Origin of the sequence: Vibrio sp. 10N.261.51.F12, from assembly GCF_041471725.1 — a bacterium.
Taxonomy (GTDB): Bacteria; Pseudomonadota; Gammaproteobacteria; order Enterobacterales; family Vibrionaceae; genus Vibrio.
This window is the reverse complement of record NZ_JBFROV010000053.1, coordinates 1-57,671: the sequence shown is the minus strand read 5'-3', so window position 1 is coordinate 57,671 and position 57,671 is coordinate 1. Positions and strand designations below refer to the sequence as shown.

Annotated in this window: 53 protein-coding genes and 1 tRNA gene (1 of these 54 running past the window's edge); 14 read left to right on the top strand and 40 right to left on the bottom strand. The window is 43.6% G+C overall.

The features are described 5' to 3' along the window. From AB4405_RS23625 to AB4405_RS23600, 6 genes are all read right to left on the bottom strand, one after another. Positions 1 to 354, bottom strand: the start of a protein-coding gene (locus tag AB4405_RS23625) for an APC family permease (protein ID WP_102469370.1). Its footprint begins 1,089 nt before the window's first position; the window shows 354 of its 1,443 coding nt (coding positions 1–354); the start codon lies at positions 352 to 354; the stop codon falls past the left edge of the window. A gap of 231 nt (positions 355 to 585) precedes the next feature. After that, positions 586 to 1,713: an NAD(P)/FAD-dependent oxidoreductase gene (locus tag AB4405_RS23620; RefSeq protein WP_372063033.1), complete on the bottom strand. Its 1,128-nt coding sequence runs from the start codon at positions 1,711 to 1,713 to the stop codon at positions 586 to 588. A gap of 91 nt (positions 1,714 to 1,804) precedes the next feature. Further along, positions 1,805 to 3,211, bottom strand: a complete 1,407-nt coding sequence (locus AB4405_RS23615) for an FAD-dependent oxidoreductase (RefSeq protein ID WP_372063032.1) — start codon at positions 3,209 to 3,211, stop codon at positions 1,805 to 1,807. Continuing rightward, positions 3,204 to 3,509: a (2Fe-2S)-binding protein gene (locus AB4405_RS23610; protein WP_102469373.1), complete on the bottom strand. Its 306-nt coding sequence runs from the start codon at positions 3,507 to 3,509 to the stop codon at positions 3,204 to 3,206. Before AB4405_RS23610 ends, AB4405_RS23615 begins: the two co-directional genes overlap by 8 nt. Positions 3,510 to 3,557: 48 nt before the next feature. Further along, positions 3,558 to 3,956 (bottom strand): Rid family hydrolase, encoded by a 399-nt coding sequence (locus tag AB4405_RS23605; protein WP_372063031.1) that lies wholly within the window; start codon positions 3,954 to 3,956, stop codon positions 3,558 to 3,560. Between the two features lie 155 nt (positions 3,957 to 4,111). Next, entirely contained in the window at positions 4,112 to 5,251 is a 1,140-nt protein-coding gene (locus AB4405_RS23600; protein WP_372063030.1) for a tyramine oxidase subunit B, read from the bottom strand. 228 nt (positions 5,252 to 5,479) lie between these two features. Here AB4405_RS23600 and AB4405_RS23595 point away from each other — a divergent pair, with 228 nt between their 5' ends. From AB4405_RS23595 to AB4405_RS23580, 4 genes are all read left to right on the top strand, one after another. Next, entirely contained in the window at positions 5,480 to 6,313 is an 834-nt protein-coding gene (locus tag AB4405_RS23595; RefSeq protein WP_372063029.1) for a helix-turn-helix domain-containing protein, read from the top strand. A 512-nt stretch (positions 6,314 to 6,825) separates the two neighbouring features. Beyond that, entirely contained in the window at positions 6,826 to 7,443 is a 618-nt protein-coding gene (locus AB4405_RS23590; RefSeq protein WP_372063028.1) for a Crp/Fnr family transcriptional regulator, read from the top strand. Between the two features lie 7 nt (positions 7,444 to 7,450). Then, positions 7,451 to 7,822 carry a YidH family protein gene (locus AB4405_RS23585; protein ID WP_102469377.1) on the top strand — a complete coding sequence of 124 codons (372 nt, stop codon included), beginning with the start codon at positions 7,451 to 7,453 and terminating at the stop codon, positions 7,820 to 7,822. After that, positions 7,822 to 8,139 carry a DUF202 domain-containing protein gene (locus tag AB4405_RS23580; protein WP_102469378.1) on the top strand — a complete coding sequence of 106 codons (318 nt, stop codon included), beginning with the start codon at positions 7,822 to 7,824 and terminating at the stop codon, positions 8,137 to 8,139. The genes AB4405_RS23585 and AB4405_RS23580 overlap by 1 nt, the downstream gene beginning before the upstream one ends. Positions 8,140 to 8,775: 636 nt before the next feature. Here AB4405_RS23580 and AB4405_RS23575 read toward each other — a convergent pair. After that, entirely contained in the window at positions 8,776 to 9,177 is a 402-nt protein-coding gene (locus AB4405_RS23575) for an SDR family NAD(P)-dependent oxidoreductase (RefSeq protein ID WP_102469380.1), read from the bottom strand. Next, complete coding sequence (locus AB4405_RS23570; RefSeq protein ID WP_372063027.1) at positions 9,174 to 10,772, bottom strand: MFS transporter; 1,599 nt, start codon at positions 10,770 to 10,772, stop codon at positions 9,174 to 9,176. The genes AB4405_RS23575 and AB4405_RS23570 overlap by 4 nt, the downstream gene beginning before the upstream one ends. A gap of 1,122 nt (positions 10,773 to 11,894) precedes the next feature. On the opposite strand from AB4405_RS23570, the gene AB4405_RS23565 reads away from it, so the two are divergent. Then, positions 11,895 to 12,761 (top strand): AraC family transcriptional regulator, encoded by an 867-nt coding sequence (locus tag AB4405_RS23565; protein WP_102469388.1) that lies wholly within the window; start codon positions 11,895 to 11,897, stop codon positions 12,759 to 12,761. Here AB4405_RS23565 and AB4405_RS23560 read toward each other — a convergent pair. The 4 genes from AB4405_RS23560 to AB4405_RS23545 all read right to left on the bottom strand — a co-directional run bounded on the left by AB4405_RS23560 (position 12,741) and on the right by AB4405_RS23545 (position 19,363). Next, complete coding sequence (locus tag AB4405_RS23560; RefSeq protein WP_372063026.1) at positions 12,741 to 14,033, bottom strand: hypothetical protein; 1,293 nt, start codon at positions 14,031 to 14,033, stop codon at positions 12,741 to 12,743. The genes AB4405_RS23565 and AB4405_RS23560 overlap by 21 nt on opposite strands. Before the next feature lie 270 nt (positions 14,034 to 14,303). Next, complete coding sequence (locus AB4405_RS23555; RefSeq protein ID WP_372063025.1) at positions 14,304 to 15,746, bottom strand: DUF294 nucleotidyltransferase-like domain-containing protein; 1,443 nt, start codon at positions 15,744 to 15,746, stop codon at positions 14,304 to 14,306. A gap of 156 nt (positions 15,747 to 15,902) precedes the next feature. After that, positions 15,903 to 17,525, bottom strand: coding sequence for a sulfatase-like hydrolase/transferase (locus tag AB4405_RS23550; protein WP_372063024.1), 1,623 nt, complete (start codon positions 17,523 to 17,525; stop codon positions 15,903 to 15,905). Between the two features lie 89 nt (positions 17,526 to 17,614). Beyond that, positions 17,615 to 19,363, bottom strand: coding sequence for a solute:sodium symporter family transporter (locus tag AB4405_RS23545; RefSeq protein WP_372063045.1), 1,749 nt, complete (start codon positions 19,361 to 19,363; stop codon positions 17,615 to 17,617). 509 nt (positions 19,364 to 19,872) lie between these two features. On the opposite strand from AB4405_RS23545, the gene AB4405_RS23540 reads away from it, so the two are divergent. Then, entirely contained in the window at positions 19,873 to 20,085 is a 213-nt protein-coding gene (locus AB4405_RS23540) for a hypothetical protein (RefSeq protein WP_372063023.1), read from the top strand. Positions 20,086 to 20,179: 94 nt separating this feature from the next. Here the strand turns inward: AB4405_RS23540 and puuE are convergent, their stop codons facing one another. The 3 genes from puuE to AB4405_RS23525 are packed head-to-tail and all read right to left on the bottom strand — an operon-like array spanning position 20,180 to position 22,597. Beyond that, positions 20,180 to 21,124 (bottom strand): allantoinase PuuE, encoded by a 945-nt coding sequence (gene puuE, locus AB4405_RS23535; RefSeq protein ID WP_372063022.1) that lies wholly within the window; start codon positions 21,122 to 21,124, stop codon positions 20,180 to 20,182. A gap of 25 nt (positions 21,125 to 21,149) precedes the next feature. After that, positions 21,150 to 21,893: an aspartate/glutamate racemase family protein gene (locus AB4405_RS23530; RefSeq protein WP_372063021.1), complete on the bottom strand. Its 744-nt coding sequence runs from the start codon at positions 21,891 to 21,893 to the stop codon at positions 21,150 to 21,152. Between the two features lie 26 nt (positions 21,894 to 21,919). Continuing rightward, positions 21,920 to 22,597: a GntR family transcriptional regulator gene (locus AB4405_RS23525; protein ID WP_102469607.1), complete on the bottom strand. Its 678-nt coding sequence runs from the start codon at positions 22,595 to 22,597 to the stop codon at positions 21,920 to 21,922. Between the two features lie 270 nt (positions 22,598 to 22,867). Here AB4405_RS23525 and AB4405_RS23520 point away from each other — a divergent pair, with 270 nt between their 5' ends. Next, positions 22,868 to 24,307 carry an NCS1 family nucleobase:cation symporter-1 gene (locus tag AB4405_RS23520; RefSeq protein ID WP_372063020.1) on the top strand — a complete coding sequence of 480 codons (1,440 nt, stop codon included), beginning with the start codon at positions 22,868 to 22,870 and terminating at the stop codon, positions 24,305 to 24,307. 647 nt (positions 24,308 to 24,954) lie between these two features. On the opposite strand, the gene AB4405_RS23515 is transcribed toward AB4405_RS23520, so the two are convergent. From AB4405_RS23515 to AB4405_RS23475, 9 genes are all read right to left on the bottom strand, one after another. Next, entirely contained in the window at positions 24,955 to 25,128 is a 174-nt protein-coding gene (locus tag AB4405_RS23515) for an amidase family protein (RefSeq protein WP_102469395.1), read from the bottom strand. A gap of 92 nt (positions 25,129 to 25,220) precedes the next feature. After that, on the bottom strand, positions 25,221 to 25,898 hold the full coding sequence (locus tag AB4405_RS23510) for a GntR family transcriptional regulator (protein WP_102469396.1): 678 nt from the start codon (positions 25,896 to 25,898) through the stop codon (positions 25,221 to 25,223). 11 nt (positions 25,899 to 25,909) lie between these two features. Beyond that, positions 25,910 to 28,756: an FAD-dependent oxidoreductase gene (locus AB4405_RS23505; RefSeq protein ID WP_372063019.1), complete on the bottom strand. Its 2,847-nt coding sequence runs from the start codon at positions 28,754 to 28,756 to the stop codon at positions 25,910 to 25,912. Next, positions 28,753 to 29,895: a M20 family metallopeptidase gene (locus AB4405_RS23500; protein WP_372063018.1), complete on the bottom strand. Its 1,143-nt coding sequence runs from the start codon at positions 29,893 to 29,895 to the stop codon at positions 28,753 to 28,755. The genes AB4405_RS23505 and AB4405_RS23500 overlap by 4 nt, the downstream gene beginning before the upstream one ends. A 13-nt stretch (positions 29,896 to 29,908) precedes the next feature. Beyond that, entirely contained in the window at positions 29,909 to 31,315 is a 1,407-nt protein-coding gene (gene hydA / locus AB4405_RS23495; protein WP_102469399.1) for a dihydropyrimidinase, read from the bottom strand. 8 nt (positions 31,316 to 31,323) lie between these two features. Next, positions 31,324 to 32,211 carry a 4-hydroxy-tetrahydrodipicolinate synthase gene (dapA, locus tag AB4405_RS23490; protein WP_372063017.1) on the bottom strand — a complete coding sequence of 296 codons (888 nt, stop codon included), beginning with the start codon at positions 32,209 to 32,211 and terminating at the stop codon, positions 31,324 to 31,326. Between the two features lie 6 nt (positions 32,212 to 32,217). Beyond that, positions 32,218 to 33,498 (bottom strand): TRAP transporter large permease, encoded by a 1,281-nt coding sequence (locus tag AB4405_RS23485; protein ID WP_102469401.1) that lies wholly within the window; start codon positions 33,496 to 33,498, stop codon positions 32,218 to 32,220. Positions 33,499 to 33,527: 29 nt separating this feature from the next. After that, entirely contained in the window at positions 33,528 to 34,010 is a 483-nt protein-coding gene (locus AB4405_RS23480; RefSeq protein WP_372063016.1) for a TRAP transporter small permease, read from the bottom strand. Between the two features lie 11 nt (positions 34,011 to 34,021). Further along, positions 34,022 to 34,987, bottom strand: coding sequence for a TRAP transporter substrate-binding protein (locus AB4405_RS23475; RefSeq protein ID WP_102469403.1), 966 nt, complete (start codon positions 34,985 to 34,987; stop codon positions 34,022 to 34,024). 550 nt (positions 34,988 to 35,537) lie between these two features. On the opposite strand from AB4405_RS23475, the gene AB4405_RS23470 reads away from it, so the two are divergent. After that, positions 35,538 to 35,681 (top strand): helix-turn-helix domain-containing protein, encoded by a 144-nt coding sequence (locus AB4405_RS23470; protein ID WP_372063044.1) that lies wholly within the window; start codon positions 35,538 to 35,540, stop codon positions 35,679 to 35,681. A gap of 265 nt (positions 35,682 to 35,946) precedes the next feature. On the opposite strand, the gene AB4405_RS23465 is transcribed toward AB4405_RS23470, so the two are convergent. The 5 genes from AB4405_RS23465 to AB4405_RS23445 all read right to left on the bottom strand — a co-directional run bounded on the left by AB4405_RS23465 (position 35,947) and on the right by AB4405_RS23445 (position 40,575). Then, a tRNA-Gly gene (locus tag AB4405_RS23465) sits at positions 35,947 to 36,021 on the bottom strand. A gap of 216 nt (positions 36,022 to 36,237) precedes the next feature. Further along, a complete protein-coding gene (locus AB4405_RS23460) occupies positions 36,238 to 36,972 on the bottom strand; it encodes a DUF1501 domain-containing protein (RefSeq protein ID WP_372063015.1) in 735 nt (244 codons plus the stop codon). Next, entirely contained in the window at positions 36,969 to 37,580 is a 612-nt protein-coding gene (locus AB4405_RS23455) for a hypothetical protein (RefSeq protein ID WP_372063014.1), read from the bottom strand. Before AB4405_RS23455 ends, AB4405_RS23460 begins: the two co-directional genes overlap by 4 nt. 4 nt (positions 37,581 to 37,584) lie before the next feature. Further along, positions 37,585 to 39,093 carry a DUF1800 family protein gene (locus tag AB4405_RS23450; RefSeq protein ID WP_372063013.1) on the bottom strand — a complete coding sequence of 503 codons (1,509 nt, stop codon included), beginning with the start codon at positions 39,091 to 39,093 and terminating at the stop codon, positions 37,585 to 37,587. Positions 39,094 to 39,402: 309 nt separating this feature from the next. Continuing rightward, positions 39,403 to 40,575 carry a p-hydroxyphenylacetate 3-hydroxylase oxygenase component gene (locus tag AB4405_RS23445; protein WP_372063012.1) on the bottom strand — a complete coding sequence of 391 codons (1,173 nt, stop codon included), beginning with the start codon at positions 40,573 to 40,575 and terminating at the stop codon, positions 39,403 to 39,405. A 236-nt stretch (positions 40,576 to 40,811) separates the two neighbouring features. Here AB4405_RS23445 and hpaA point away from each other — a divergent pair, with 236 nt between their 5' ends. Next, on the top strand, positions 40,812 to 41,699 hold the full coding sequence (gene hpaA / locus AB4405_RS23440) for a 4-hydroxyphenylacetate catabolism regulatory protein HpaA (protein WP_372063011.1): 888 nt from the start codon (positions 40,812 to 40,814) through the stop codon (positions 41,697 to 41,699). A gap of 55 nt (positions 41,700 to 41,754) precedes the next feature. Here hpaA and AB4405_RS23435 read toward each other — a convergent pair whose 3' ends face one another. The 9 genes from AB4405_RS23435 to hpaH form a co-directional block, all read right to left on the bottom strand. Continuing rightward, positions 41,755 to 43,206 (bottom strand): NAD-dependent succinate-semialdehyde dehydrogenase, encoded by a 1,452-nt coding sequence (locus tag AB4405_RS23435; protein WP_372063010.1) that lies wholly within the window; start codon positions 43,204 to 43,206, stop codon positions 41,755 to 41,757. A gap of 46 nt (positions 43,207 to 43,252) precedes the next feature. Next, complete coding sequence (gene hpaD / locus AB4405_RS23430; protein ID WP_372063009.1) at positions 43,253 to 44,116, bottom strand: 3,4-dihydroxyphenylacetate 2,3-dioxygenase; 864 nt, start codon at positions 44,114 to 44,116, stop codon at positions 43,253 to 43,255. Positions 44,117 to 44,251: 135 nt separating this feature from the next. Continuing rightward, positions 44,252 to 45,217, bottom strand: coding sequence for an AEC family transporter (locus tag AB4405_RS23425; RefSeq protein ID WP_372063008.1), 966 nt, complete (start codon positions 45,215 to 45,217; stop codon positions 44,252 to 44,254). A gap of 22 nt (positions 45,218 to 45,239) precedes the next feature. Further along, positions 45,240 to 45,635 carry a 5-carboxymethyl-2-hydroxymuconate Delta-isomerase gene (locus tag AB4405_RS23420; protein ID WP_372063007.1) on the bottom strand — a complete coding sequence of 132 codons (396 nt, stop codon included), beginning with the start codon at positions 45,633 to 45,635 and terminating at the stop codon, positions 45,240 to 45,242. A gap of 306 nt (positions 45,636 to 45,941) precedes the next feature. Beyond that, positions 45,942 to 47,465 carry a 5-carboxymethyl-2-hydroxymuconate semialdehyde dehydrogenase gene (gene hpaE / locus AB4405_RS23415; protein ID WP_372063006.1) on the bottom strand — a complete coding sequence of 508 codons (1,524 nt, stop codon included), beginning with the start codon at positions 47,463 to 47,465 and terminating at the stop codon, positions 45,942 to 45,944. Between the two features lie 28 nt (positions 47,466 to 47,493). Beyond that, positions 47,494 to 48,261 (bottom strand): fumarylacetoacetate hydrolase family protein, encoded by a 768-nt coding sequence (locus tag AB4405_RS23410; protein WP_372063005.1) that lies wholly within the window; start codon positions 48,259 to 48,261, stop codon positions 47,494 to 47,496. Next, a complete protein-coding gene (locus AB4405_RS23405) occupies positions 48,258 to 48,908 on the bottom strand; it encodes a fumarylacetoacetate hydrolase family protein (RefSeq protein ID WP_372063004.1) in 651 nt (216 codons plus the stop codon). Before AB4405_RS23405 ends, AB4405_RS23410 begins: the two co-directional genes overlap by 4 nt. A 49-nt stretch (positions 48,909 to 48,957) precedes the next feature. Beyond that, positions 48,958 to 49,761 carry a 4-hydroxy-2-oxoheptanedioate aldolase gene (hpaI, locus tag AB4405_RS23400; RefSeq protein ID WP_372063003.1) on the bottom strand — a complete coding sequence of 268 codons (804 nt, stop codon included), beginning with the start codon at positions 49,759 to 49,761 and terminating at the stop codon, positions 48,958 to 48,960. A gap of 10 nt (positions 49,762 to 49,771) precedes the next feature. Continuing rightward, positions 49,772 to 50,575: a 2-oxo-hept-4-ene-1,7-dioate hydratase gene (hpaH, locus tag AB4405_RS23395; protein ID WP_372063002.1), complete on the bottom strand. Its 804-nt coding sequence runs from the start codon at positions 50,573 to 50,575 to the stop codon at positions 49,772 to 49,774. Between the two features lie 519 nt (positions 50,576 to 51,094). Between hpaH and AB4405_RS23390 the strand changes: the two genes are divergently transcribed. The 4 genes from AB4405_RS23390 (at position 51,095) to hpaR (ending at position 54,566) form a co-directional block, all read left to right on the top strand. Beyond that, positions 51,095 to 52,120: a TRAP transporter substrate-binding protein gene (locus AB4405_RS23390; protein WP_372063001.1), complete on the top strand. Its 1,026-nt coding sequence runs from the start codon at positions 51,095 to 51,097 to the stop codon at positions 52,118 to 52,120. Positions 52,121 to 52,125: 5 nt separating this feature from the next. Then, complete coding sequence (locus AB4405_RS23385; protein WP_372063000.1) at positions 52,126 to 52,683, top strand: TRAP transporter small permease; 558 nt, start codon at positions 52,126 to 52,128, stop codon at positions 52,681 to 52,683. Beyond that, complete coding sequence (locus AB4405_RS23380; RefSeq protein ID WP_372062999.1) at positions 52,684 to 53,982, top strand: TRAP transporter large permease; 1,299 nt, start codon at positions 52,684 to 52,686, stop codon at positions 53,980 to 53,982. 161 nt (positions 53,983 to 54,143) lie between these two features. Next, the gene (gene hpaR / locus AB4405_RS23375; RefSeq protein WP_372062998.1) at positions 54,144 to 54,566 is read left to right on the top strand and encodes a homoprotocatechuate degradation operon regulator HpaR; all 423 of its coding nucleotides are present in this window, start codon (positions 54,144 to 54,146) and stop codon (positions 54,564 to 54,566) included. 116 nt (positions 54,567 to 54,682) lie between these two features. On the opposite strand, the gene hpaC is transcribed toward hpaR, so the two are convergent. Next, positions 54,683 to 55,210: a 4-hydroxyphenylacetate 3-monooxygenase, reductase component gene (gene hpaC, locus AB4405_RS23370; RefSeq protein WP_372062997.1), complete on the bottom strand. Its 528-nt coding sequence runs from the start codon at positions 55,208 to 55,210 to the stop codon at positions 54,683 to 54,685. Positions 55,211 to 55,463: 253 nt separating this feature from the next. Then, entirely contained in the window at positions 55,464 to 56,006 is a 543-nt protein-coding gene (locus AB4405_RS23365) for an outer membrane beta-barrel protein (RefSeq protein ID WP_372062996.1), read from the bottom strand. Between the two features lie 380 nt (positions 56,007 to 56,386). On the opposite strand from AB4405_RS23365, the gene AB4405_RS23360 reads away from it, so the two are divergent. Beyond that, positions 56,387 to 57,550, top strand: coding sequence for a threonine/serine exporter family protein (locus AB4405_RS23360; protein ID WP_102469408.1), 1,164 nt, complete (start codon positions 56,387 to 56,389; stop codon positions 57,548 to 57,550). Positions 57,551 to 57,671: the final 121 nt, after the last annotated feature.

The following is a 57,671-nucleotide window of genomic DNA, read 5'->3' as shown; positions in this document are numbered from 1 at the left end:
GAAAAAGGTTTCTGTTAATACGGAGCCTGCAACCGTCAACTCAGCAGGTGCAGCTAGCAAGTTAGGCACTAAATAGCCTAGTAACGTAGCAACTACCGCAGGAAAAGCCCCCATTGCCACACGCGTGTAAGTACGAATTCCACCTGATGCCGGCATCATGCACGCAAGCTCTGCATAACTCTGTGCTGAAAAATGTTGCAGCAACCAAGCCGTAATCATTGCGATGACAAAACCACCACCTGCGATGCCCATCCCTTGACCTAATGACACTAGCGTACTTGATGCAACGACACAGCCAACCGCAACCGCGAAGCACGACCAAAAACCAAGGGTCTTTTTGAGGTTAGTACTCATTATTGTCTCTCCTTGTACATTTACTGAGGCTCAATCTAAACACTCACCTTACCGTTCATTCAGCCTGTACCCAGATTAAGTTAATCGTCATCAAGCTGGACTATTTCCATGCTCCAGCCTTGCTAGATAACGGGATAATATTAATACTATTAACTGCCATCGCTCCTGTATTGTATTTTCGCGACATGCTTTATAACTCATTCAACTGATGACACTTTGAATTATAAAATTCTATGCTCGATGGGAAAAACGCTCGTACCCTAGCTCGCTGATATTGATAGAAGGCATTTCGTCGCAGGCAAGCTCTGCCAAAACGGTACCGACGGCAGGCGCTATGCCAAAGCCGTGACCAGAAAGCCCACAGCCTAAAATCAAGCCCGGAACATCCTCAACCTTACTGAGAACGGGGACCTTGTCCTCGCACCAATCAATGATACCCACCCAACTCCGCACGACCTTGGCGTGTTTCAAAGCAGGGATGTAGCCAAGGATGCCACGACATGTGTCCGCCGTGGCTTCTATTGGGGTATGGTCTGAAGCGCCGCTTATCAGCTCTGAGTTCAAAGGGGATCCACCACCGAACACAAACGATCCGTGCGCGGTCTGATGTCCATAAAAATCTGCCATGGCAGTGCCTAGCATTTGATAAAACATCGGAGGTTGTGCATCGGTTATAAGTGTATCAAGAGCAACTGGTTTCATTGGAACATCGACACCAACACTCTGAGAGATAGCTCGGCTTTCAAGACCTGCCGCCAAAATTATTCTGTCCGCCTCAAACTCGCCATCTGTCGTCATAACCTTACGTAACACGCCTGCCACCATTTTCAATGACAGTACATGCTGCCCTGTCAAAAACCGAACACCCAGTTGGCGTGCGCCATTATGGTATGCCAGCGTTGTCTGCAGCGGGTTAGCGTGACCATCACTTGGACACCAACTTGCACCGATCACTTCATCAGATAGATGCGGGCAGATTTCTCTCACCTCTTCACCGCTGATCATCTTTACATCGAGCCCTTGGTCCACAGCAGTAGCGGTCAAGCCTCTTAGAATATCTAAGTGCTCATCGGTTTTACCTAAACGCAGATTGCCGTGCTGGTAATACTCGACGTTAGTTCCCAGCTCTTCAGAGAGGTGCGGCCAGAGGTTTTGCACACCATACATGGCCAGTGGGAGTTCGCGCTTGTCGCGCCCCGACTGACGTACCCCGCCACCGTTACGACTGGAGCCGCCGTAGCCAATCACCTTACTCTTTTCCAGAACGATGACCGACTTGCCTTTTTTTGCTAGGTAGTAAGCGGTGGAGCAACCGATAATTCCGCCACCTATGATGATAACATCTGCACTTCTCTTCATTATTTCTCTCTTCTGCAATGGTGCGGTAAATCCTAGCCGACTCCCGCGAATTCCAAGCGACCAGTGCTAACTTCTGTTAGTCAAGGCCGCTTCAGTCCTTGTTACCACCGTTGCTCCCAAAGCGCATATTGGCAAACTGCTCAATGCTCAAAGGCTTCAATGGTGTTCGAACTCGCAACGACCCGACATCAACGATATCGATTGAGCAACTATCCGCAATTATTTCTGAGATCGTTGCTGCACACATACGCCCCTGACACGGCCCCATCCCGGCCCGTGTTCTGCCTTTGATCTGCGTAGGGTGACGTGCCCCCTGGGCGATAGCTTCTCGAATCTGACCTGAGGTAATTTCTTCACAGCGGCAGACTATGATATTGTCGCCTGCTGGTACTAAAGTCTGTCGGCTCGGTGGGAAAATATGGTCAAGAAAGGGGCGAATAGCTTTTTCCTTGTTGAGGTATCTTTTGTGTTGTTCTGCAAGGCGGTCACGTTCTGATTCACTTATTATCTGGAGCTTATAAGCACTATCAATAGCGGCTAAATGCCCCCTAACTGTCGCCATTGGACCTCCACCAATACCGGCTGAATCGCCAGCAATCGACACGCCTTTTACGCTAGTCTGTCCCCAAATATCAAGCACCGGTTTCCAGTATCGTTGCGGCTCATACCATTCATGCTCACAGTTTAATGATTCGCTCAAACGTAAATTCGGGACAACCCCTTCGTGCAGTAAAACGGTTTTGGCATCGATATCCTTCTGTCTGCCACGATAAGAAAAGCGCAACCCTTCTGCTCGCTCTCCACCAATAACCTCGAGATCGCGACACCCCATGTAGAGCGGTACACCAGCACGTTTAACCTTCCATCGCATCTGTAGACCTTTCAACAGATAACTACACCGGAGTAGAGCTCCTGGCAGGTAGGGAGCCGCCTTGATGTAATCTTTAAAACTGGCCGTTTCAACCATAGCCGCAATTTCAACGCCATTGTCCACCAGGTGACAGGCAGCTAGCAGCAACAGGGGTCCGCTGCCCGCGATTACGACGGGCTCATCCGGAACCATATCGGCAGATTTGAATAAAATATCAGCCGCCGCCGCCCCCATCACTCCGGGTAATGTCCATTTTTTCATTGGAACTGGTCGCTCTGTAGCACCGATACTAAGCAGCACACGGCGTCCGCGTACCCGTTGTGTTTCCCCGCCAGATAGCAGGTCAACATCGAAATTGTTGGCGATATTTATAACCGTCGTATTCGGTATATAGGTAGCACTGGAGGCTCTAAAGGCCTCAACTAACGGTTTGCCAGCGAAGTAATCCTTGCCGAGCACATCGACATTTTCAGAGCGACTGCGTTCCATTGAGCGATAGATCTGCCCTCCTGGCTCAGGCTGCTCATCAACCACTAAAGTCTTAAGCCCAAGACCTTCGGCGGTGACGGCCGCGGCAAGTCCACCTGGGCCTGCACCAATAATAATAAGATCGTATTGATTACCCATTGGCTAGCACCTTCTTTCCATCCTGGCGATTGACTACCATTCCATCGCTCACCTGAATGGCACAAGCCTGTTGATTTGGGACGCCATCGATCTCCATAAGGCACTCAAAGCAAACACCCATCTGACAATACCCAGCTCGTTTAACTCCGCTTATTGGCGAGGTTCGATTATACCCCGCCCCCGCCACCATCACTGAGGCTAAAACAGTTTCACCGACCGGAACCAGTAACTGCTTACCTTCAAAGGTGATAGTCACAAGCTCCGCAGCAAGACAGCCTTCATGTAACCTTTTCAACATACTTAACTCCTTGCCAATACACAGAGGCATTCGTCCCCCCTGTCATTATCAGATTAAAACTTCACACCCAACCATCGCTTCAAGCTCAATCTCAACCAACTGACTTGGGCGATTCAGCTTAGGTGTTTCAACCATGGTGAACAGTGGACGGAATTCTTTGAAAGATTCGCTGTATGCCATACCGACTTCATTAGCCAAGCCCATATCGGTGACATAAGCCTTAACCTTGTAAACATCTTTGGCCTCTGCCTCTGCGCGAGCAAGGAGTTCAATAAACTTACCGAAAATGTATTGGGTCTGTTCGTAAGCAGTAGTGCCGTAAACAGAGCCGTCAGGTTGAACTGCAGTAGTGCCACAAATATGGATTTGATTGCCTATTTTGACCATACGTGAATAACCTGCGCTTTCTTCGAGTGACGTTCCTGATGAATAATTGATACGTTGCATAATGCGTAACCTTGTTAAAATAAGTTCAGAGAGGATCAAATCTGTTTAGGTATGCAGATGGGTATTAGTGGTGACTTAGACGAGCACCGAACCTTCCATAAACCTTCGTTACAGATTTGGCGGCATGGCTCCCTTTATCAGGAGCTATATTCAGACTATTTAAGTACTGGTTCATTCCAGAGGTTCAGTGAAACGCCGATTCCTTTTTCGACAGCGTTACGATAAATCTTGGTTGCCCAAGCAACATCTTCCACTGGCATTCCACCCACCGACATAATGATGATTTCCTCGTCACTTTTACGGCCGAGCGCTTCGCCTGCAACAATTTCTCCCAGATCTTCAAGCTCGTCAGGCGTCAAAGTTCCCTCATCAATCATGTCCATAAAGCGCATCCCTGCTAGTGGAATTATATTATGTGTCGGTTTTGGCACTTCTTCATACCAAGCTTCGTACAGACCTGTGTTATCAAGCACTTTACGAACATCTGACCTTTCCATCCCCGCATCAAGTCGAACGCTTGCCGGCATAGCTAAGAATGCACCTGGTTTTACCCACTCACGCTTAACCTCTGGATAGGTAGATGGGTCTCCAGTTTCACCTGAATTACAATAAGTAATAAGATCAGAGCCGCGAACGATTTCTTCAATGGTATCGACTATCTGTACGTCCGTTATTTGAGGATAAGTAACGGCAAGCCAAGTGATAAAACTGTCTAAGCTATTTTTGCCTCGTCCCTTAATTTTAATTGTATTAACGTCTGGGCAAGCAGCGACGAAAGCAGCGACGGTCGTTTTTCCCATAACACCTGGCCCAAGCAAACCAATGACCTTAGCGTCTTTACGAGCTAAATAGCGGGCCCCTACCCCTGGTACAGCACCTGTACGATAAGCGGACAACAAGTTTGCCGACATGTAAGCTAATGGCGCACTTGTTTCAATATCATTGAGAATAAACATCAAGATAGATCGAGGAAGCCCTTTTTCTCTGTTGGCAATATTGGACCCGTACCATTTGACACCACAGGTCTTAAAGTCGCCACCAAGATAAGCTGGCATAGCCATCAAACGGCGGTCAGCGGTTGGCTTAGGCATGTCAGGAAAAGGGGATTCATCTGGAAACGTCACCATTGCTCCATGAGAGTCATTGTTGGCACCAGCCATTCGGTAGTCACCTTGATGAAGCAGCGCAAACATCTCTTCCATCGTATCGACACAATTTGGCATATCGGTCACGCCGGCTTTAATCATGTCCTGTTCAGAAAGGTATATAAAATCTATCTTAGTGTTGTCTGACATATCGTCACCTATATCCATATAGTTTCGGGTTTTATGCAGTACTCAATCCACTCTTAGCCGGTGTTGCTAGGCATCGTTTAACTTAAGATATGAGTAATTGCTTTCGATACTATTTAGAACCCTCCAACCTGTATTGGATTTTTGCGACATCGGTTACTTGACGTATTTAAAGAGAAACTGGCATTCACTTTGCTTTATTCACTTATCGGATTAAAGTGAGAATTGAAAATGTCAGACTCATCATTGCTAACAAATATTTCGGGGATTCACTCAAAGCAGCCATTTTTCGTATTGAGTTCGGAGCAGTTCCTTACTCATTTACCCTCTGAAAATACTGAAGTCTCTCATTTTTACAGTTTTAAAGCAGGCCGTTCATACGAACCTACAATTGCAATCCCTGACGGTTGTATAGATATGGTATTTGACTGTGATGCAGACTCACCAAGCGGACAGATATGTGGGACTAGATTAGAAGCTGGATCGGTATTTTTTGAGCCTGGGCATCGTTACTTTGGGGTTAGGTTTGTACCAGGGTTTATTCCTGATTTTTTGACGGTTTCAGCAGAAGAGTTAATTGAATATGAGCATAATATTCAAGATGTTATGGCAGATTCAATGCCGCTTATTGAGCAGATAGTCGAGTCTAATAGTTTTTCACAAAAAGTGAATATCGTGAACGCGTTTTTAAAACGAAAAAAGAAAAGAGAACCCTCTCAACTGACCAGCCAGATAATTAGAAAAATTTGTCTGCATGGAGGAAATATTCAGGTTCAAGATCTGGAACGTTTCTCTGGCTATACAACGCGAACACTGCAACGGTTATTCAAAAGTGATATAGGATTGACACCCAAAGGATTCAGTCGAGCAATTCGTTGTCAATCAGCAGTTTATGGTATTAATCACACTGATAATCTTATTTTTTCTGATCTTGCCATTGATCTTGGTTTCAACGACCAATCTCACTTTCTCAGAGAGTTTAAAAAGTTAGTGAATGTGACACCACTAGAGTATCAAAATAGAGTAAAAGAAAAGACTTATCTGGAGCGAATTCGTTGTTATTGACCGCTCATTATTGGTGCGAACTGCACCAACAATGGATGGTGTAAGAGGTTCATTTGAATCGTCAAACTCCCCAAGGGACATTTTTAATTAGTTCGACTTCCACACTCTGAACAAATTGATCATCAAATTGAATCTTTTTCTATATTGCTGGTTTTAACTTGAAAAGAATGAGCCAAAGATCGCTTACTGCCGTATTTGTGAAAGAACCTCTTGCACCATGGGGACCTGAGGAGCACCTGATACTGGCCACGCTCTTAGAGTTCAACCAGAACAATCTTCGAAGACATTAAGGTTGATTATAAACGGACGAGAAGGCTCGGTGATCTTTAGTATTTAAGCCCAGTTAACTGTAAAAAAACATAATATCGCTTAATTGAATATCAATCTGATTGGTGCAGATCACTGAATTCTGCATCAAAATTTTCTTTCGCATATTTTATGGCGATGGTCATATTTAGTCACTGATTTATGAAGTATCTTAGAAGCTGTTATCAAACAAATGGCTGGCTCTAATGATCTCTAACCTGATGCACTCACTTGAATCGCACGTAGAAGTATCTAGTTTTTCGAGGAAACAGGTGATTTACCGTAATGGCGAGTCTGCAAAGGTTTTTTACCACGTCAAACAAGGTCAAATTGGTTTATACCAAGTCTCAGAAGGGGGGAAGGAATCTCTACTTAGAATCTATGGTCCTGGTAGTTACTTTGGCTACCGCTCACTATTTACAGGACAAAACTACCCGTCAACAGCAAGAGCAATGTTGAATAGCATCGTAGTAAAGATAAATGTAAACGATTTTAAATCTCTAGATGAGATAGCGCCTAATCTTGCTAGTTACCTAATGAAGGAAGTCTGCTACGAGCTTGGGGAAGCTGAAAAAAGGTTGATGCAGTTTAACGGTTTCAATGCCCGGAAACGGATTCTTGACACTATCGCTTACTTCTTTGAAATGCACCCCGACTATCCGTGGACGTATCGAGAGATAGCGGAATACAGCGGAACGGATATCACCACCGTTATCCGTTACTGTAAAGGTTTAAAAGAGACCGGATTGCTGCGCAAAGACAGCCGTAAACCCACCCCCGTAGACTTGAATGTTTTAGCTGACTACCGACTATCACTGGTTTAACGTAAATATGACTAAGAAACGAATAAGAACTGCACCACGGTCATGGAGAGAAGAAGGAGAAGCCCCTGATTACCGTTTTTCTCTCGCTAACGAGCGTACCTATCTAGCGTGGATTCGAACGTCTCTTGCACTCTTAGCTGGTGCTATTGCATTGGATCAACTCACACCGGATCTGGCGAACTCGCTGGTACGCGTATTATTATCATCATTCTTATGTTTATTCTCAGGAACATTGGCCTTATTTGCCTATCGCCGCTGGGCAGATAACGAGAAAGCGATGAGAAATAGTTCGGACCTCAGATACACCCACTTTTTAAAAGTGATCAGCGGTACCATGCTGTTGCTGGCATTTATTATTGTATTAGTGATAACCGTTTGATGACGACTCGTGATAAAGGATTGCAGCCACAAAGGACATCAATGTCGTGGTTGCGCACTCAATTAGTATTGTTACTAGTCGTATTCGCATACCTCAGAGTCACATTGGCAATGGACTACCCAACATTGATCTGTCTACTAGCTGGTGCGTTTACGATGATGGGCTCCCTTTATGCGCAGAATCGATTCTCACAAGATTTTTCCAATTCAATGGCGGTATCGCGCCTGGAATCGTTCATCAAAATCTCCTTGAGTGCGATAGTATTACTGCTCTCTACGAGTTACCTATTTATCGTCTGGCACTCATTTCTATTTTAGGATGTAACAAGTATCATGCCACGCTATGGCCAAACCTTCCTAGCTCAGTTTAAAACATGACTGTAGCGACTACTTCTATCGAGAAAAAGACAACTTGTACCCTGCAAAGGTAACAAAATTGGCGTAGGTCTTATGACACTCTAGAAAAGTGTGTTCAGCAACATATTGACGCTCAGAAAACGAGTATGTCGACTTTGCAAAGCAAGGTGGAGAGCCCACATTATTGGGTTTGTATTTTGATAAAAACGTCACCAAATCATGTCAAAATTATAGTGCGGGTAAGTCGATTCGACATGTTTTGAAACCGATGGATTCGCTCTTAGCGATGAATGGTGTCAGTTCTTCAACCACCAATAGCTTTCTTGCAGGAATTCCAATTGATGGCTGCGATAGCGTTACTCACGAAACATCGAGTGTCGTTCAATACACTAACCATGATAAATTGTAAGCGCCCTATGAACCCACGGGGCGCTTACAAAATTTCTTCCATAAGCATATAGTTACTCTAAGGATTTAACTGTCGAATTGGGAGCACTTACCTACGAAAAATTGTATCTGGAGCGGCCTTCTTGTACTTTGAAAAAACACTCGAGGTGCTAGAAAACTAGCGCCTCAAGCACGGTGTCAGCTAGCTATTTAGTAAACCAATATACACGAAGTTTCATCGATCCCTTGCTCGAGCTCGTTCCTAAAAGTATCAGCCATAAAATAGTGCTCTCCCAGATTGTCAACGCCACCGGCTAGAATAGTTTCCAACAAAAAAACTGAATCATTAATATCAGACATCTTGCCCGTATTCATCACAGCTTCTAAGTTTGGCATGTGTTTTCGCGCAACTTCATCAGACATATCCGCAACTTGATAGGAAATATGTTCCTCCGTAAGATCTTTCTCTGCACATATTGTGGTAACTAAGTCCTCTAGTGCTGACTCTCGACGACCCAAACATACTATATGTCGCTCTGTATTTTGAAGCCCATTGACCAGTAGGTTACCAATACCGCCCGTTGCTCCAGTAACAACAATCACTTGCTTCATGCTTTTCCTCTTTCAGTCGTAGCGCTTGTTACAGAAGGGATCCTCTCGCCACGTGCCATTAGAGACTCAATTTCCTCAATAGAACGGTTTTTGGTTTCGATTAAGAAAACAACGAGTACAGCCATACCAAGCAATGCGAATATTCCATATGACAAGAATGTAGTCGCGGACCCAAACACCTCGAGTTGCCATGGGAAGAACTTCTGCGAGGCCCAGGCACTCAGACTGCTCATCAAAGCAAAACATGGTATCGCAACCGATCTAACTGAATTAGGTGTAATCTCTGAGAACAACACCCACATCATTGGCCCGATAGAGAACCCGAAGGCAATCTTAAATGCAAAAATAGCGGCTACAATCGGTCCCGCACTAATTTGAATAAACGATTTGATCAGATTACTTTCATTTGCTCGCAAGAAGTTTGCATCATACCTATCACGAAGTTCAACTTTAAAATCACGGTCTGAGCTAAACTCTTTGTTAAGGAGTGACTTAAGTGGTTCAACGTCTACGGTAGACTCTACCGCTGCAAGCTTTTCTTCAGTTACTACGTATGTCGCATTCTGGAAGCCGTTCCATATTGTAAAATGGCAAATAGCAATCGCAGATAGACCAACAACAAGTAAAGGTTTACGTCCCACTTTATCAACCAAAAAAACAGAAGTACCAGCCGCGAGGATACCAAGCATCCCCATAATGGAAGTCTGCTTGAACGCCTCATTGACACCTAACCCAATCTGTTCAAAGATTGTAGGCGAGTAATAAGCAATAGCATTGATACCTGACAGAGACTGGGTAATTGCTGCCGTCACTCCCACTAAAACAATAATACTCATCCTTTTCGATGCTAACCGGCGAAGTTGTGCCGTTACACTCAACGTGGCTGACGTCGATTTGATGTTTTGTTGGATTTCTTTATGAATGATTTCGACATTATCTGGTGCATTCAAAAGTTTTAGTACTTTTCTTGCATCTTCTGGACGTCCTTTCATCATTAGCCAACGTGGTGACTCCGGTACCTTTAGAAGCAGTAAGAACCAGATAATCGCTGGAATTATCTCTACAGCAAACATCGTTCTCCAAATGGTTTCAGGACCTAAAAAAACGGAATTTTCATTAAAACTTAATACCAAAAAATAATTAATAAGATATGCAGAAAAGAAACCAAACGCCGTAGTAACTTGGTTCGCTGTCATCAATTTCCCACGAACATGAGATGGTGCAACTTCACCGATATACATCGATGTAATACCAAGTGAGCAGAACGCTAACCCACCTAATGCTCTTGCGAAAACCAATGAATAATAGCCAAGAGCAGTCGCAGACAAAATGGCAGATATTACATATGTAAATGCGATCAAAACCAAAGTTTTTTGACGCCCAAATACCGCTGTTAACTTGCCCGCAACAAACAACGCAATAATTGCTCCAATAGAAGGTGCACCAACAACTGTCCCCACTTCTAAACTTGACAACTCGAATTGCATCGAGATATATCTAATCGTACCGGACACTACCGCTGCATCTAGGCCAAATACAAAACCACCTAGAATGACGATTGCAAGATACTTAATTGCTCTGTAATCATTTTCCATGCTTCTATTTCCATTATTTAAAAGTGATGTAGGTTTACTTCTATTCAGTTATTAATAGTTGCCATTAAGTCAGACTTGGTGTTTTGATTACTTTAGAAAGCGGCCGACTGTTAACATAACAATCAGGTGAGTTCATATCTACAGTAATAAAAACCACATTAGGTTTCTTACAGTTTTTCGTAGCGCTACAAGAACCACTTCTTATTTTAGTATATAAGAGTTTGGTACTCACTGATGAGTCATCATTTAACGACATAATAATCTCTTCTATAAGAAAACAACAAACAATCAGCTGGTGGATTTAATTATTTTGACATACTTCAAAATACTCATATCAAACTAAAATTATTATCAGATTTTAATAAGCAATTAATAACAAAACCTTTCAACTATCGAAGGTTATAGATAAATGCACTTGTTCTGTGCCTGATAATAAAAATATACACGTTATTGCTTTACTATCAGATGTATTTTTTGAACAAAAAGATGTAAAAAACGAAACTATAAAGGATGACCCGGCAGATATTATCAAAAGTGTGAAGTACAACTGATTTAGCACATAAGTTTAATTTTATAACCTATCCCCTGTGTCAGGCTAGTTGTCACTGTTGAAAACCCGACTCCACCATCAAGCAACGTCAGTTCATAGACCAAATAATTGCATAGTAATGACCAGTTATCTTTGTACATCTTAATGATGTTTTGGATCAAACTTCTCAATTTCAAATTTATTTCCGAGATCTGCGTGTGGTTCTTTTAAGGGGTATGCGACGACGTGGTAAGGGTCGATTACCGACCCGTAATCCAATACCGCTAAGCGTCCCAGAGCAAGAAAATTATGCTGGCCTATGAATCTCATAAGCAACTAATTGCAATTTGGTAGACGTTTTCGTGCATTTACCCCCTTAGACGATTTTAATTACGAAGCACTCACTGTAGAAATTGACTGAGCTTACCAGCAACACGTGTAATTCGAGTGCATCTAAAGAAGGAATGTTTACAGACGCAAGGTAACATATTCAATCAAAACACCTCGATCGCTTTCACAATTTATTACCCACTATTCGCATGCTTTGCTAAAAATCAGCACTATATGTTATGGGTTAAAATTAGGGGAAAGGCGTGAAAAATCAACCTCTCGTGATCAAACACAGTGTCAGTTGCACAGGGCTTTCTATTCGTTCTTTTTGGGATGTTTATGGTGATGAGCAGTATCAAAATACTTGGCCACAAGACCGGCGTCTTCCAATGGCTGAAAATACGTTGGTCATCATATATAGCGAGAGCGGCAACGGTTATGTGAATTTAAAGGATGGGACAACACTTCGTTTGCGAGGCAATTGTGTGCTTTGCTTAGATCCCTTTTCCATTGTGCACTACGGCTGTGATGGGCTAATTTGGAAGCTTTATTGGACTGAGGTATTCCTTGACCCCAGCGCAAATGTCACGATCCCATATCAAAAAGTTATCCCTATTGATAACCACAGACACTTTGAAATCCAATTCAACGAGTTGATCGAAGCATTAAGGCAAGATAACCCTTATTTCTCATCCTTTTCTGCCGCTATCTACAATAAGATGTTCTATGAATGGCTACTTTATGCGAATAATCAACATCTTTCTAAACCTCAACTGTTGGTACAGAAAGTGATAGATGAGATGCACCACAATCTTTCAAGTAACTGGAAAGTGATGGCAATGGCTGAATTTTCAAATTGCAGCGAACAACACTTGCGTAAACTCTTTATAGAGCACACCACATATAGCCCAAAGGATTATTACCAAAGACTCAAGTTAGATATCGCATACAGCCTAATAAGAAAAGGGAAGAAAAACGTCACTCAAATCGCCTATGACCTCGGCTTTACAGATGCCTTTCACCTTAGTAATAGTTTTAAAAAACAGTTTGGGTTGCCCCCTTCTCAGGTGACAACCATTGCCGCCGAAACACAACAAATTGTGAGCGTGCTAAAAGACGATGGATTTTAGATATTGGTCAAGGTCGTTTCGGACAGTAAGCTCTTGCGATGTTAAGTAGCGAGGTAAATGTTGAGTCACTTTTTGAAGCCCCAACTCTCGAATCTCGGCAGCCACTTCATAAACGGGATACATCGTTGCAATTAACACCATTGAACGGCGCATAATCTCCTCGCTCTGTTCTGGCGTGATAAGTAAAGGCACATTAGTGACGGACAGCAGAGAAAGAATGTCACTAAAATGTCGTTGATAGCCCGAACCTTTAATGCTAAACACTTGACTTGTTACTTGCTCGCCTTGCTTTCGCCAAAAATAAGGCGGGTGCCTTAATGTTCCAAGCCCGAGCACAACCACATGGTCATCGTAGTATAATTCAAGACGTCTATCCCAAATATCGCCGCCTTTCCCTCCTTCAACCACATACGGGATTGATGCACTTTTCGGTGCCTTTGTTTTAATAATACCTTGAGCATATAAATGCGTTTCTGCACCCAGTTCACGTTCAAGCGGCATTAATTTGGCCTCTGAATTTGGAATATTCTCTTCCGTTAATGCCTCTAACGTAGCGCCTGTAACTAGAGTACTCTCTACATCCCAACGGGCCCCTGATAATAATCTGAACAACGCAGCTACTGCATGGATCCCCATATCAAGACCAGCTCCTCCTCCGCCATTATTCTTAAGCGAAAGGAGCTTGCGTCGGTTAATGTTATTTCTCTGATTTGACCATTCAAAAGCGTGCAATGGTTCATACAAATTTATTGGATTATCAGCGGCTATCGCAACAATTTTTTTGGGTAAGGGCAACGCTCCATCAACAGAATCAATATACGCTTCAATCGACAGGGCGACGATCACAGTATCAATAAAATAAAAGCGAGCACCACGACTCTGCAATGCTGGGATCACGAAATCGAATCCCCGTTCACATTCTTCTAACGAAAACGACGGCTTTTCAACGATGAAGAGCGTTTGGTCGACATCAATGCGCTCAGACACCATTTCGATAATACTTAGGTGCATCCGCACCGGAGTAAGTACCAAGCAGGCTGCGATATCGGGTTGTTGATGCTTAGCGCAATACTTATCGAAATGATCATAGATCGCGGAATATGAAAAGGGATAGCGGTTCGTTAATTGGTCAGGTGTGAGTTGTTCTGCAATCGGGTCAATCGCAATCAAATCAAATAAATCCGACAACTGAGTTAATAGCGCCTGATATAGTGATACCACCGATGAACCCGGCGCCCCTAATCCACCAAAGACCAATACCTGCTGTTTCATCTCATCTCCAGATTACTCACGATATAAAGACCATCAAGCCTAGACTGACGGATATAATGACTATGGTCAATAAATAGCATTGAGGTGAAATATCCGCTTAACCTCCTTTTGCATACCCCAGACCAGTGATTGCAGATAAGCCCAGGTCACGGAAGCTCCAATCGCTTTCTTAATGTTAATATGCGAAATGCTCCATGTCTCCGCACTAAAAAGTGAAGTTCAAGAAGTGTTGCGGTACGTAAAAACGGCCTCTCAGCTTGTCACGTTACCCTAAAAAAGCTGCTGACTGTTTTTTTGCCAGTCACTAATCAATTTAAATGCATCCACAATACGTGCTTTATCAAATTCACCAAGGTAGTTCGGATCAATCAATGCAGAAGGCTGCATACCCTTTTCTACTTCTTTCGCTTGAACCAGGAGCCGAAACTCACTTAAAAATTCATAAGCTCGACTAATTGCAAGGTGGGTCTGAAGATTAATTTCACCACAACTATAGGCGACATTGAGGCGTTTGTTAGTATTACACTCCATGCTTTTTGAACGCATTGCATAGAGGCGCGCCAAATCAACAATGACGTTAATGCCATGACGTTTAAGGTTCAAACGTTTTATATTTTCGCTGTCCTTAACGAGCACTAAGTTATTGAAAATATTCAATGGTGCTCGGTTGGTGACCGCATCATTAATCATTTTTCTTAGAAAAAGTGCGTTTGATTTTACGTCCGTATATTGAGCGTTTAAGTTCCCGAGCATATGGTGGTCCCCATAAATGGCTCGAGTGTCAAGAAATACACTAAGATTAAGTAAGTTTTCCAATTCAGGATTCGCTATCCATTGCTGGAAATACTGTTCCCACACTTGTAATCTTTGACACCACTTAGGGTTACTCCCCATAAACTTTCCAGCGCATAGTTCATATCCACATTTATCTAAACCTTTAGATACGATCATCGCCATATGAGTGAAATAGGCCTCATCTTGTTTTGTTGCACTGTTTTCCAAAAGAATCCCACTGTCTTGATCCGAATACGCATGCACTTCTTTACGAGCCTGCGACCCCGCAACCACCCAACAAAAATCACAAGGCGGTTTTCCAAGGCGCTGAATCGCAAAATCGATTAAACGGCAATTAATAGTGTCCATGATTAATGTCATCACCGAATACACCATTTCGGCAGGTACTTTGCCATTCACTAAGTCCAAAAACAATTCTCGGCGTTCAACCGTAAGGTCAGCGATATCTTGCTCCGATTGTGCTACGTGAATTTTCTCGACTAAATACACCATTTTTAAACGATTATTCTGCAACAACGCTGGCAATGTCAGTAGAGAAATCATTCGAGTTTCAGACATAACAACCATAGATTGAGCTTGATAACGATACATCGTAACAATAGCGTCATACACACGAGTTTTTGAAGACGTGGTCAAAGGGTTCAAATCCATAATACTATCAATACGGCTGTCCAAAGGAAGCGCCTCTGCGAGCGCTCGATGGGACAAGTTAGCAGCAGAAATAACGCCACGTAGCTGGTCATGTTCAAAGATTACCGCCCATTCACAACTGTCATTATCACGCATTGCTCTTGCTGTTTGGACAATAGTCGCGTCTGGTGCTAATACAACGTACGCCGATGAAGCAATTTGTTCGATACACTCATAAAGCGAATTACTGCCAACGGTAGACAAGCTTTCATCCATGGTGTCAACCATAATTTCACCTATTTATAAGGGTACAATCAATTACCTAGCGCGTTGTCTAGGTAGCATACTTTCCACTATATCAGCCTAGAATTGCAAAAGCTTGAGGTCAACCCCCAAGCTTTTATTCATTGTATAGTGTGCCACTAATAGGATGTACGGACCGAACTAAGCACCTAACGGTTTGAGCATCTGCATATCACTATGACTATCGACAGGTAAATCCTCCATATTGTGTAACCGATATGAAGCCCAATACCCTCTCCAGCGAGGATCTGCGCTCAGAACTTGAGCCATCTTGTTGACGAGTACCGGTCGCAGCTTTTCGCCCATTTCCAGGTAAAATTGATTTACTTGTTGGTCTTGATCCATCGCATATAACTCTTGATATCCTGTAGAAGAGTTATAGCCATAGAACCAGTTTTCACCCTCGATTTCCATTTGAATAGCTACACCCAAATTGGCACCAACGTGAAGCCCTGTTTGATAAACATGAGTAAACGATTTTCGACTTTCTCCTTTCGCTAGCGGCAATAAACTCTCTCCCTCCATCTGGACAGGCTTACCTACCCCAGCAAAAGAAAGGAGCGTAGGAGCAATATCCAATGCGGACACTAACCCATTACTTTCCGGCAGTATTTCACCCGATGACTTCGGTGACTTGAGGTATAAAGGAATGGCAAAGATATCAGGCTGAAAGTAGACGCCTTTGTCTGCCATCCCTAACCGACCATTCATATCTCCGTGGTCAGCAGAAAAAACCACCACACTCTCATCCCAAAGATCTTCAGATTTCAAATACTCAATAAGCTTCCCAATGCCATAATCTACCACTTCGACCTGTAACAGATGGCCTGCGATATAATCGATAACAGTTTCTTCATCATACATACCCCAATACTTGCGATAGAGTCGATAAATCGGATTGTCAGGCTGTTCATCTTGGTTCTGCAGATCAAGGTAACTTTGAGGTAACTTAACGGCTTGACGAATTTCTTGGTAACGTTGTTCAAAACCACTAGGTATTGAATAAGGTTGATGCGGATCGAAAAAATCCAATTGAGAAAAAATTGGGCTATTAGGGCTTTGACGGCGTGCTGCCTTGATTTGTCGGATCGTCAAGTCAGCCAGAAACGTTGAATAATGCGCATCTTTAGGAAAATCGTCACCATTTTGCTGCTCTATCCATCCGCCAAAAGAGTTACCTGGTGTTTGTTGGTCTGCTTGTAAACCACGTAATTCTCTGCGGTACTTAGGTGGCTCGACCTCCATTGCATCTATGTACTCAAGATAGCGATCATCATCAACTACTGGCGGGCCCCAGCGATCCCAAGCATGTACATTCTCACCAAAAGTTCGCACAAATTTATCGACCCCCACGTGGCATTTACCGGTGTGCTTAAGTGTGTACCCTTCAGCCTTTAAGTAATCTTGAAAAATGATGTCATCAACAGTTAAGTCAACCTGCATACCACAAGGTGCTCGCTCCCCATTGGTTAAGTATGGAGGATGCATTCCAGTAAACATTGCCGCACGTGCAGGACCACACAGTGGACTTGTCGTATAAGCTCGGTTAAAACGCGTGCCCGAATTGGCTATCGCATCCATATTAGGGGTATTAATAATGGACGATAACGGTCTATCTGGGCGATAACAATCTGGAGAAATCATATCAACGGTAATAAAAAAAATATGAGGCTTCGTTATCGAAGGATCACTCTCATAACTCCCTTTGCGTAACTTGGGATCTAAAAAACTCTTTTGCATTAAAGCCTGATGAATTTCAGACATAATTTCCTCGCTATTGCTTAATCTTTTATATCATTGGGAGTAATAACCACCCCCAAAAGATATAAAAGATATAAAAGATATAAAAGATATTAACTATCGTGAGCAACTTTGTTTTTTTGCTGGGTGACGAAATATTTCCACCCTTTCGAGCCTAAGAAACACGCTAATGAAAATACCGCAAGAACTGAGATGACTTTGAACGCACTTCCTGATTCACTTAGAAGACCAATATTTGAGAACGTCGTATATAAAATAGCAAGTAATGCAATGACACCCCAACTCGCGTGCTTTGCATATTTCCAATCTTGGACTTCTACTTGTTCGGTATAAGTTTGCTCGTACGGTTTATCCATTGGTTTTAAAAAGCGTACTACCATCATAATAGCCACCATCCAACAAAAATTCAGACCTACAATATGCAGCCAATGCGGATGTGCAAAACCTAAATCATCTTTAAGTACAAAGTGTACAATATAGAAGCTTGCCATGCCGATAGGCAGCGCAATATAAGCAGCAAGAGCCGGTGTTCGCTTAGAGATAATACCTACTAAAACAACCGTTAAGATAGGCACATTAATCACGGCCATGATGGTTCTCATTAGAGTATATAGACCGTCAGCTTGTGCAATAAATGGGGCAATACACACGCAAATCCCAATGGTCACTGAGCCAAATATTTTACCGACACGAACGGTTTGTCGGTCTGATGCACCTGGATTAATGATGCCACGATAAATGTCTAAACTCACCAAGGTCGACATACTGTTGACCCCGCTGTTGAACGAACTCATGACGGCACCAAATAACACAGCGCCAAATAACCCCGTCATCCAAGAAGGAAGGACTTCGCGAACTAACAACGGATAGGCCATATCTTTTGCGAATATTTCCGTACCCTCTCTAAAAGGAATCATAATCATACCGCGTTGTTGCATGTGCCACGCGATAATGCCTGGTAACACGAGCATCGCAACACCGATCACTTTCATTGCAGCGGCCGCTAATACCCCTTTTTGTCCTTCCGCTAACGATTTAGCACCGAGAGCACGTTGAACGATGGCTTGGTTTGTACACCAATAAAATAGGTTGATTAGTAAGATTCCAGAGAAAAGTGTATGCCATGGTACTGCAGCACTTTCACCGGAACCTGCCGCGGCCATACGCTCTGGCGCTTCGGTAATCAAAATATTAAAGCCTGTTGCCATGCTACCATCACCCAATTGACTCAAGGCTAGAATGGGAACTAACATGCCGGCAAACAACAGGCCGACACCATTGACAGTATCTGAAACTGCGACGGCTTTTAAACCACCAAATACGGCATAAATACCACCAACAACGCCTAATGTAATCACCATAATCCAAGTCGCCGTCGTTTCCGTGACACCTAATAATTCAGCAACACCAAAAAGCTTGCCTAGTGTGATTGCACCAGCATAAAGAACAAACGGAAGAAAACCGATAACGATTGCATAAATGAAAATAAAAGAAGATACCGAACGCATGCGCTTCCCATATCTTGCCTCAAGAAACTGCGGGACCGTGGCTATGCCGCCTTTGAGAAAACGAGGTAAAAAGACCATCGCCAATATAATCATTGTTACTGCTGCGACCGTTTCCCAAGCCATCACACTCGCACCATTAGCAAATGCATTCCCATTAAGACCCGTTAATTGCTCTGCCGAAATGTTCGTTAGAAAAAGTGAACCAGCCACAACAAACCAAGGTAGACTTCGGCCTGCAAGAAAATATCCAGTTGTTTGATTTAAGTTCTCCTCCCTTGTAGCTCGATACGATATATATCCTACCAAGAAGGTAAACAAAAAAAATGAACCCATTGCAATCATAATTGCACTCTCCATGTAGGGTGTGAACTGTCTATTTTATAATGCCACACCGAGGTATTTTTGTGACGCAGCTTATAAGCCCATCACACTGTTCACAGTGACCAAATGTCAGTCAACAAAACAAATATACAAACATAGAGAATAAACACGATGTAGTAATCGAACATATCCATGTAAAAAACGAATATATGTTTTTACTTTCCTATATAAAGATAAAAAATGTGAAGACCGTCATTTCTCACTTTGATAAATAGAGAACATTAGTCGGAGGTATTTTCTGAAGTTAACATGACCTATTAGCGACTGCTCCCAACCAGTACCTGCTTTCAGCTAAAATACCACTGGAGAAGATAACCTAACGGCTATGAATAAACGCATGCGCAGATGTTTTAGGCACCAACTATTACGGATCTATTATTCCGTTTGACGACGCATTGTTGATACAACTCTTTACGTGCCTGCATCGAAAAATCACAGAATCTATCACGTGTCCAATGACAATGGCAGGTTTACAGAATCCAAGAACACATAATCTCAATACCTTCTATACCCAGCCTGTATTACCATATCGAGGGGCAACCGCCCCATCACGTCTTAGCTTGGCTTGGTATTCAATTGCTCAAACGCTAGCTTGCATTCTGGTCGACCAAAGCGGTTACCTGCAGCAGCTTAAGTCCAGAATTGAACTAGCGATATCAGCAGACACTGGATAATAAAGCTGAACTTCCAAAAATCAGGATTATACCTTTGAATCGATTATACCTTTAAATCAATTCAGTAAATGCATATCCAATATAATGGCAAGGACTACTCACGATTAAAAGCCTTTGGGGAATGGCGTTCAACCCAGTGATCAGCGATCTGCTGACGACTTGCAACCCAAACATTCTCATGCTGTTGAACGTAATCAAGAAAACGCTTCAATGCTATCATTCTTGCGGGTTTGCCAGTAATTCGACAATGTAGACCAATAGACATCATTTTAGGTTTATGTATTCCCTCAGCATAGAGACAATCGAAGTTGTCCTTCAAGTACTGATAGAACTCGTCACTATGACTAAACCCATAAGGTGATGAGTACTTCATATCATTGCAGTCAAGAGTATAAGGGATAACTAAGTGAGCCTGAGATTGGTTCGATTGATTAGGCGAATCGGTTTTACTCTGCACCCAAAAAGGTAAATCGTCACCATAATAATCACTGTCGTAAGCCAAACCAGGATGCTCCACGACTAAACTGCGCGTATTCGGTGAATCCCTTCCTGTGTACCAACCACTGATCTTTTTATCAAGCAATTGCTCCATCACTTCAATCGCTTCATGCATTTGCTGGCGTTCTTGTTCAATCGGCATATCTTGGTAGTGAATCCACTTTAATCCATGACAAACGACATCATGATTCGATTTTTTGATTGCCTCAACCAGCGGAGGATTACGCTGGAGCGCGGTTGTAACAGCAAACAATGTTAGCGGTAAATTACGCTCTTCGAACTCATTCAAAATACGCCATACACCAACACGAGAACCATACTCATATAACGACTCAATACTCATATGTCGATCTTGATAAGCTTGTGCTCCGGCAATTTCAGACAAAAAAACCTCTGAGTGCCCATCGCCATGTAAAACACAATTTTCTCCGCCTTCTTCGTAATTAAGCACAAATTGAACGGCTATCCTTGCCTTATTCGGCCAATTTGCATCAGGTATATTGTCGGCACCATAACCAATATAATTTCTATCTTGCTGCATAACGGTACGCTTCCTTGTCGTGTAATTAGTTTGCAATAACTGCGGATAAATGTGCATAACGACCAATGTACTGTTTAGATACAGGTGTTTTGTATTGACCTTTTTTTGATGTACTAAGTCCTAGAGATACCAGAGACTCTGCAAGCTTCACAGCAGCAGTAACACCATCGATAACGGGAACTCTGAGTTGCTGGGATAACTCGTTCACAAGGTCAGTCATACCTGCGCAACCTAATACGATCGCTTCGGCGCCGTCCAATTCAATGGATCTCTGGCATTCAGAAAGCAGTAAGTTATAACTAGTTTGGTCAATTTTTTCTAACGCCAACACTGGGATATCAGTAGCCCGGACCCCGCTACAAGAGCGCTCATAACCATATTTATGTAAAAGGTGTTTCGCTAGAGGAATCGTTTGGGTCATTGTTGTAACAATACCAAACTTGTGTGAAACCAAATTTGCCAGTTTAAATGAAGCATCAGCAACACCAATCACTGGTGCATTCGCGATTTCACGAGCAGCATCCAAACCGGGGTCACCGAAACAGGCTATGATATGAGCATCAACCCCTTCTTTATCTCGAGCGATAATTTCATCGAGCATTGCTGCGGCTGCAATCGTTTCATCAAACGCATTCTCTATGCTTAAAGGACCATGCTTCGGTGAAGACGCCACAATACTCACGCTTGGACCGGCACATTGCCTGGCTGTTTCGGCTATTTTATCGGTCATCCCCTGACAGGTATTTGGATTTATAATGTTAATCTTCATGTTTCATCCTTGCTAGTAAACTGATTTTACGTGTCTTCGTATTGGTTAAATAGCTGTGTAAAATCGATTGGTGTCATGTCTGTATCTGTTAAGTGGATCGTCGATTGTATCTCTACCAAATGCTCACGCATCCAAAGAACGGCTTGCTCTGTCTCTTTGTTATCGAGTAATTCAAGTAATTCAAGATGGTCTCCACCTTCACAGTGCACACTCTTTTTATTGCCGTAGACCGCAATAATAAGTGAGCTGTGATAACAAAGGCGCTCAACAAATTCCGCCAAGATACTGTTCCCTGATAACTTCGCTAACTCGTAATGAAACTTGGCCGTTAAATGAATGGCTTCAGCCAAGTCACCACAAAGGTTAGCTTGCTCCTCGAGCTCAACCATTTTGACAAAACGCTGCGAGTGCTGAACGGTCCAACTAGCAGCAATATCAGGGATTAGCAATGGCTCTATCATGATACGGCTATTTAGCACTTCTTTTGCTTGTTGGGGGCTTGGACGATTAACATGTGCCCCTTTATTCGGTTGAATCACAACCAGTTTTTCAATCGCTAACCTTTGCAGCACCTTACGAATGCCCGTACGGCTAATGTTAAATGCTTCCGCCAGCTTATCTTCCGGTAATTTGGCACCTGGAGGCAGTTCATGTTCAACGATTGCCTTTAATATCTGTTTATATACTTTGTCGTCACTTAACACTTTAAAAACCTCATAATGTATACAATAACCAAGCAAGTTGCATACCACATTGAATTCTTACTATTTACGCCTAAACAAGCTATTTCCGAGTTAAAATAGCAAAAACTCGAACGCAAACGCACTAAAATAGAACATAAAGCCTCAACTCAGTGCATTATTATAATCGTAATATCCTTTTGTCATACCTAAAACCCGTAAAAATCGACATTTCAACATTGGCATGCAAATTGTATTAGCAATATTGTATACAATTAATAAAAGGTGATGACTATGAGTAAAGGATTACCCGTCAGTAAACGACTGAGCAATGAAGATTTGGCCCCAGATAAAGAGCAAAGTTGGGGGTGGTACAGTATTTTTGCGTTTTGGATGTCTGACGTACACAGTGTGGGTGGTTATGTATTTGCAGCAAGTTTATTCGCACTTGGCTTAAACGGAATTCAAGTGTTTATTTCACTGCTAATCGGTATATCTATCGTATTAGTATTCGCAAACTTAATGGGTAAACCAGGTCAAAAAGCTGGTATTCCGTTCCCTGTTGTAGCAAGAATGTCATTTGGCGTCTTTGGTGCTAATATTCCCGCCGTGATCAGGGGTCTGATTGCAGTAGTTTGGTACGGGATACAAACCTATCTAGCATCAAGTTCATTTATCATATTGCTTCTTTATTTCTTCCCAAACACGGCAAGCCTTGCTGAATCTGAATTCCTTGGATTATCCCATTTAGGTTGGATTGGGTTTACCTCTATGTGGGTGCTTCAAGGTATTGTCTTTATGTTTGGTATGGATATGATTCGAAAGGTTATCGACTGGTCAGGACCAGCTATTTATATCGCGATGTTTGCTCTATGCGGTTATATGATTTATTTAGCAGGTTGGGACAATATCCAATTTAATCTCAGCTCTAAAAAGTTAGAGGGCTGGAACGTGTTTAGCACCATGGTTGTCGCTACTTCTCTTGTCGCGGGTTACTTTGCAGGACCAACACTTAATTTCAGCGATTTCTCACGATACTGCAAAAGTTATAAGGATTTGAAGTCTGGAAACTTTTGGGGATTACCCGTTAACTTCATTCTCTTTTCCATATTCAGTGTGATCATTGTGTCAGCCTCACTTCCTGTCTTCGGTGAAATGATTACTGACCCAGTGGAAACCGTCAAAAAACTTGACTCAGGAATCATTACAGTACTGGGGGCACTAACCTTTATTCTGGCAACGGTTGGAATAAATATTGTCGCGAACTTTGTCGCACCTGCATTCGACTTCTCTAATATTTCACCACAAAGAATCAGCTTTAAAGCCGGTGGATTTATTGCGGCATTTGGTTCTGTACTACTTATGCCTTGGAATCTATTTAACAACCCAGAAGTCATCCACTACACGGTTGATGTACTAGCCGCCATGATTGGGCCACTGTACGGCATCGTTATTATTGATTACTACTTATTGAAAAAAGGAAAAATCGATGTCGAATCTTTATATACTGAATCTAAAGAAGGTGCATACTGGTATAAAAATGGTGTCAATATGATGAGTGTATATGCGCTTATTATCTCTAGTACTATTGCAATTTTTGCCACATTTATATTCACAGCGCTAGCAAATTTTGCTCTATTTATCGGTGGGTTTTCAGCAGCAATCGCATACTATTTCCTTATGCAGCCAAAACGTGCGGCAGTCCCTACGGTGCAAGCGGAAGCCCAAAGCTAAAAGTTAAAAAGCTAAAACGCTAAAACGCTAAAACATAATAAGCCAAACGACATTTCATGATGAGGTGTCGTTTTTTTAGAGGAGCCATATCACTGTTAAGGCCTGAAAAATTCAAGACACTCTTCAGGCCATTAGTACTGAGGCCCATTTTGAATCATCTGAACTTAAACAAAAGGCAGGGGACCACTTTAGCCACCAAATGATAAAAGCTTCTTCCCTTTTATGTAGGAACTATTGTCTAAAGGTTCGGTAGTAATCAGCATCGAGAATTTCTTGTAACGCTTTATAATGCGGTGCAGTAAAAGTGGTTTGTATGTTCATCTGGGATAGCAAGTTTTGGCGCTCCACCTGGTGTAGTAGTTAGTACCCACAAAACATGGTCAATCCTTAATACTTTAGAGATCCAATCAATAAACCTCGTCTGCTCATGCTTGGCAATTGCTTATTAGTTATTGCTTACGAGTGATACTTCTTGCCCAGTAGAGCGATACCAAAATGCAAGGGGTTAAACTATGCTGAGACTTGTTCTAACTCGACTCCCACATTACTCTGCGCCATTAGCTTATTTAAACGCTGATAGCGAAATAGAGCTACGATCGTTAATCTGTTTAGGAGAATTTACTGACTCTAAAAGACCTTGGTTGATCTCAAGCCAACAACCGGCAGTAACTAGCAGGGACACGAACTGCGTCGCCAGTGTCACTTACAAGTGCAAAATCAGCGTCACCGTTTGCGACCGATGCCGCACCGCCACTTGATGGATATCCTGGCAGGCAAACTGGTGCAATTGGATTATCTGCACCAATGACATAACCTTCCACGTCAAATAAGTCTTTAAAGAATTCTAATTAGAGAGAAGTCCGTTTCCATAGGCGGGAATATGTTCAAATCCTTGGGGGCAATAGATTTACCGTTATAAATCACCGAGCAAGCGCTGTTTAATCGACGTCAGGTGTTGTCCCATTAATTGTGTTGCAAGAAATTCGTCTCTGTTCATAAGTGCATTAAAAATGTCAATGTGTTCTTGCCACCCCGGTAAACTAGAATAAGTAGTGCGGGGTTCTTCATACAAATTACAAATGATACGCATCCGTTCTATCGTTTCTTTCATCAATTGATTACCACAATTGTCGGAAATTAATGCATGAACTAAGCTATCTAAAGACCAGTGCTTTTGTGTGTCATTGTCTAAAGCACTGCTAGCCTCAATAAACTGCGTAACGACTATAAATGCGTCTCGAGGGATCCGTTTGATACATAACTTTGTGGCTTCAACTTCTAATATCAAACGCATACTTAGTGCTTGAATATACTCCTCAAGATTCACCACTTTAACACATGCCATTCGTTCACTAACTCGAGACACCAACCCTTGCCCTTCAAGCTTTTCGATTGCTTGCCTAAGCGGAGTGCGTGAGATACCAAAAAGTGCTTCAAGCTCTCGCTCTACTAGCGGAGTACCACTCTTTAATTGGTGACTAAGAATCAGCTCATGGAGCAACTCATAAGCGCATTCACGTAGTTTCATACCCTCCGCTGTAAATGCGTGTACTCTGCTTATACATAAGTCCGAATCTAAATCGATAGCCATATACTCATTCCTTAACCAAAACGTAAAGGCAAAAACTCTGCTCGTATCGAATCACGAAAACCATCAACTGCAAGTTCTGTGATCATTTTTCCCACCAAAGGTGCAAGGGTAACACCGTTACTCGTCACAACATGAAACAAACCTTTCACCTTTGTATCTTCTCCAACCACAGGTGCTCCATCAATATCGATATTCATCGCTGCCCATGTTCTAATAACATTGACATTACCGAGCATCGGCATGACGTGCTCTGCAACCCAAGCATTGCCCTTTAAGCTATTAATCATGACCGTGGAGTGGCTCGATAAAGGATCATATCCCGCCGTCCAGCCCCCTCCAATTAAGAAGTTACCTTTATTCGCTTGCTTCAAAGTTAAATGGCGGCCTACATGAGCTATCAAGCGAGTAGTCACTTTTTCTACAGGTTCTGTGACAATCATCTGTAAAGGTGCACCAAACACAGGTACGCTACCTCCTGCCATCGATGCTATTTCACCACTCCATGCACCAGCAGCATTAATAATTTTACCTGCTTTAAACTTACCTAAAGCACATTTGGCTACAAACCCGCGAGGTACCTCACTTATAGCTTGTACAGGGCAATTTTCATGAATGATAACGCCTAGATCATCCAGCTGTTTGCGCAATTCCGAAGCCACTTTATGTGGATTTACTTTACCCTCATTGTGACAAAGTGCTGCTCCGACTAGATTGTTTGAAAGTGCCGGCTCTAAGTTTCGTAATTGAGCGCGATCAATCAATTCTACATCAACACCTAAACGCCTTTCACGAGCCACTTTTTTCTCTAACTTTAGTAAACCTAGATCGTTATCCGCGACCATCAGTCCGCCCTGCTGGCTCAAATCAAAATCAGCATTCATTTCTAATTCGAGTGTCTTCCAGTAGTCAATCGCTTCGCACTGTAATGAAAGCGTGTGATCTGCTGGCATTAGAGCTGATGACTCAGAAAAATCAAATGACAGCAACTGTGCGTGTAAACTTCCCGCATTTCCTCCAGAAGCCTGACCGTTCGTTCGCCCTCCATCAAGCAACATCACACTCATGCCGCTTTTCGCCAGATGGTAGGCAGAAAACAATCCAACTAACCCGCCTCCTATTACCACAAAATCACTTTCAGGCTTGTTATCTGCGAGAGTATCGTTACATCTCGAAAGATTCTGTACGAGGGATTTAGGTGTCGCTCGATAGTGTTTAACCCATTCAGGTTGTTCTTGACTTAAAGACCCCAGCGGAACAGGACGAATAGGCGTTCGTTGAGTCATTGGTTCAACGTCAACGCCTTGATCATTTAATAACTGTGTCATACTTGACTGACAGTATCGGCCTTGGCAACGCCCCATCCCAATACGAGTTAACTGTTTTAACCCTCTTGCAGAACTAACGCCGGCTTTCAATGCCATTTTCACATCAATTGCTCGAACTTGTTCGCAACGGCAAATCACTGTCGCATCATCAATATCCAAAGGTGATACCGAAAAGACAGAGGCTAATGAAGATTGAAATTTTAAAACCCGTTCATAACTCCCCTTATCAGGTTTCGCTATACTTTCCAGAAGATCTAAACCAGCCGCTTCGCCCTCTAATAACGCTTTTTTGTAACCACCAATATTGCTTGCTTCACCAATAATATAAACATGGGGCAAATTACTTCTGCCATTTTTAGTATTTTCTGTTGGCTTAGCACCAAGTAATCTAGCTAGATCTCTATTAGGAACTAAACCTCCGCTCATGACTAATGTTTTACATTCTGAACGTTGTTCTTCGCCTCTATCATTTTTCCAGAACAACATTAGGCCATCCGCTACTGAACTGATCTTAATTGGCCTTATTCCTGTTTGATAGCTGATACCTTTTTTCAACAGGCCTAGTCGAAAAATACCCCCCTGTTTTACTAATGAAATATCGGAAAAAACCATAGATGTCATTGGGCGTAGATTTCTAATACTATTAATTTTCGCCATTTCTAATACGGCTACTGTTTCCTCCATCGATTCTGAAACATCGTGCGCAACATTAAGCAACAATGGACCATTACCAATGAACAAATACGGTCCTTTTGGTAAAACACCAAATCGACGTTTTAATATTTGTACCCCGCCACAGGTCATTACGCCTGGTAAGTCCCAACCAGGTATTTTTACAGGTAGTTCCCTAGCACCAGTAGCAATAATGACATAACGTGCATCCACTCGATAATTATCAGCTTTACGGTTTAGCAATAGACGAACACCGCCTTCTGATTTATTTTCAGCATGCCACACCATACAGTTGACCCATGTTGTCACCCCAGACTGACAAGTCTTGCGGATCAATTCTCGACCTTGTATATGACGTAAGTCTAAGTTGTTTTCTACCTTAGAAAGTTCAGGCTGCAGTTGTTTGAAATATTGCCCTCCACTGCTGTCATTTTCATCCACAAGTAGTACCGCCATACCATTACTAGCAACGGTGTTAGCAGCTGCAAGACCTCCTGGTCCCGCACCGACGATGACAACATCGAAACTTAAATCGGTATAGGTCGAAGTGTTTTCATCAATAGGCTCTCTGACTTTAGGGGCTCGCACCACATCATGCTGTCTAGATATAGACATCCCTTCTTTTAGCTGAGTTTTACAAGCACGTTGACTTATTGCACCATCAACAGTGACTAAACACTGCTGACATTCGCCCATACCACAAAAGACACGATTGCGGCTATTTTTAGCATTTAAAGAACGCCCGGCAACGGTCAAAGCTGAGGCAATGGACTCCCCTTTCACACCATTTAACCACTCACCTTCAAACTGAAAACTAATTCGTTCTTCTGGCCAATCGAGGTTACTATCTCTCTGCATCATTTATTACCCTCGATATTCAAATAGCGGTGGATCGCATTTAAATGAATAGCGGCACTAGCTTCTAGCTCTTGTAAGCTGATCTTCTCGTTATCTGCATGTCCTTCTGCCCCATCCCCTGAACCAAAAGTTATGATTTCAAGGTTATCAGAAGAAAAATAGCGACCATCAAATGCACCCACCGCATCAATATACTGTGGCGCTTTGCCTGTAATCTTCTCTATCGCACAACCTAAACTTTCGTTCAGTTTGCCCTCCGACTTACTTTCATAAGGCTCCGTTCCGAGTAAAGTAAGTAATTCCCAGCTATCATCTGGTTCACCAAGCGAGCTTATAAACTGTTCTAGTTCCGTAAAAGCCTGATCAACACTAATACCCAAAGGGAAGCGCCTATCGATTTCTATTTCACAATAGGCAGGTACGACATTGGTATTCTCGCCACCATGAAGCTTTGAAACATTCATCGTTGAGGCAAGACCATCGCGATCTTGCTGACTTAGTGTTGGCAAATACTGAGCCTCGACTTTCGAAAGTATCCGAACCATTCGCAATACCGCACTATCGCCAATCTCAGGCTTACCTGCATGAGCTGACTTTCCAAAAACTCGTAACTTCATCCACATAATACCGCGCTCACGGCAAATCAATTGATTATTGCTAGGTGCTGCGACAAGTAAACTGTCTACTGGCCCTAAAACTTCACCTCTGAGACTTGCGAGACCGTCTTGACCTAGCTTTTCTTCATCACACACAAATGTAAAAGTCACTTTTCCAGTAAAATTCACGTCCTGCGCCAGTTTGCTGGCTAACGCCATATGTAAGGCTGTAAGAGCTTTACAGTTAGAAATGCCAAGGCCATAAAGATTGTCGCCTTCTTGAGTAACAGTGAAGGGAGCGCTCTCCCAACCATCTCCTGGGGCAATAGTATCTACGTGGCTATTCAATACTAAGTGAGGACGGCCTTCACCCAGTGTCGCACAAACGTTGTACTTATCTGGAGCATGATTATGTAATGTCACCTGCAATGGAAATCGAGTTAATTCTTTCTCAATATACTCACAAATTTCTTTGCAAGAATTGGTTGGATAAACACTATTTATGGAGACCAATTTATCCATATATTGTTTTATCTGTTCCATCATAACTTGGTCCTCTCTAAACAAACTCTCTTGTGTCCGGCTTACCAGAAAACACAAATTGCCCTTGACCTTTTTCAGCCGTTGGTTTCCCGTCATCAAAGACGACAGCCCCTCGAGAAATTACAATTCTAGGCTTTCTTGTAAGTGACATCCCTTCGTACGGGGTATAGTCCACATTGTGATGCAATTGGCTATTGCTAATTGTTTCTTGAACCGAGTCACTCCATATAACAAGATCTGCATCAGAACCAATTGCAATCGTTCCTTTTTGGGGATAAAGACCATAGAGCCGCGCGGGAGCCGTTGCGGTCAGTTGTACAAAACGATGAATAGATAATTTTCCCGTATCTACACCATGGCTCATCAGCAGTGGTAAGCGAGTCTCAATACCTGGAATACCATTAGGTACGTTATGGAAGCAACTGCCATGGTTAACGACTTTCTTACCTTTATCTCCCTCAATATCAAAAGGGCAATGATCAGACGAAAACACCTGAAAAGAACCATCTTTGAGTCCCTGCCAGATAGCATCCTGATCATATTTAGAACGTGGGGGGGGTGAACAAATATACTTAATACCATCTTCACCACCGAGATCGTCTTGTGTCAAAAATAAGTATTGTGGGCAGGTTTCAGCAAAAATATTCACACCTCGGCGCCTCGCTCTCTGAATTTCAGATAACGACTGTTGATTAGAAACATGCACAATCAAAATCGGCACATTTACTAACTCAGACAATGCAATCGCACGAAAAGTAGCTTCTCGCTCACCTATCCGCGAATGAGCGATTGCATGATATTCAGAGCCTTTTTTTTCTTCTTGCAGCAATCGCTCTGTCAACCAACTAATACATCCATCGTTTTCCGCATGTACCATAATTAAGTTATTATTTTCTTTAGCCGCACTAAGCACATCCAATATTTGTCGGTCATCCAACTTCAAATTGTCATACGTCATGTAAATTTTAAAGTGCGAGTAACCCATTTTAGTCAGTTCTGGTACTTCTTCAGACAGTATTTTTTTATTCGGGCTCGTCATAATTACGTGGACAGCGTAATCAATACGCGCTTTATTTTCTGCGAAACCACGATAACGAGAAACCGTATCAAAGAGCGATTCATCACCTTGCTGCAGAGCAAACGGGATAACTGTCGTTGTACCACCACAAAGCGCTGATAACGTGCCAGTATCAAAATCATCTGCCATCACAGCGCCATCATCACAAGGTTGATCCATATGGCAATGTGCATCCACACCACCCGGTAAAACATAACGAAATTTAGCGTCGATAACTCGATTCGCTTGAATATTGTCTGTGCCAAGGTAGGCTATTTTTCCATCTCGAATTCCAATATTAGCTATATACTGATCCGAAGCAGTCACTACGGTAGCGTTAGCCAGCACCAAATCAAATTCCATCATGATGCTCCTTATCTAATACTATCTGCCAAACCGAACTCCTGAACCATTTCTTCTGCTAGTGCAGCTAATTCAGGTGCCATCGGCAAACGCGGCGCGCGAGGGATACCGCAGTCACAACCCATAAGTGACAGTAAATGCTTACTGCCGGAAACATAGTTATGGCCTCCTACAAATCGAATTAATGGCAAGTACTTAAGATAGATTTCGCGTGCGGACAGATAATCTTGGTTTTGATCTATCATTTCGAACATTTTAGCTGTCGGGCCAGGTAAAAAATTTGAAGCTACGGATACCCAACCTACAGCCCCTTCAAGGAAGGATTCATAGCCCATAATTCCGCCAAATACGGACATTCGGTCACCACATAACTCTATGATATCTCGAATGCGAGTCACATCCATCGTTGACTCTTTGATGTAACTTACGGAATCTATTTCCGAAAGGCGAGCGACGATGTCAGGAGTAAGATCCACATTTGCCGTAGCTGGATTGTTGTAAATCATGATAGGCAAGCTACTAGCATCAGATATAGTTTTATAGTGTTGGTATAACTCGTCGGCCGTCGGACTTGAATAATAAGGGGGAATGATCATTGCACCATCAGCTCCCATGTCTTCCGCCTGCTTAATCAAGCGCACTGCCTCACGGGTATCTTCAGCCCCAGTACCCGCAAGAACTGGCACTCGACCTGCGACAGTATTGACTACCGTATCAAGCACTATTAAACGCTCTTCATCTGTCATACTTAAAAATTCACCTGTACTACCCAATGGAATCAATCCATGAATACCTTGCTGAACTTGCCATTCTGTATGTTGCTTTAAAGCGTCAACATTTACCGATTTTAAATCATCCGAAAACGGTGTCACCGTAACGGAAAAAGTCCCTTTAAACATAATATGTTATCCCATAATTGCATTTGGTAAATAAGTGGAAATAAGTGGAAAGTATGTAATTACTTGTAAAGCAAGTAACATTCCCAATAATGGTATGCGGGTTTCCTTTGCAACAATCATTGGATTGCGCTGTGAGATACTTGAGGCCACAAATAAAGTGATGCCATACGGAGGCGTCACCATTCCGACCGCCAAATTAACGACCACAATAATATTAAAATGTACAGGGTCGATACCGTAACTTTGAGCCATTGGCATCAATATAGGCACTAAAATCAAAATGGCCGATATACTCTCCATAAACATTCCAATGACCAACAATAAAATGTTTACCGCTAATAGAAATGTAATTGGAGACGAAGTAACTGAATCAATCGCACTTTTGATTACTGCCGGAATATTCTGACTCGAGATAATCCAAGAAAAGATTGAAGCTGTAGCTATAATAATCATGACAACAGCAGAGATTTTTGTCGCTTTTGCTATCAGTGCAGGCAACCCCGACCAGGTCAATTCTTTATAGACCAATAGCCCCACTATAAAACCGACAACAACAGCTATGGCTGCCGCTTCAGTTGGTGTAAAGACACCAGATACGATACCGCCTACAATAATCACTGGCATTAGGAATGCTGGAATAGCACGAACAAAATCAAACGCCAATTTACGTAAACTAAAAGTGACTTCTGCTTGGTAACGTCCAGGATCATTCTTAACATGAATTCGACAAGCGAACAGCAGAACTAGGACCATCAAAAAGCCAGGGAAAATTCCTGCAAGAAACATTGCACCAACCGATGTTCCCGTCAAAGTTGCAATAACTATCATCATGATACTAGGTGGCAAAATAGGCCCTAAGGTACCGGCACAAGCCATGATTCCTGCGGAAAAATCAATGTTATAGTTACGGTTTCGCATTTCGGGCAACATAATTGACGAAATCGCAGCCGTATCAGCAGAACCCGAACCAGAAATTGCAGCTAACCCCGTACCAGTTAACGTTGAGACATACAGTAAACTACCTGATATCCAACCTATTAACGAAGTAAAAAACTGAATAATACGCTCTGCAATCCCTCCTTTTTCCATCAACAATCCAGAAAGGACAAAGAACGGAATAGCCATAATGGTAAAGCTATCGAGACCAGAAAAAATACGATGACTCAGTACTACTGCTGGTATGTCATGAGTTAATATATAGAAGGTAGACGTAATCCCCATTGTGAAGAAGACAGGAACACCGAACACAAGCAAAATGGCAAATAATAATAATGCTAAAGTTAACATAATAGCCCTCTCTATTTTACTTAGTTTTATTAAACCGTCTTAAACGATGTAATATTAGCTTTTTGTATAAATGAACTTATCAACTCGAGAATTATATAAGAAAGGCCAACAGGCATGACCATATATACATATTTCATAGATACCCCTAGTGCTGGAGACGTCTGTATAGAACCAATAACCAGCAACTGTTGTGTTCCCCATAACGTAATTAATAGAAAAGCCAAACAAAGAGATAACACAATATAAGAAATAATAACCTGAGACCTACTGGACAATTTAGCTATTAATACATCTACACCTGCATGCATTTTGTCTTTTACAGCGATACCTGCTCCCAAAATCACTAACCACACTTGAGAGAACGTTGCTAACTCCGTTGTCCATGCAATAGAATAGTTGAATATATATCGCCCACCGACTTGAATTATCACCGAAGTAACCATAATAAAAAATAGAATCATGGTCGTTTTCTCTATTATAAGGCGGATTGTATTTAGTAATTTCAGAAGCATAGGTTTACCTCCTAATTCAAAATAAGCGAAAGAACTTCTTTTTGTGCATCAGAAGTAACAAATTCATCATATACGCTAATCGATGCTTCTCGGAATGGAGCTGCATCGGGGTATGTCACAGTAACGCCAGCAGCCTTGATGTTTGTCAGCAAACTTTCATCCATATCAGAGTAAGCTTTACGTTCGATACTGGCTGATTCTGCTGCAGCTTCCATAATTGCTTTCTGATGCTCTGGTGATAATGAAGCAAATTTTTGTTTACTCATTATTAAATCGGCAACTAATGTCGTCCATGAGACCTGTGCCCAATATGGGGCTACCTCATAGAAGTTTTTTGCATAATAATTAGTATTCGCCGCTTCAGCACCATCAACAACGCCTGCCTCTAACGCACCATATAGTTCAGCATAAGCTAATGGAGATGCATTCGCGCCGAACTCATTAAAAGAACTAATATGAGCAGGAATTGGCATCGTACGGATTTTTAAACCTGACAAATCGTCAATAGAATTTATTGGCTTGTCCGTCGTCATAATATGACGAATGCCTGCTTCGTAAAACGCCAACTTAACGAAACCATTTTTCTCCATGCTCTCTGTCAGTTTTGCTCCCGCTTCACCATCCATCGCAGTGTAAAGGTGATTCCGATCCTTAAACAAAAATGGTAAATCCAATACTGCCAACTCTGGAACAAAATTAGTTAATACTCCGTTGGTTGGAACCGTTATATCTAGCGTCCCAAAACTAATCCCTTCAATCATTTCCTTCTCAGTACCTAGTTGGTTATTGGGATAAATTTCCACCTCAATCTCACCATTGGTTTTTTCTTTAACCGCCTCAGCAAACGCTAACAAACCTATATGATAAGGTTCCGATTCAGAAGCGGAATGACCCGCTTTTAATGTAATTGCGCTGTAGGCATTGCTTATTGAGAAAGTAGAAACAATAGCAGCCAAAATCATATTTTTAATTTTCATAAATCATCCTTGTTTATTTTGGGATACCAAGTGGATCCAATTGGTATAAAGCAATATGCGTACCAACTACAATGTCCCCAAATTATTGACATTCTTTTCAGTAAAAGTAGGTAAGTTGCACCGTTCTAATGCGAAATGTTAATCTTTAGTGCAAATATGGGTTGAATAGCTACTGACTTGATAGACGCCTTTTAGTTAGACAAAATAACTAACCAAGAGGTACTTATGAATATTAAAATGTATCGTGAAGAATTTAAATTAAAGCCATTAAGCAGATGACTGAAAAAGGTCGCAGTATAGTTGGAGTTGCCGCTTCTACTCATCGTCTCTATGACTGGATCAAACGGTATGCCCAGACTCCTCTCTTCATCAAATCAAGTCCGAAGAAAACACAGAGGTCCGTCGACTCAAAAAAATTGCAACGGATGACTGAAGATCGTGACATTCTAAAAAAAGCCGCGGTGTACTTAACACGTCAGTCTGATTGATTGAGGTATACCTTTATCAAAACCAATATGCCTATCTGGGCTGTACGAGCCTATCTACCATCATGGGCTCTAAGCGACTGAATATTGAGGAAGTCGTTCGTGAATCGGGAACAAATAGGAATACCATTACTCGCTTGTACCATGAAACGAATAACCGTATAGATCTTGAAAATTTGGAGAAGTTATGTCAGTGCTTAGAATGCTAAGTAAGTGACCTTCTTGAGTATGTAGGTGAAGATCAGACGATATAAAGTATATTTGGGATAAAAAGTTCTAATGTTGGGCTGGTGATTTAGAAAAGTTAGGATGAAAATTAAATTCAACACTCGATTTTTTATGTTGGTCCCAATCTGGTCCCCAAAGAAATTTATCGCTTATAATTTTTAGGTAATGAGTATTACAGACATACAAAAACGCGCAAGGAGCGCTTTATTTTCAATATTCTGAAATTGCATAACATGAAGAAGAGATTGGAGCGTGCAGCGGGAATCGAACCCGCATCATCAGCTTGGAAGGCTGAGGTAATAGCCATTATACGATGCACGCACATCGTTGGTACGAGGTAGATAATGCCACATTTGCTCAGAATGGAAAGCGTTATTTTGCACTTAAGTGTTTGTTTGCGCATTTTTTATTCTTAATGCTTAGTGTTTGTTCACCGCCTGTTGTCTTCAAAATAAAAACCGTGATAAAGCGCACAGTTTGGTAGTCAAACTCATCGCCCACCACGGTATATTTCTTAAACAGCTATATCAACGGTAATCAACAATCTCGAAAAATATCGAGCGTTTGCGGCGTTACGCCCCCAGCCTGTGGGTCAAGTGCTGGAAACAAAAGGCTGATCCCTGACTCTCGTAACCCCAACCATTTCATCATAGTGGCGTGTACTTGGTCACTTGATGTGGTTGGTATCACTCGACCACGCGACAGTAGCAGGTCACTGCCTTCTGAAATGTCAGGGTACTCGCCTAGAATGCGCGACCCTTTCACTGCGCCCCCCATCACAAACAAGTGACTGCCCCACCCATGGTCGGTACCAGCAGTACCATTTGGAATTAATGTTCGGCCGAACTCAGAATGTGTGAATGAGGTAACGTGCTCATCAAGTCCTTCTGCTTCCATTGCTTGATGAAACACATCAAGCGCTTCGGCTAAATCAAACAATAGTGCTGCTTGTTTCTCAGATTGCCCAGAATGGGTATCAAAGCCTCCCAATTTGCAACTAAAATACTGTAGGCCATGATTAAACTTGTCTCGATTAACGATAAGCTTAAACACCGTCGCCAATTGTTGGCCGATGCCTGTTTCTGGGAATGGGTGCCCCGTCTCCATTTCCAAGATGTCAGCAAATTCCGAGTATAAATCGGTCGATTCTGTTGCTAGCATTGCGTAATGGCGCTCAAAGACATTATTGTAGTTTTCTTGGGTATGTAGGGCGTCAAACAACTGCCGATCTCGACCAGAGGGATCATTAAAAAGATCATGGGGTGGTTTCACCCCACAGAGTTCGATTGCTCAGCAATCGCATTGGTCCAAATTTGTGTGCCACCAATATCAAACAAGGGCGACATCCCATCAATTCTGTGTGCTTCGTTACCCAAAATATTCGAGGTGAGTGCGCCAAACCCTTGCTTGGACATTATGGTGCTAGCATGAGTTTGCACCATCGCAGATTGATGTGAATGGCTAAACAAATGGACAGGCAGTACCTCTGAGCTGTTACTGGTACCATTTTGTACCAGTGGCCCAACATTGGCGATCGGCAATAATCGTCCCGTTTTCCACGCCTCTGTTAACGGGCTTAATGATGGATGCATTTTTAGTTGACTCGTGTCACCATAAGCGTTTAGCGCAACACACTCTTCATGATCCAGTGCCAGCTCACCTCTCAGTAAGTGATACTGAGGATAAATGTCTTCCGCCGACGGTATCAGCATGTTGTAACCATCATTACCACCGGCAAGGTCAATCCCCACTAGCGCCTTATAGTCCGTGCTGCATTGGGCCCCTTGACTGGCCAAAGCACCAAATGAAGATAAACTGAGTGCCGATACGCCCATAGACGCGGCAGAGGTTTGCAGAAAATGTCTACGTGATACTTTCATGTCTTTATCCTTGTACTATGAATTTAGGCGACAACAATGCGTGCACAATGAGGTTTTTAATCTCTCGGTACCAGTCGGAGCGCCGACCTGTGCAACTGGCTAAATACGTGAGGTAATGCGCCTTTTCCTCGTCGGATAACTGCCCATGAAATAAATGCGTATCTAAATAGTCAACAACAGGTTGGTTATCCCAGTCACTGTCATCGTCCAATCTCGTTAGGAACAACTCAAACAGGTCAGGAGCCATAAACCATTCTCTACCTTCATTTTCTTGTCTCGCGATGAGCTCTTTAAAATGGTGGCCGTAGTCATAAATATCTTGCCATTGATAAACAGCGAATTCCGGTGCCGTAAGGTTGGAAAAATCAGGAGCATTCGGTGCATCGTCGGGCTGATAATAATAGAAGACGGATGGCGCTGACATTGGCAGTAGTCTGTCGTACCAGTTAAACTGTTTCGGCCACATTGAGATGCCGACCCTACGTTTGACACCTAAGGCTCTCATTGCATGCGTAAATACGCACATAGGATCACGGACTTTACCCACTTCATCGCCGTGGTTGTCCGCAGTTCTATCGGTTAAAATAGCCTCAATTAGTGTCGCCATGTCCCCACCTGAGTTTTTGAAGGCATTGCGAACACGCCTAACATAGGCGGGTTTTGGGTTGCTCGTTACCATCTTGGTGATAAAGAATTTTGCAACATACGTATAAAGGTTGGCTTGTGACATGAGTAGATCAATGACCTGTTCTAAGTCTTCTTCAGCGCTTTGATGCGCCGAGAATCGCTGACCCAATACGGTTTTCTCCGTCGAGTCGTGCTTATCCGGGTCAACCACCATCGCATACGCGTATTTCTCGGCACCTGACGCGTTAGCAAACGTCCAACCGGTAAAGACTCTCGCCAGGTTTTCAATATCAGACTGTTGATACGATGGAACTGGTTGGCCTAAATCATCGGTGACTATCGAACCATCGCCATGCAGTTTTGCCGGACCAAGAGTAAACAACTGCAGTAGCTCTCTAGCGTAATTTTCATCGGCTTGAGTCGATTCATTCGCCACATTATTGACAAAAGTCAGGTATTCCCCCATAACCGGAGACGTTGACACCCAACGCAAAATATCTCGAAAATTCCCAAGCCCATTTCGTGCCAAGCCATCATAATAATTGCACATATATTTGCGTCTAGCGGTTGCTTTAAACGCAGGGTCTACAACGCTGACGACAAAAAGCTCAGACAAAATATAAGCGATTCTCTGGCGCAAGGCATCTGGCTTCTCTACCGTCATCTGTGTCCAACTGCTAGCATAGTACAGCCCATGACCAAGGCCTGAGTGGCTTTCTTCTAATGACTCAAACAGCGCTAGCCAGCTCGTGGCAGGGTAGGATTTTTGTGTTTCGATCCAGCGACTTGTCTCCCCTTCACGAATGAATGCTTCTATATCTTGTACCGATGGACCAAACGTACACTGTGTCAGTGTTCTTGCGGCGTCCCTGTATTCACTTTGCATCTATCAACTCCACTGCTTTACTAAACTAATATCATGCTAGCGAAACAAAGGTGAGGTGAATGTCAGCCGATGTGAAATCAAGATTTTTATGCAACTAATTGTTTTTTAATTGCACAAGTTACAACACGTTATACAGATAGAAAAAGCCGCGATAACACGGCTTTTAAGAGGGAAAGAGATGTGAGGAGTGATGGACGTTGAGTGATACTATGAAGCAATTAACGGCTACGTCTTATTCCGTTAGCGCTATCAATACTCGAATTAAGCTAAAACCTAGTTAAAGCATTGTCGAACTAAACCATTGTCGAATTAAACCATGGTTGGATCGGGTTCTAATCCCATAATCGAACGTCCTAATATCTGGGCACAAACATCATAGTCGGTGTACGCGTGCGCGCCTGTCATGTGAGAGTCACGGAACAAACGTTGCACTTCGTTATCACTAAACCATGCCATTCCGCCCGATGCTTCAAAAAGACGGTCAACCGCTTGAATGCATGTCTTCACTGCGTACGCTTGATTTGTTCGCCAATACGCAAGCGTCTCCGCCGACGGGTATTCTTTGCGCTCGCCATGCTCTTTATGGTCATGCCATGTCTTTTCTAAGAACGCGCGCGCCGAACCAATTTGATGCGTAGATTCTGCCAATCTCATTAACGCCGGTGTCGCCACGCCAACATTAGCCCCTGTGTACGCACGTACTCGGTTTTTTTGTTTTTCTTTATAGGTTTCCAGCATACGCTCAGCAATACCTAAACCGATTGCCGCGAATCCGCAAGCAAAATAAGGGCGGTATGGTGTATAGAAGATGTCACTTTCTGGATAAAGGCCAAAACCCGCTGATTGACCTTCCATCATTCCTTTTGCCGTTTCAATGCGGTGCTCTGGAATAAACACATCTCGAAGCACCAAAGTCTTAGTGCCACTCGCCTTCATGCCGGCGGCATACCAGTCATCTGTGATCTTATATTGATGACGTGGAACGACCCCAAAACAGTACGTCTTATTACCATCTTCATCGAAGCGGTGAAAGCCTAGAATCGCCCAATCCGCATGGTCGCAACCGCTACTCCAACGCATATCACCGTTGAATGTCACTCCACCCTCGGCCTCTTCAACTTTTCCAAATGGCGCAATGCTGCTACTTGCCGTGGCTTCTGGGTCAGAGCCCCAAAATTCATCTTGAGCTTGTTTCGAGAACATCGCCATTTGGTGGCTGTGCGTCGCTAATAAACTTGCTCCCCATGCGGTTCCACCGCAAGCGCCTGCCAATGCCGCAACACAATCAGCAAACGCCGGCAATGAGATTTCTAAACCGCCATAAGCTTTAGGTTGAAACGCGCGGAAAAAACCAATCTCTCGAAGAAGACGAATGTTCTCTTCTGGTGGTGTCCTGTCGAGTTCAGCTTGCATCGCATTCGCTGCGATAGTGGGTAATACAGACTGGAGCTTTTCAAGTAGAGGATTAGGTGTTTTCATCATCGGTTCCTTTCGAAGGTTAGCCCTGTTGTTTTAATATGCTGGGCAAGTGATGACTATTATGGTGAAACCACTCACAATGTTAAATGGATGTTACACCTTTTCCCTTGTACTTTTCGCAGTATTACCTAATATATTAAGTAAATTCATTCCCTTGATTGATTTATTAATTAATTACCTTGATAAATTCATACAGAAACCCCGCAAGATAGTGAGCAGGAAGCCAAGGACTCAACATTATGGAAGCTCTTACCATACCCAACCTAAATATTGGCAAAGTGTACGATGCGCGATATGAAAGTAATGAGTTTCACATCGAAAAACTCGACAGCCTTGCATTATTTTTTGGCCGCAACATGCCCACCCATTACCATGACAGATACTATCAAGTGCATTGTATTTTAGAAGGGAACACCCACGTTTTACTCGACGATAATGTCTATTCTAAGCACGGTATTACGCTCTTTTTTACGCCTCCGACCGTCCCTCATTCTTTTGTCACCGACGACCATGCGCACGGTTTTGTGATAACCGCAAGCCAGCAGTTAGTCTGGCGATTGCTTGATATTGAGATAGGTCGCAATGATGTCGCGTCAACGGCGATGCAGCCATTTTGTACAGACATCCACGCACAATCGTCCTTGGTATCCCTATTTGAAAGGCTGGCGTTGGAGCAAGATTCCGAGCGCTTCATGAGCGAAATCGCGTGTCAGGCAACCTTGCAATTGATCTTAATCGAAATAATGAGACTGGCCAATGATCGGCCACTCCATACCAGTTTTAGGAGTGCTGACGTTCACGTCTTTAATCGCTTCAATCAATTGATTGAAGAGTACTACAAAGCACATTGGACGCTCCCACAGTATGCAGAAAGTATCGGTTTAACCACGGCAAGGCTTAATGATATTTGTCGTAGGGTCAGTGGATTAGCATCAAAAAAGCTCGTTGCAGATAGAGTGATGCAAGAAGCGAGGCGATTATTGCTGCTTACCGCATTGTCGGTCCAGGAAATCGCCTTTGAATTAGGTTATCAAGACCCTGCTTACTTTGCTCGTTTCTTCAAAAAAAATGAAGGACAAACGGCCAGTAACTTTCGTCTTAACGAACAAAAAAAGGTGCATCCTTGATGCACCCTTAAATTAGGTTACTTGGAACAACTCGATCTATTCAGCTGCGTTGTTCTTATTCCAAACCGCCCATAAACATGTACTTTGTTTCCAAAAACTCATCCATGCCATGGCGTGAGCCTTCTCGTCCGAGTCCTGATTCTTTAACGCCACCAAAAGGCGCAGCAGCTGTAGAGATTAACCCTTCATTGATGCCGACCATCCCCGCTTCAAGCGCATCACCAACTCGCCATGCTCGCCCCAATGATTTGGTGTAAAGATACGATGCAAGGCCACTGTCGGTGTCATTGGCTCGGTTGATCACCTCTTGCTCCGAGTGGAATCGAAATAAAGGCGCTAACGGTCCAAACGTCTCTTCACTCGCCACCAGCATGTCGTCTGTCACCCCTGTTAATACAAACGGATGAACAAATTGACTTCCCTCATCATCAAATCGTCCACATCGGATTGTCGCGCCTTGTTCAAGGGCATCAGCGACATGAGCTTGTACTTTTGCTACTGCGCTGGTGTTAATTAATGGACCAATAGTCACACCATCTGTAAAGCCATCACCCACCTTCAATGCAGCCACGCGCTGTGACAATTTATCCGCAAAGTCGTCATACACCGTATCATGAACAAAGATTCGATTGGCACAAACACAAGTCTGTCCCGCATTTCTGAATTTGGCTATCATGGCCCCCTCAACCGCTGCATCAATATCAGCGTCATCGAAGACGATAAACGGGGCATTTCCTCCTAGCTCCAGCGCCATTTTTTTCACTGATGACGCTGATTGATTCATCAAAATCTTGCCGACATTCGTCGAGCCAGTAAAAGAGACTTTTCTCACCCGTTTACTGGATGTCAGCACGCTACCAATCTCCACCGCGTCGCCGGTAATGACATTAAATAGCCCCTTGGGAATGCCCGCTTGCTCAGACAACTCGGCGAGTGCTAGGGCAGTAAAAGGCGTTTCTGGCGCGGGCTTTAAGATCACCGAACAGCCCGCAGCAAATGCTGGGGCGCACTTACGGGTTATCATCGCCGCAGGAAAATTCCAAGGCGTAATCGCCGCCACGATACCAATGGGTTCTTTTGTAACAACAATTTTGCCATCGGTGCGATGGCTTGGGATGATCTCGCCATAGGCTCGCTTGGCTTCTTCGCTGTACCAAAGAACAAAACTGGCCGCATAGGCTATCTCGCCTTTTGCTTCAGCCAAGGGCTTCCCTTGTTCTAGCGTTAAGATTGTCGCCAAGTCGTCCGTGCTGTCGACAATAAGGTCGTACCATTTTCTTAGTATGACTGAGCGATGTTCGGCGGTCGTTTTTTTCCATTCAACAAATGCAGCTTGCGCAACCTCAATACTCAGCTCAGCTTCTCGAGCACCCAAATTCGGTACCGTGCCCATTATTTTCTGTGTTGACGGGTTCACAATAGACTGATTACTTTGGTTCGCCGAAGTGAACCACTCGCCACCGATGTAGCATTGTTGTTTGAATAGATTTGGATTAGTTAGATTCACGTTTCATGCCCCTATTCGTTATTCTTGTTTGGTGATTCACCCATGCCTATTTACTATCGGTGACTTCAAATATGACATTGACCTGGCCGGTTCCAGAGCTAGGAAAGTAGTCCGTGATCACTTCACTTTTACCTTCATACTTGTCCCAACCAAGTGCACCAAACAACATTGCTGTATCGTGCATTCCACCTTCCCCCGAGCATAAGTTGGCGTAGTCTGGCAGCATGTCGAGAAAGGTTTTGTAATCGCGTTGCGCCCATAACTCTAAAACGCGGAGATCCACCTGTCGGTTGAACTCTTTGGAGATAGTGAAGGTGCCGTTGTTCGCTTCGTACTTTTCATTATCCCAAATCCGATGCGACAGCGACCCAGAGGCTAATAGCATGACGCGACTGTTACTCTCTTCAATGGCTTCACGAATGGCCTCACCCAATAAACGCGACGATTCCAGGTTGTGAACCGTGCACCACGCTGCAATAGAGACGATTTTAAATTGGCTATCTTCATTCATGTAACGCATTGGCACGAGCGTGCCATATTCCAAAGACAGAGAGTCCACTTGATGTGACAAGGTAAAGACACCTTTATCAGTCGCTTTGTTGGCAATCCGGTCGCCTAAATCCGCGTTACCATAGTATTGATACTCAAGGTTCTGGATAAAATGAGGAAACTCATGACTGGTATAGTTACCTTTAAATGATGTATTTGAATTAACGTGGTAACCCGCGTTCACGAGCCAATGTGTATCAAGCACAATGACGGTGTCGACATCTAAATCTTTCGCCATCTGAGCAATCTGTTTATGCCCGTCAATCGCGGCTTTTCGGCAGCCATGTAAACGCCCGGGTTGTTCCGACATGATCATTGTCGGGACGTGTGTAATTTTTGCTGCAACGCAGAGTTTACCCATGATTTTTTCCTTTTGAGTCTGCTTCTTTTAGATGGTGCTGTAGGGAGAAGCATTGTTATTAATATTTCGGATGTTATTTATTACGTTGGTGACAAGCTTGGTCGGTTTAAAAACAAGCTTATTTAATAAAAAAATCTAATTAAGCGCGAAAATAGTGAGTGCGACCGTTGTGATCACACTGACCGATACCATCGCAACGAGCGTGGTGGGAAGCAAAACGGCAGAGCACAATCCGCCCATATTATATTTCTGTCCAATAACAGCGTAGACACCAAACATTGGCATACTTGCCAAGATAACGGCCACGGCTGCCATCGTCGGCTCTAAATCAAACCAAACTAACAGCATCAGTAACAAGGCCATGGGATGGATGATTAACTTGGCGAGCATCACCGTACCAATTTCTTTTTTCTTACCCGTCACGCTCACGCCTACCAATCCACCACCAATGGTAAATAACGCCACTCCAGTCACTGTGCTCGCCAACATATCAATGATTCTGGTTGCCGTGTCTGGTGTAGGGATCGACATTGCTGACACCGCCATGCCCAGCGCTATGGATAATACAATGGGGTTTTTACCCAAATTCAGTACAGCGCTTCGCAATTGTTGCTTTAATGACAAAGTGCCTTTTGATGAGGTCATATCCGCAAGCCCCAAAAGAAGTGGCAACATAATCAGGTTTTCGACCACTAACGTGAGCGAAAACGGCACCAATGCTTGGGAGCCAAACAAGAAAAAAATAATCGGAAAGCCAATCAGTAAGCTATTGGAAAAACTGCCTCCCAGCCCCAATACAACGCCCTCGACCGCTCGTTTTTTTAATGCCACTACGCTGTATGCAACCACGAGTGAAAACGCCAATAACGAGCCTAATGTATAAGCAAGGATGTAACTGGTATTCCAGATTTCTTCCAACGGCTTGGTACTCAGCGCGCTAAAAATAGCCGCAGGCAAGCCAACATTGAAAACAAATGCCGCTAATGCGCGGTGGCCATTTTCAGGTATCACTTGATGTTTAAAAGCAAGGTAGCCCAGGCCAATAACAAGGAATACGGGCAGAATAGTCATGAATACATGTTGAAAGTGTGCCAGTAGCATCCGTTCGCGCTCCCTTACTCTTTCAAGCCTGACTTTGTTCGGTTAATTTTTGATGTATATTGTTTTTCTTATAATTTAAGTCTTTATTTAGCTCGACCATTTCAAATCCGATACTCAAATAGTGCTGGTCAAAGGCGGGTTGCAAGTAATCACAAAACACTTTAAAAATGCGCTCTGCGGCTGCTTGTCGTGTAACAAGGTCTCGGCCCACACCAATCTTAGCGGTCAGATAGATAAAGCGATTGTTTGGGTCTTCGTCGGCAATGAGGTAATAGTCACTTTTCACGGCGCGAGTTCGAATCCCCCCTTTAGGAAACACGCCGGTGTCTATTGCTTCTCTGTGTATTCGTGTCATCAATTCGGGGATATCAATATCCGATTCTACGTTAGGCGAAAATTCCAATATGAAGTGAGGCATGGTTCTATCCTTATATGTATCTGAGCATGGCTGTGCTGAAGCATGGGTGCACCATCGACGTCGGTGTCAACGTAATATTCCGGCGTATGCCGTTAGCTACCATGAACGTAGCGCTTAGGCAAAGCTACGTTCATGGTTACTTATCATCGGCATTACACACTTATTCATGTGTGTTTTCGCGGCCGATGGGTGCACGCTTTAATAAATGCACCGTCCTACCTAGCCGTGCTCTAGCTAGTAGCGATCTAGCATTTTTCGTTTGCGAAATGATTTTTGAACATAATCATTTTGTAGACCAGCCTAGCGTCAGACTTTACCGAGTGTCGGGACGCTATGTGTGTCGTGAGCAATACAGACGTTCTTTGTTTCCATGTAAAAATCAAAGCTCCAGTCGCCACCATCACGGCCCACACCCGACATTTTCACCCCACCAAAAGGTGACGGTAAGTTGCGATTATTTTCTGAATTTACCCAGATCATGCCAGCCTCGACCTTAGACGCCATTCTCATCGCTCGGCCAGTGTTGGCCGTCCAGATATAACCAGATAATCCATAGTCAGTGTCATTGGCGATCTCGATGGCGTCCGCTTCTGATTCAAACTCAATGCACGTCAATACCGGCCCAAAGATTTCTTCTTTCGCAATGCGCATGGTATTCGTAGCATCAGTAAACAGGGTTGGGGTTAAATAGTTACCCTCTCCTTTTTCTGGTAACGCACGGCCTCCCACGGCAATCGTCGCCCCGTCTTCTTGTGCGGCAGTCATGTAGCTAAGTACTTTGTTGTAGTGTGAACGATGGACGAGCGGGCCTACTTCTGTATTGGGATCCAGCGGGTGACCGACTTGCAAGCACTCAACGCGTTGTTTTAGCGCCTCAATAAATTTAGGTTTAATTCCTTGTTGGATAAGCAATCGACTCGAGCTCGTGCAGCGCTGACCATTTAGGCTATAAATCATGAAAACGACCGCATCTAAAGCACGTTCAAAATCCGCGTCATCAAACACAATCACTGGGTTTTTGCCACCGAGTTCAAAATGCACACGCTTTAGGGTGGGTGCGCCTTGTGCCTGGATCATTGACCCTGTGACGGTTTCACCGACAAACGCGACAGCTTTAATCGATTTATGTTCGGTCAGCGTTTTACCTGCCACCTCTCCAAACCCATTCACCATATTCCAGACACCCGCAGGCAACCCTGCTGCTTGTGCACACTCCGCTAAAATTGCGGCGGTCAAAGGACTGAATTCGGCAGGTTTATGAACCACGGTACAACCCGCTGCCAACGCCGGCGCTATTTTCCATGTCGATAACATGAATGGTGTATTCCAAGGCGTGATGACGCCAACAGGGCCAATCGGTGTGCGAATGGTGTAATTTGTGTGGTTGTCCTGATGAAGTGACAAGCCATTTTTCGCCTCTGGCGACTTATCTGCAAAAAATCGAAAATTCGCAGCGCCTCGGATTGCCGCTTGCTTCATAAATCGCAGTGGCTGCCCACAATCCATTGACTCAACAAGCGCAATTTCTTCTGCTCGCTCTTCTATCTTATCCGCCAATCTATGCAGCACTTTTTTACGCTCTGCCCCTGGCATATCGGCCCAAGCCGCAAACGCACTTTCAGCGGCTAAACAGGCCTGATTGACATCTTCCGCCGTTCCTTTCACCACATTGCCGAGGGTTTGATTCGTGGTGGGCGTGAGGTTTTCAAACGTCTCGCCTTCCGAACCCAGCGTCCATTCTCCATTAATGTAGTGACCGAGTGTTTTATCTTTGTATGTCGCAAGAAACTGCTCGGCTTTCAATTGATTGAGTTCTAATTGTGATGGCATAATTTTGATTCCTTTTAGTGGCTATGACTTAGCGCTGAGCGTAAAAATCCGTTTCTGACAGTACTGGATTCTCGAGAGTGCCGATGCCTTCTATCGTGCATCGAACCACATCTCCGGGATGGATATCTTTTAATCCTTTCGGTGTGCCCGTTGCTATCAAGTCACCCGGTTTTAGCGTCATAAACTGGCTCAAGTATTCAATTAAAAAAGGGACATCAAAAATCATATCCGCCGTTGAGCCTTCTTGGGTAAGTTCGCCATTAACGTGGGTTTGAATCTTCAAGTCCTGCAAATTGTCGATGTCATCTACATCCACAATCCAAGGCCCGATTGGACACAACGAGTCTCGACTTTTCACGCGAAGATTTGGACGGTAGTAATTTTCAAGATAATCGCGAATCGCATAGTCATTACAGATCGTAAAACCACGAACATACTGCATTGCGTCTTCTTTACTGACGTTTCTGGCTTCCTTGCCAATCACAGCCACTAATTCACACTCATAGTGCATGAATTCAATATCATCAGGTCGATAAGACGGGGTTTGATGCGCTGTTAATGTATTGCCACCTTTTAAAAAGACTAGAGGCTCCTTTGGCGGTTCAAAAGCCAACTCCGATGCATGGTCGGCATAATTCAAGCCCAAAGCAAAAATGGTACCTGGATTCTCAACCGGTGAATGCCAATGAATCGTGTTGTTTTTAATCACATCCCCTGATGCCGTCACCGCGTCATTGTTATCATTAATGGTGACGTCAATCACTTGACCACGGTATTCAATTCTTGCGTGCTTCATGCTTGCTCTCCTCCAACAATATTTTCCAGTTGCACAACATCACCCAACCTTGACGTAACTTTGTCGTACGGTTGTAGAGGTGTACGCTCACCAGCAAAACCGATGGCAATGATGTCACCCTTCTCTAACGTCATGATATGAGAAATCTTTTCCAACAAGGCTTCAGGAGAGCGTGCCAAGCGACTCAACGGAAAGTAACGTTTCACAACACCATTCACCGATGTCGTTACTTCCAATTGCGTAACATCAGCCACATCGGATACAGACACTGGCGATGAAATCGTAGCGGAACCATCCATACACTTGCCTTTAATATCAGGACGGTAATAACTGGTTTCAGGCAGAGAGAAATCATGCAGCAATGCGAATCCTTCGACATAATCAAGCGCATCGTTTTGAGTCACTCGACAACACGTTTTCCCGATGATAAGCGCAACACTCGCCCCCACGACTAACGCGTTCTCTTCTTGCGGCCATGTGATTGGGCGACTGTCTTGGTTCCATGTATTGTGCGGCTTGAAATACAAAACTGGCTCGGTTGGCAACGCTTTATACGGTGCCTGATCGAAGATTGATGCCAAGTTGTCTAGCTGTTGCTGGTCGTTCAGTGCAACGCAAACGACCTTTCCTTGTAATTTCGTGTTCATTTTCATTCCCGTTCTAGTAAACGTTAGCGATTGGGCAAACATTCTTCATTTAATAAACGTTATTAATAACAGGCGCTTCTATCTGCTCGACGTGTTTTAGTTGATACGCCAATGATTCAGCACCTGTTCGCAGTAGCAACGTATCGACCCCTGCTCCGATAAACTTAACGCCACGGTCGGCATAGGCTTTAGCTTGTCTTGGATCAAGCGATAGAATGCCCGCCGCTTTACCTGAGGTTTGAATCACGTCGATGGCATGGTCGATGGCCGCCACCACATCAGGGTGGCTCGGGTTGCCGATGTGCCCCATTGAACCACTCAGATCTGAAGGACCAATAAATATGCCGTCAATGCCATCAATTTGAGAAATGGCTTCAATGTTATCAATGGCTTCTTTTGTTTCGACCTGCACCAATACACAAATATGTTCGTTCGCTCTGTGCAGGTACTGCGGGATCCGATTCCATTGTGATGCTCGTGCTAATGCGCTACCAATACCGCGATGACCCAGTGGTGGGTAATAGGCAGAAGCCACCACTTGCTTCGCTTCTTCTGCAGAGTTGACCATAGGTACAAGTAATGTCTGGGCACCAACGTCCAGTAAGCGTTTGATTAAGGTCGGGTTTGCATCCTCGGCGCGCACTATCGGTGAGGCGCTATGAGGAGCGAGTGCTTGCAAGTGGTGCTTGATTGACGTGAGGTCAAACGACGCGTGTTCGCCATCTATCAACACCCAGTCAAACCCAGCGCTACCCACTATTTCTGCACAACTCGTATCGGGCAACCCCAGCCATAATCCCCATAACGGCTCATCGTTACCCAAGGCTTGTTTGAAGTGATTATCTAATGTCATCACACCCTCCTTATACAAACTTGACTGAGATGCCACCCAATGGGCCAAAGTCAGCGTGGATGGTATCGCCTTCTTTAACGGGTACAGGGCGAGTAAATGATCCAGCCAGAATGACCTGGCCTGGTTCTAAAGACACACCATGCGGTGCAAATCGCTTACACACCCAGCAAATGCCGTTTGCAGGATGCCCTAAGACGCCACCTGCGAGACCCGTTTCCTCAATTTGTCCATTGAGATATAACATTGAACCAGCCCAGCGAAGATCGAGTTCAGTAGGTTTTATAGGACGTCCGCCTAAGATAATTCCCGCATTGGCAGCGTTGTCAGCAATGGTGTCGTAAACTTTTCGGGTATACCCCGTTTCAGGATCGGTGCGATGGCAGCGAGCGGCGATAAGCTCTAATGCGGGAACCACATAATCGGTGGCATTCAACACATCAAACATTGTGACGTTGTCCCCTTCAAGTTTGTCTTTTAATACAAAAGCCAACTCAACCTCTATTCTTGGGTCAAGGAAGTCGGACACCTTAATCTGAGCACCATCGTTAAAAAACATGTTGTCCAGTAATACACCATAATCGGGTTGGTCTATATTAACGGCCATTTGCATGGCTCTTGACGTCAGTCCAATTTTGTAGCCTTTTACTTTTGCTCCTTCGCGTTTCTTTCTGTTGACCCACTGACTTTGGATTCGATAAGCATCATCCATCGACATATCAGGATAATCGAGAGTCAGTGCCGCTATTTGTTCACGGTTGACCTCGGCTTTGTAGAGTCGTTCTGCGGCAATTTGAACTTGCTCTTCTGTTAACATATTGCTTTCCTTTTGTTTCAAGCTGGCTTCGTGCTGTTGTCTATGTCGCGTATATGGCGTGCATTTTTGGGTGTGTACACCTAGACAACTAATTAACATGTTAAACACTTTAGTTAATATGTTAACTAAAGTCCAGCCCCGGAAATATCACAACAAATCACCTTAAAAACAAATGGTTACATGAAAATTCAAATTTACAGACTGACAAACTGTAAGTTGGTTGCATTCATTTTTTGCTCAGCGTCACGATTTTTAGCGTGTTTTTTAAGCAAAGTGAGACTTCTATCAACTTGATTCATTCAGTAGCGCACCATTAAATCCTCAATCATTGATCTAGTTAACATATTAAGTAATTTGAACACATTTATTTAACATTACTTCTTCGCAAATACGTGTAATTAGTTAATATATTAAGTATTCAAACAACGACCCACTGAGTGGGCATATGCTCGAGTCGACTTGAAATGCTTCAACTCGATGTGAGTAGTCAAATAACCGTGAAACGAAAGGAATAACGTTATGCGAGTCAATAAAGTTGCCGCCATCACCACCTCTGCACTCCTCCTTCTTAGCTCTTTCTCTGCGTATGCGGAACCTGAAAAGATCATAAAAATCAGTACCTGGGGATCACCAAATCACGGCATCAATAAAGTCGTATGGCCAACGTGGGGAAAATGGATTGAAGAGGCGACAGATGGCCGTGTTGGTATAAAAATCGAATACGACCTTGCTCCTCCTCAAACACAAATTGATGTCGTTACCGATGGCATTGGCGACGCAACTTGGATTTTTCATGGCCATAAAGCCGGGCGCTTTCAGTTAACTCAACTTCCTGAAATCCCAACTTTTTCAGAAGGCACCAGCTCAGAATTGATGTCACAAGCGTATTGGCGTACTTATGATAAATACCTTAAGAAAGGTCGTGAGCATCGTGGCGTAGAGGTCATGGCACTAAGCGTACATGGCCCAGGTCAATTAATAACCAAAAACCCTGTTGAGTCACTGGCGTCATTACAAGGCAAAAAAATTCGTGTCGGTGGCGGGGTTATCTCATCGGTCGCGAAAGATATGAAAGTGACGCCAGTATTCATTCCAACCACCAAGGTGTATGAATCTATTTCACAAGGTGTTGTAGAGGGTGCATACCAACCCGTTGAAGCACTTAGTTCATTTCGCTTAGCCGAAGTCGCTGACAATACGTTAGTGATCCCGGGTGGCCTTTATCGCGGAAGCTTCGCCATTGTAATGAATCAAGATACGCTGCATAGCTTGTCAAAAGCGGATCAAGAAGCCATAAAACAGGTGTCAGGAGAGCAGCTATCTCGTTTGTTTGGCAAGATGTGGGATGACGTAGACAACAGCGCGTACACCACCGCTTTAGAAGGTGGTCACACGTTTACCCCTGCCACGCCTGAGATGATCACCGAATTGAAAAAATCCAGCCAACCGCTTGTGGCTACTTGGTATAAAGCAGCGAAGAAACGCAAGGTTGATGGGCCAGCCGCGTATGAATACTTCTACCAACAATTAGACCAAGGATTATAGTGCTTATGAATGGTTTTAGTCTCTCTAAGGCCATTCAGCGAGGGCTAGAAGCCCTCGCTGCCATCAGCTTACTACTCATGATGTTGATTACGTTTGTTGATGTGGCTGGCCGCTACTTTTTTAATATGCCAGTAATGGGCTCAACGGAACTCATCGAGATTTTATTAGCAGTGATGGTCTTTATGGCCTTCCCTCTTGTGTCTTGGAATGAGGAAAACATATGTGTCGATTTGCTTGATAACTATTTTCCCAAAAAATGGGTCAGTTTTCGTCAGGTCGTGATCAACCTTATCTGCTCTTTCTCGCTCATTTTAGTGGCGATGATGAACTGGAAGCTTGCAGGTCGGTCTTTGGATTATGAGGAAGTAACCGAAATCTTAGAATTGCCACTGGGTTATGTCACCTATCTCATTTCTATCACGGGCTTTGTTGGCGGAGCATTAACGTTCTTTAATGCCTTAGTTTATGGAAAAAATTTATTTCGTAACAAGGCGGAAACCAATGACTTGGCAAGCACTCATGACAAGAGCAGTCATCTAACAAATAATAGCAAGGAGGCTTAAATGATCGAATCAATCATAGGGTTTGCCGCCTTAATCGTACTGGTCTTTCTGCGTCTACCTCTTGCTTTTGCGATGGGTGTTGTCGGGTTTGTCGGGTTTTGGTACATCAATGATTACAACTGGAATGCGGCGATGTCCATGGCTGCGAGACGAATCATAGACACAGGTCAGGACTACGGCTTGTCAGTGATCCCGCTGTTTATTCTTATGGGTAACTTTGTCACACGTGCCGGGTTATCTAATGAATTATATCGTGCTTGTAATGCCTTTGTGGGGCACCGAAAAGGCGGATTGTCGATGTCGACTATCCTGGCTTGTGGAGGGTTCTCAGCTATCTGTGGTTCAAGCTTAGCGACATCCGCGACGATGTCCAAAGTCGCAATGCCACCGATGCGCAAGTATGGTTATTCAGACGGACTTGCAGCGGCGTCGATTGCTGCAGGTGGCACGCTGGGCATTCTTATCCCACCCAGTGTCATGCTGGTCATTTATGGCTTGCTCACCGAGAGCAGTATTCGTGAGTTGTTTGCTGCAGGATTCTTACCCGGCTTACTGGGCATCGGTTTGTATCTTGCCGCAGTGCAATGGGTCGTCTTCCGCTCTCCAGAAAGCGCGCCCCCTGGTGAGCGCGTGGATTGGAAGGGCCGAATTATCGCGTTAAAAGGCATCTTATCAACGCTTCTTTTGTTTGTTCTGGTGATGGGCGGTATTTATGCGGGTGTATTTACACCAACAGAAGCCGCGGGTATTGGTGCTACTGGTGCATTTGCGCTCGCCGCGTACCGCAGAAAGCTGAACTATCAAGTCATGCGTGATATTTTGGTCGATACTGCAAAAACCTCTGCCTCTTTATTCGCTGTTGTTATTTGTGCACTGATTTTATCGAACTTTATCAACCGAGCGGGATTACCTACCGCGCTGGTGGAAATGATCCAAGCCGCGAATGTATCACCAATGATGGCACTGGGTCTCATACTGGTTATTTACATCATTCTAGGCTGCGTCTTTGAGAGTATGTCGATGATGTTACTTACCGTTCCTATTTTCTTCCCTGTCGTGGTAGAGCTAGGTTTTGACCCTATTTGGTTTGGTATCGTTGTGGTCGTTGTCACCGAAATTAGCCTAATTACCCCCCCTGTTGGACTCAATGTCTTCGTGTTATCAGGCATAATCAAGGACATCAGCACTGGGACGATTTTCAAAGGTGTATTCCCATTTTGGGTCGCGGATATGGTAAGGCTTGCCATTATCGTACTGGTCCCAGGTATTGTACTGCTATTACCTAATATGTTGTATTAACGCCTTTTATTGGCTTCCTTTGAGGAAGCCAATTTTACTTTTAGAGTATTCTATCTACATGGAAACAAAAGAATTAAAGTTAAGGTATATCAATAAGATGACTCTTAGGAGTATCTGATATATCTTGTTATTAGAGTGACCATTAAAACAAGGTTTGTTTTGTGACGAGATACGAAGATTCATTACCACTACAATTGATTCGCGCACGCGATGTCGCGATGGAGTACTTCCGTCCTGTGTTAGCGGAAAATGACATTACGGAACAACAATGGCGAGTGATGCGTGTTCTTGATACTAAAGGCGAAATTGACTTCACGACGTTGTCTAATGAGAGCTGTATTTTAAGCCCTAGCCTCACGGGGATCATTGGTCGACTTGAGAAATTAGGGTATGTGCAGAAGCAAAAATCAGCGAATGATGGCCGTAAGTTCTATATCCATTTGACGCCAGAAGCACAGCAATTGGTTGAACGTTTACGTCCAAAGATCGAAGACCAATATATCGCACTCAAGGCACGTATTGGTGAAGAAAAGTATACTCAACTTTCTGATTTACTGAACGAACTTATCACTGTTAAGCGCTAGGTTTGGGTAATGTAATTGATGTTAGCCAATAGAAGATGAGTAGCCTCATAAAAAATCACCCGCTTATCGGGTGTTTTTTTTATGAGGCTACTCACCACTCAGTGAGTTCGTGTTCATTAAGCCACGGCTTTTTCTTGCTCAGCGACCTCTGCTAGCACATGTTTAAACTGACGATCGAAGTAAATTAGCGCATCTTTGTTTTGCGTCGTAATGGTCTCTATTTCAACAAAAAACACCGTATGTGTGCCCGACTCTTGCATCACACCAATCTTTCCTTCAAGTGTTGCAAGTGCACCACTAAGGATCGGTACATTGTGTTGATTAAGTGTCCATTGTGGTAATTGGAAGCGCTCTTCCATCGACAGCCCTGTCATGCCAGCAAAATGCATGGACATCTCTTGATGCTCACTTGCACAGACGTTAATACACATACGACCATTCGATTTGAATATTTCATTCGATGCACTATTACGATTAACGCAAACAAGCACTGTCGCGGGCGTATCAGTGACGGAACATACCGCGGTCGCGGTAATGCCTACCGTTCCAGCTTCTCCACCAGTGGAAATAATATTAACTGCAGCGGCAAGCTTTGACATTGCAGTACGAAACTCTTGTTGTAGGGTCACATCTTGTTGAGGCATGGTCTCTTCCTTTGTATATGAGAAGTGGTATTCACAATCACTGTGTTCGTTAGTTTGAGCTGACTTACTTAAGTTTTCGCTTACTGAGCGTTATTATTTGTGATGTAAGCGATGTCGTTAAGTGTCGCTGATTACCTCAATATCGAACATAGACAGTTACCCTATTCACTTGTACTTTTCGTTGTTTCCTCAACATAGGGCACCACGCCCCAAATAAAGTGACTAATCGGCTGCTTACTTGGTCATACGTAAACTAGAACTGGTAGTGAATCCCCACCATCAATAACCCAATATCGGCATTACCCAATTCAACGCCGTTACCATGATTGAACGTTGGCATCATATACGTATAGTCAAGACGCATATTGACGCTGTTGTTCATCGCAATATTAACCCCTATGCCCGCATGCGTTCCTACACCGTAAGAGTAATCATTAACGCTTTCTTTATTTGGGTTACTGTCCCAGTTCATCAAAAATCCAGACAGCCCAACCTTGGTATACACTGCAACATTATCGTTAAAATAATAAGAAAACTTAGGGGATACTGATAACACACCCGTCACTGAATCTAGCCCTGAAATCGAAGTATCCGAACCTAATAATTGCCCTTCTAAACCAAACCAATCTGTAAAGTGATACCCCGCATAAACCGCAATAGCAGGGCTGGAGTGATTATACCGCGCGCCTTCAATATTGTTCTCGACAGAATACGTCTGCATATTACCCAGTGCCCCTCCAACAAATGCACCTTGTTTATCGGCGGCCTGAAGGCTAAGTGGCAACAACATGCTCATTGCCAATATGGACTTTAGGGCTATTTTAACGAATGCGATTGGTTGCCTTGTGAAAAAAAGTTGTTTTGCGAAAAAAGGTTGTAGTGCTAAAAGTGATGGTCTTGCAAAAAATAGCTTCAAAGTGTCCGCCTTTTATTAATGACTATGATGAATTGAGAACAGTCTATTGATTGCAATAATCGCACGCTTAGCCATGCGACGAACGACGCTATCTACTGATGAAACGCCTTATACTGCGACGATTGGTATTGGTAAAACTCAACCACATCCAATCACCAACAAAAAACCCATCGTTTGTATTAATAGCACTCGTCAAAACAGGCAAGCTCTGCTACCTTTACGCCACTTAAAGACAGTGACAACTTGAACTAGACGGACCTATGCCTTCACCTCAAACCATAAACAAAATCGTCCAAATTGGTGATACGTTACATCGTAGCGGTTGCGCACCTTATAAAGTGGAAAAATACGCTCAGTTTTATGCGCAAAAGCACGGCATTGATGTGATGGTTCAAGCCACACCCACCGCTATCAATTATCAGTTTCCAGATAAAAACAATACCGTGGTATTAAAGCGGCTCAAGCCCGCCTCAATTAACCTCGGTTTATTGGCAAATACGATTATTCGCATTAATCAACCAAGTAATGAACCGGTGCCAGAGCCTGTTGGTTATCCAAAATGGATTGTTGCACTTGCCAACATGGGCATACCGCCCGCTTATCTTATGTTGGTTGGTAGTACGCTTGAAGCCGTCGGTTACTCGGTAATTCTTGGACTGATCGTTTGGCTAACTCAATTAGTAGTTAAAGGACGTAACTCCATCGCAGTTGAGTTCGTTGCTGCTTTATTAACCGGCATATTCGTTGCGTTTATTGCAAGCACCGGTGCGGCAATACCAGTTTGGGCCCTTTGTATTGCGACCGTCGTGCTTTTTGTTCCCGGACTTTCAATTGCCAACTCGTTGGAGTGTTTAGCTTTTAACGACTTGGTCTCAGGAACAGCCTTATTGGGGCAAAGCGCATTAACGTTAATAAAGCTATTCATCGGCGTTATTATGGGCTTAAACATTGGTGAGGCTTGGTGGGGACAAGCTGAGTCCTTGTCTTATACGAATGAAGTGCCGCTCTGGTTACACTGCTTTGGCTTGCTGCTGATTTCATCGTCTATTGGCGTTATTTTTAATGCGCGACCAAAAGACATTTTGCTTGGGTTACCTGTTGCGGTACTCGGGATGTGGGGACCATTTTATCTTGGCTTCAGTAGCGGCTGGATCGTAGGCACCTGGATCACAACGGTCTTGATTACCTTGTATGGTACTTGGGTCGCTAAGCGTCTCGATCTCACCGGATCCATTTATATTGTCCAAGGCATTATTATTTTAGTACCCGGGAGCCGAGTGTTAGTCAGTGCCAGTCAGTCCGTTTTCGAGCAATCGATTTTACCGATACCTAATATCGGTTTATCCGCATTATTCATGTTTTCAGCAATCGTAGCAGGGCAAATTACCGCCTACTCTTTGTACTCACCGAAAATAGACCGCTAACCAAATAGCAGGGTGTCTTAATTAGTGCATCCTGTTATTCATACCATTATATTTTCCGTTTTCTTTACGAATTTATTAATTTTAGTTTAAAAATTATTCTTTTATATCAGAAGGTTAAATA

Excerpts from the sequence above, each read along its gene's own strand:
- AB4405_RS23620 (WP_372063033.1), bottom strand. The coding sequence starts at position 1,713 with ATGAAGAGAAGTGCAGATGTTATCATCATAGGTGGCGGAATTATCGGT.
- AB4405_RS23615 (WP_372063032.1), bottom strand. The coding sequence starts at position 3,211 with ATGGGTAATCAATACGATCTTATTATTATTGGTGCAGGCCCAGGTGGA.
- AB4405_RS23610 (WP_102469373.1), bottom strand. The coding sequence starts at position 3,509 with ATGTTGAAAAGGTTACATGAAGGCTGTCTTGCTGCGGAGCTTGTGACT.
- AB4405_RS23605 (WP_372063031.1), bottom strand. The coding sequence starts at position 3,956 with ATGCAACGTATCAATTATTCATCAGGAACGTCACTCGAAGAAAGCGCA.
- AB4405_RS23600 (WP_372063030.1), bottom strand. The coding sequence starts at position 5,251 with ATGTCAGACAACACTAAGATAGATTTTATATACCTTTCTGAACAGGAC.
- AB4405_RS23595 (WP_372063029.1), top strand. The coding sequence starts at position 5,480 with ATGTCAGACTCATCATTGCTAACAAATATTTCGGGGATTCACTCAAAG.
- AB4405_RS23590 (WP_372063028.1), top strand. The coding sequence starts at position 6,826 with ATGATCTCTAACCTGATGCACTCACTTGAATCGCACGTAGAAGTATCT.
- AB4405_RS23585 (WP_102469377.1), top strand. The coding sequence starts at position 7,451 with ATGACTAAGAAACGAATAAGAACTGCACCACGGTCATGGAGAGAAGAA.
- AB4405_RS23580 (WP_102469378.1), top strand. The coding sequence starts at position 7,822 with ATGACGACTCGTGATAAAGGATTGCAGCCACAAAGGACATCAATGTCG.
- AB4405_RS23575 (WP_102469380.1), bottom strand. The coding sequence starts at position 9,177 with ATGAAGCAAGTGATTGTTGTTACTGGAGCAACGGGCGGTATTGGTAAC.
- AB4405_RS23570 (WP_372063027.1), bottom strand. The coding sequence starts at position 10,772 with ATGGAAAATGATTACAGAGCAATTAAGTATCTTGCAATCGTCATTCTA.
- AB4405_RS23560 (WP_372063026.1), bottom strand. The coding sequence starts at position 14,033 with ATGAAACAGCAGGTATTGGTCTTTGGTGGATTAGGGGCGCCGGGTTCA.
- AB4405_RS23555 (WP_372063025.1), bottom strand. The coding sequence starts at position 15,746 with ATGGTTGACACCATGGATGAAAGCTTGTCTACCGTTGGCAGTAATTCG.
- AB4405_RS23550 (WP_372063024.1), bottom strand. The coding sequence starts at position 17,525 with ATGTCTGAAATTCATCAGGCTTTAATGCAAAAGAGTTTTTTAGATCCC.
- AB4405_RS23545 (WP_372063045.1), bottom strand. The coding sequence starts at position 19,363 with ATGGGTTCATTTTTTTTGTTTACCTTCTTGGTAGGATATATATCGTAT.
- AB4405_RS23540 (WP_372063023.1), top strand. The coding sequence starts at position 19,873 with ATGGCAGGTTTACAGAATCCAAGAACACATAATCTCAATACCTTCTAT.
- puuE (WP_372063022.1), bottom strand. The coding sequence starts at position 21,124 with ATGCAGCAAGATAGAAATTATATTGGTTATGGTGCCGACAATATACCT.
- AB4405_RS23530 (WP_372063021.1), bottom strand. The coding sequence starts at position 21,893 with ATGAAGATTAACATTATAAATCCAAATACCTGTCAGGGGATGACCGAT.
- AB4405_RS23520 (WP_372063020.1), top strand. The coding sequence starts at position 22,868 with ATGAGTAAAGGATTACCCGTCAGTAAACGACTGAGCAATGAAGATTTG.
- AB4405_RS23510 (WP_102469396.1), bottom strand. The coding sequence starts at position 25,898 with ATGGCTATCGATTTAGATTCGGACTTATGTATAAGCAGAGTACACGCA.
- AB4405_RS23505 (WP_372063019.1), bottom strand. The coding sequence starts at position 28,756 with ATGATGCAGAGAGATAGTAACCTCGATTGGCCAGAAGAACGAATTAGT.
- AB4405_RS23500 (WP_372063018.1), bottom strand. The coding sequence starts at position 29,895 with ATGATGGAACAGATAAAACAATATATGGATAAATTGGTCTCCATAAAT.
- hydA (WP_102469399.1), bottom strand. The coding sequence starts at position 31,315 with ATGATGGAATTTGATTTGGTGCTGGCTAACGCTACCGTAGTGACTGCT.
- dapA (WP_372063017.1), bottom strand. The coding sequence starts at position 32,211 with ATGTTTAAAGGGACTTTTTCCGTTACGGTGACACCGTTTTCGGATGAT.
- AB4405_RS23485 (WP_102469401.1), bottom strand. The coding sequence starts at position 33,498 with ATGTTAACTTTAGCATTATTATTATTTGCCATTTTGCTTGTGTTCGGT.
- AB4405_RS23480 (WP_372063016.1), bottom strand. The coding sequence starts at position 34,010 with ATGCTTCTGAAATTACTAAATACAATCCGCCTTATAATAGAGAAAACG.
- AB4405_RS23475 (WP_102469403.1), bottom strand. The coding sequence starts at position 34,987 with ATGAAAATTAAAAATATGATTTTGGCTGCTATTGTTTCTACTTTCTCA.
- AB4405_RS23470 (WP_372063044.1), top strand. The coding sequence starts at position 35,538 with ATGGGCTCTAAGCGACTGAATATTGAGGAAGTCGTTCGTGAATCGGGA.
- AB4405_RS23455 (WP_372063014.1), bottom strand. The coding sequence starts at position 37,580 with ATGAAAGTATCACGTAGACATTTTCTGCAAACCTCTGCCGCGTCTATG.
- AB4405_RS23450 (WP_372063013.1), bottom strand. The coding sequence starts at position 39,093 with ATGCAAAGTGAATACAGGGACGCCGCAAGAACACTGACACAGTGTACG.
- AB4405_RS23445 (WP_372063012.1), bottom strand. The coding sequence starts at position 40,575 with ATGATGAAAACACCTAATCCTCTACTTGAAAAGCTCCAGTCTGTATTA.
- hpaA (WP_372063011.1), top strand. The coding sequence starts at position 40,812 with ATGGAAGCTCTTACCATACCCAACCTAAATATTGGCAAAGTGTACGAT.
- hpaD (WP_372063009.1), bottom strand. The coding sequence starts at position 44,116 with ATGGGTAAACTCTGCGTTGCAGCAAAAATTACACACGTCCCGACAATG.
- AB4405_RS23425 (WP_372063008.1), bottom strand. The coding sequence starts at position 45,217 with ATGCTACTGGCACACTTTCAACATGTATTCATGACTATTCTGCCCGTA.
- AB4405_RS23420 (WP_372063007.1), bottom strand. The coding sequence starts at position 45,635 with ATGCCTCACTTCATATTGGAATTTTCGCCTAACGTAGAATCGGATATT.
- hpaE (WP_372063006.1), bottom strand. The coding sequence starts at position 47,465 with ATGCCATCACAATTAGAACTCAATCAATTGAAAGCCGAGCAGTTTCTT.
- AB4405_RS23410 (WP_372063005.1), bottom strand. The coding sequence starts at position 48,261 with ATGAAGCACGCAAGAATTGAATACCGTGGTCAAGTGATTGACGTCACC.
- AB4405_RS23405 (WP_372063004.1), bottom strand. The coding sequence starts at position 48,908 with ATGAACACGAAATTACAAGGAAAGGTCGTTTGCGTTGCACTGAACGAC.
- hpaI (WP_372063003.1), bottom strand. The coding sequence starts at position 49,761 with ATGACATTAGATAATCACTTCAAACAAGCCTTGGGTAACGATGAGCCG.
- hpaH (WP_372063002.1), bottom strand. The coding sequence starts at position 50,575 with ATGTTAACAGAAGAGCAAGTTCAAATTGCCGCAGAACGACTCTACAAA.
- AB4405_RS23390 (WP_372063001.1), top strand. The coding sequence starts at position 51,095 with ATGCGAGTCAATAAAGTTGCCGCCATCACCACCTCTGCACTCCTCCTT.
- AB4405_RS23385 (WP_372063000.1), top strand. The coding sequence starts at position 52,126 with ATGAATGGTTTTAGTCTCTCTAAGGCCATTCAGCGAGGGCTAGAAGCC.
- AB4405_RS23380 (WP_372062999.1), top strand. The coding sequence starts at position 52,684 with ATGATCGAATCAATCATAGGGTTTGCCGCCTTAATCGTACTGGTCTTT.
- hpaC (WP_372062997.1), bottom strand. The coding sequence starts at position 55,210 with ATGCCTCAACAAGATGTGACCCTACAACAAGAGTTTCGTACTGCAATG.
- AB4405_RS23365 (WP_372062996.1), bottom strand. The coding sequence starts at position 56,006 with ATGAGCATGTTGTTGCCACTTAGCCTTCAGGCCGCCGATAAACAAGGT.
- AB4405_RS23360 (WP_102469408.1), top strand. The coding sequence starts at position 56,387 with ATGCCTTCACCTCAAACCATAAACAAAATCGTCCAAATTGGTGATACG.